The sequence below is a fragment of the Actinokineospora globicatena genome (assembly GCF_024171945.1).
Taxonomy (GTDB): domain Bacteria; phylum Actinomycetota; class Actinomycetes; order Mycobacteriales; family Pseudonocardiaceae; genus Actinokineospora; species Actinokineospora globicatena.
The window spans coordinates 288,358-346,028 of the sequence record NZ_JAMTCR010000003.1 but is presented as its reverse complement, the minus strand read 5'-3'; the positions used below and the strand labels follow the sequence as shown (position 1 = coordinate 346,028).

The following is a 57,671-nucleotide window of genomic DNA, read 5'->3' as shown; positions in this document are numbered from 1 at the left end:
ACAGGCACTCCAGCGAACGGATCCCGCTCCGCCAGCCGCAACACCACCCGCGCCCGACGCCCGCGATCCGGTGCCGCCAGAACCCCACCCGACGGCAGGTCCAGCGTGGTTTCCAACTCCGCGACCTTGGCCACCAGACCAGCCGGTGTCCCGCGCTTGAGCACTACCGCCGCCTCCCAGCCCCACGGCGTCCGCCTGGTGCTCTCCACACCGCGCAGCTCGATCCCCTCAGCCGCGACCGCCCTGGCAACACAGTCCGCCGCCTGGCCTCTGGTGTGGGCATCGGCGATCGGGAACGGCTCCAACGGCCCCCGTTCCGGCACGGCCTCAGCGCCTGCCCGCGCTGGCACCCGCGTGCGTCCGACCAGTGCCAGCACGGTGACCACCGCCAGTCCGGCCGACCAGGACGCCCACGTCCCGAACTGCCTCGCCAAGACAGCCACGCCACCCAGCAGGCCAGCGATCAAGCCTATGACCAGCCACAACCGGCGGTAAGCCGCACGCCGCCACGCATCACGTGCCCGCTTCACCCGGTGCGCGCGAGCCCCTTCAACCTCCAGCTCCCGCACCAGCGGCCCGTACTCCCGGTAGGCCAGCAGGTAGCGGCCCACGCACCCGGCCAACCACAGGCCGCCGACGACCGCGAGCCACAGCACCCGCAGCGACCAGGGCACACCGCGCAAGACCAACCACCGCGCGCCCCTCACTGCCCCACGCCACAGCAAGCGCGGTGCCACGTGCAGAACCCAACCCCGGGCATCCCGAGCCCACGACAGCGCGGCGCGGCCCACGATGGCCGGATAGGCCAGAGACGGCCAGTACGCCACCCACCTGCGTCCGGCCTTCAAAGGCCACCGTCCGCGTAGTAGGTCGATGCCTGCTCAACCTCACCCGCGTACTCCCGGGCAACCTCAGCCGCCCGAGCCGCTTCCTGGGCGATCTGCCGATACAGCCAGGCACCGTGACTGGTGCCCGCGAAATATTCCAGCTCCTCACCCAGGTAGCCCAGGTGGAAAAGCCTGCACTGAAGGTCTTCCCAGCGTTCCATGGTTCGATCTCCGTTTACTCGGTGTCGAGCCGGCGTATTCGCCAGCCCGTAGAACCGAGTAAACGGGGCCACCAACCACAACAGGACTCATGCCGCGCATTATGCGTATGCGCGAGAGTTCTCCCTTAGCGCGCATACGACCTATGCGCGGCGCGCATCAATGAGTAAGCGCGTCCAGCAGTTCGCGAAATGACTCCACCAACGAGTCGAGCACCTGCGCGCCCTTGGCGGCTGTTGCCCGCGAGGGATAGCCGATGATCCCGGACTTCGTGTAACCCGCCATGCCCGTCAAGTGCAGGTGCGGACGAACCGGAGCGTCGTGGTCGGCCTCGGCGTAGTCCTCACGCACCAACTCGGGGTGCGCGTGCAGCAAGATCGACGTCTCCCACTCGCCACCGTGCATGTCCTCATCTGCGGTGCTCTCCATCCCCGCAGCCGCCCGAGCAGCGGAGACATCATGCTTGCCCGGGAACAGGGCGACCGCCGCGCCACCCACGTTCGCCTCTTGGGCGATGTTGGACAGCACGTAGTTGCCGCCGTGGCCGTTCACCAGCACCAGCCGCGTGATCCCGAGCCCAGCGAGCGAAGCCCGGACGTCCGCGATCGTCGCGATCAACGTACCGGCGCTGATGCTCACCGTTCCGGCGAATCCCGCGTGCTCGTGGGAACACGACATAGTGATTGGCGGCAGCCGAAACAGGTCGTAGCTCTCAGCGAGTCGCGCCGCGATCGTTTCGGCGACAATGGTATCCGTGGCAAGCGGCAAATGTCCGCCGTGCTGCTCGAAACTCCCGACCGCGAGAATCGCCACCCGCGCGTCGCGCTGCGCCTCTTCGGTTGACGTCGCCGCGGTAATCATGCGCACCCTCATTCGCAGACTCTAAGACCCCAGCGACTTTACCAGTCTGCGAACTTGAGACGCTTCCTCATCCGCACCGGCTGACTCCAGCGCAGCCGGAATCCGCTGCAACTGCGCCACGATCCGGTGCGAGCGCGTCTCCATGGCGATCCCGGTCGAGCTGCGCGCCACCTGCACAGCGTGGTCGGCCTGGGCCTCGACCGCGTGCGCCATCGCCAACCGCGCCAGGCACAGCCCCAGGTCACGCCGGAACTCTGCCTGCCACCCCGCCAGCCCCTGCCGAAGCGAGTCGATCGCCTCGTGGGGACGCCCCAGCTCCACCCAGCACTGGGCCGCTTCCATCTCCAGGTACTCCGGCGTGCAGTAGTGCCCTAGGTCCATCTCCGAGTCGCCCGGCCGCTCAGCCAGCCGAAACGCCGCCTCCAACACCCGGGCACACGCCGCGTCGTCGCCCTTCTGCGCGTACACGTGGGCCTGTTGCCGTAGCGCCAACGCCTGCAATCGCGCCGACAGCCGGTTGGACTGCGACAGCGCCGCGTTGGCCAGCTTCAACGCCAGGTCATACCGGCCCGCGTCCGTCGCGATGTTGCTCCGCCGCATGAGGATGTAGGAGGCCAGCTCGTCGTCCTCGGCCTCCTGCGCGAAGTCCAACGCCTCGCCTGACGCCTGCATCGCCGTGGTCAGCGTCCCCGTGTCCTGGTAGATCCATCCCGCGAACTCCGCGTACCGGGCACCTACCCGTAGCAACTGCGCGCGGTCCTTGCCACGGGCCTTCTGCAAGAGCTCCTCGATGAACCGCAGCTGCTGCGGCACCACCTGGACCAGAGAACGCGGTCCCGCGAGATTGTCCGTGCTGGCGTAGTGATCAAGCGTCTTCAGCAACGAATCCGCGATCGCCGAACCGGTGTTGATACTCGCCGCCGGAACCAGCGGCCCATCCGGCAACGCCAGTATTTCGTCCGAACGCGGCAACGGAATCGCGTCCGGGTGCTCGGGAAGTGAGAACCACAGGAGATCGGCGGGCATCTTCAACGCGCGTGCGTAGTGGACCAGCTTCTCCAACGTGTCCACTTTGTTCCGCCCGGACTCAATCCGGCTCAGCTGCGACTGAGTAACCGTCCCAAGCCACCGGCTGATCGTCTCCTGCGGCAACGCCTTGTGCCCGTGAGCCGGGTGATAGCGGTACGTCCGGACAACCACGCCCATGTCCCTGGTAGCGAACGCGTTCCGCATCTGGTCCGTGGTCCAGAAGTCCAACCCCAGGTCGGGCGCGTGATCAGTCCCGATGCCACTGACCTGCCTGCACGGAGCGCACATGCTCACCCTCGTGTCCCGCGCGAGCCTGCCGCCGCACCTCATGCAGTACCGGCCCGACATCAATTCTCCAACCCGCTGCGGTGACTTCAACGCCCACACTAGACCCCGGGCATCTGTTATATGCGTGGCGCGCATACAGATCATGCCTTCGGGGTGCAGGAACCGATCCGCTCGCTTCATACCTTCGGACCAGTTGCCCAGTTGACAACCCCGAACAGGCACCGATGCGACCCACAAACAACGCTCTCCGCGACTACCGCCTAGCGTTTGCCCTCACACTAACGGACTACCGAACCGCGGCGAGTGCCACTTTCCGCCACCTTTCCGAGACCTCCCAGATACCCGAACAGACCCTGCGGGCCTACGCCAAGGGTACCCACCACCCCGACCTCCCCCGCGTCTTCAAGCTGGCCCCCGCCCTCGGCACCACCCCCATCGCGCTCCTGGTAGCCGTCTCCGACCGCGTCCATCGCGCCAACGGCCACGAGCCGAGCCCCAACGCCCTCCACGCCGTCCTCCTCCACGGCGGCCTGTCGCTCGACCAACTCGGAGCGTTCGATGCCTGACACCCGAGTCATCGCGCCGTACATCACCAGGTGGAGCACCGAAGCAACCTACCTCGGTCAGCTCACCCGCCGCCCGTCCGGCCGTGGCATCGCCTACCGGGACGAGACGTTGGGCGACCGTGACCGTCACGGTGTCCTCTGGGCACGCGCGAACTCCGCCCCCGAGATCGGCCGCCCCAGTTTCGGCAAGATCCACCCAGCCCGCCAGCGCCGAGCGATGCGTCGCTTGCTGTGCCAGGTCTGCGCCAAGCCCGCCGACCAGACCCCCGATGGTGTCCTGTGGCTACTGCTGGACCACCGCGGCGACTGGTCCGGCTGGCCGGATGGCATGGGTGTCACAGAACCGCCGATCTGCCGCCCCTGTATCGACGTGGCCACCCGCCACTGTCCGGCCCTGCGTCGCGGCTACGTCGTTGTCCGGTCCCGCCAGTACGAGATCTCCGGTATCCAGGGTCTCCAGTTCCACCCCGGCCGCACCGGCATCACCCCCGGCGAGCAGGTCCTTCTCGACTACACCGACCCCGCCGTCGTCTGGACCCTGGCCCACAACCTCGTCCGCCTGCTCGGCGACTGCACCATCGTGGACTGACCATGTCCCCGCGCGGACGACCTGTCGGCCCCACCCCAGAAGCCGAAACGCTCATCGTCCGCCACGGACCGATCTACGACCATTTCGCCCACCGCTGGTGCCTCAAGGGGGAGCTACTCGACGGCGGCCCCGCGACCACGATCATCGACCTCGCCCACGACCTCAGCGCCGCGCGGATCCATCCCGCCGCGATCCCCACCTACAGCCTCACACTCACCACGACCTCGGTGGCACACCTCGCCACGATCTGTCGAACGCCCGGCCGCACAGCCACGTTCCGGAACGCGGGCACGACTCTGACCGTCACCCATGCCGACGGCGACATCACCATGGCGAGCGCCACCAAGACCCACCAACTCACCATCACCTACCGGCGATACACCGCCACCGCGCTCGCGGTCATCCTGGGCGAACTCCACGACATGATCCCCACCCAACAGAAGGCCGCCTCCTGATGCCCGACGACTGGGATGCCGTCAGCGCCGCCGTCAACCACCGCATGCGCGAACTCCGCATGACACAGGCCGAACTGGTCAGACAATCGGGCCTCTCCAAGGCCCTCGTCCAGGAGATCCGACACAACCTCGTGCAACGCCGCCGCAGCACCCGAACCCTCGAAGCCCTATCCACCGCCCTCGAACTACCAGCCCTCTACCTCACCAACGTCCTCACCGGCGGCCCACTGCCACACATCGCACCCCCAGCGGAAGCCGACGACGACCCCATCGCGGAACGCCTCGACGCTCTCGAACAGCTCCTGGCGACCCTCGTGCTGCGAGTAGACCGCGTCCTAGCCCGCCACCCACGCCTCAACCCCCACGCCAACACCCGAAAGCCACCCCATGCCCAACCGCCGCGACCCCAGCCCCGCCCACACACTCCGCACCTGGATCCTCGGTCGTGAAATCCGCCGCATCATGACCGACGCCGGTCACACCAACAACGACCTCGCCCGCCTCCTCGGCTGGCACCCCGCGACCCTCTCCCGCTACGTCAACGGCCAGCGCCACATCCCACCGGCCGACCTCGTGCACCTGCTCATCGCCTGCCGCCACACCCACCGCACCGACCGCGACCAACTCCTAGCGCTCGCCGCCGACCACCACACCCCGCACCACTGGCACGACCACCACGACACCGGCCTCTACGCCCACACCCTCACCGACCTGGAACACGACTCCACCGCCATCACCTACTACACCCCGACGTCCCTACCCGACATCCTCCATACACCCGACTACTACCACGCCCTCCTCACCGCATCACCCCTGGTCCCCGCCGACACCATCCCCACCCGCCTCGCCGCACACCGCGCACGCTGCCAGCTACTCACCAGGAAGACGCCGCCCGCCGTCACCGTCATCCTCAGCAACCTGGCCCTCTTCACCGCCGCAAACCGCGACAAGACCTTCCCCGACCAACTCCAGCACCTCTACACCCTCGCCTCAGCCCCCACTATCTCCATCCGCGTCCTCAACCTTCCAGCGCTTGCCAGCCCTCACCTCATAACACCCTTCGGGCTCCTCCACACCACAAGCCGCGCCGAGGTCGTCCACCTACCCACCCACACCGCGAACCTCTACACCGAGGACCCCCACACCATCCGCACCTACGAAACCCTGCTCACCGACCTCGCCGCCGAGACCCGCCCCCTCGGCACACTCACCGACCACCGACCCCAGCGCATCCCCGCCTGACACCCACCCGCAGAAAGCACACCCCGCAGTGAGCCGCACCGCCATCACCGCAGCCCTCACCAGAATGACCACCGCACTCGACCACCACCTGATCACCTACTCACTGCCAACCCCACACCTCATCACCCTGTCCGTAGGAGCCCGCCCCAGCGACTACGCACGAGTGATGATCCACTCCGAGAGCCTCCCCATCATCGCCGCGACCCTCCTGCACTGGGCCAACACCCTCACCAACCCACAACCCAGACTCCTCGGCGAAACCGACGACTACACAGCCAAAATCCAAATACACGGCCGACTCCCCGACCACACCGAAATCCAGGTATGCGCCCATCCCGAACACCACCTAGACAACTTCCGCGGCCAAGCCCTCGACCCCGAACAAACCCTGCTCTGGCTCCACAAGCAGGCATCAACCGCTCTGACAGCCGGCCGCTGACCGTCAGTCGGCTACCAAGAGGTCGAAGAGTCCGCAGAACGACGCGGTCAGCGAGTCGAGCGCCTTGGCGCCCTTGTCAGCGGTTGCCTTGGACGGGTACCCGATGATCCCGGTCTTCGAGTACCCCGCCATCCCCGTCAGATGGAAGTACGGCCGCTCCGGCGCCTCGTAGTCAGCCTCCCTGTATCTGAGCCGCACCAGCTCCGGGTACGCGTGCCACAGGCTGCCGAGGCGAGAGAGCCTGATGACGATCACTCAAGAGGGGCAAACTAGTGCGGTGCCCGGTCCAAGTTCCCTCCCCTCGTAGTTGACGAGACGACGGGCGGGCGTGTCTACGGGTATTACTTGCCGTGGCTTGAGAGCATCGACAGCGACAGCACGGCCTCGGGGGTGGGCCGTTCGGATCGGAAGATCTGTGAGGGCCCGGTGGAAGTCGATGGCGAAGGTCGGCCTGGTAGAGGAGTGCGGGCCTCGATTGGTAGGTGGGTCGCCCAGGTCACCGCAAGGGCTACTCGGACGTTGACCAGGGAATCCGATCCCCGTGCCGAACTCGCGCCCCTCACGCCGCAGTTCCAGGGTAGCCAGCACGAGGTGTTCGTGTCCCACTTGAACGCCGCGCTGGACGACCAAGAGATCCGCAACATTGCGGTGACCGGACGCTATGGGGCGGGCAAGTCGAGCGTGCTGAAGGAATTTGCTCGCCAGAACAGGAAGCGCGTCCTGTTCCTGTCACTCTCCACCCTAGGGCCAGATGAACCCAACGAAACTAAGACGAACCAAATCGAGAAGGAGCTCGTTAAGCAGCTTCTGCATCGGGAGAAGCCAGCCCGAGTACGGCAGTCCCGCTACCAGCGAATTGAGCGGCTACCCAAATGGAAGGCCGTGGGGCAGGTCACTGGCGCCATGGCTATTATGGCGGTGGGCTTGTGGCTGTTCGGTGTGATCCCTGGCCGCGTGTCCGGGCTGCGGGCGGACGCACCCGCAGGGGTTCGTGTCGCCGCGAGCACAGTGATCATCGGATGTCTGATCTGGCTACTGGCTGCAGTACGCATAGCGATCCACAATCGTCTCGTGGTATCCCAGGTTTCGGCCGCCGGTACCGCGATCACCCTCACCAACAAGTCCGAGACCTATTTCGACAAGTATCTCGACGAGATCGTGTACTTCTTCGAGTCTCATTCAGCAATCGATGTTGTCGTATTCGAGGACCTCGACCGGTTCAATCATCCTGAAATCTTCGACGCACTGCGTGAACTCAACACGCTACTGAATACAAGCAAACAGATCATCGCGGGCCGGCCACTGAAGCGCGACCAAAGGTCTGTTCGATTTATATATGCGCTGCGTGATAGCATTTTTGAACAACTCGGCCACGATACTAAGCAGTTGGCCGACGATGACGCGCAGGCCGAGATCATCCGCGCTAATCGCACAAAATTCTTCGACCTGGTCATCCCGCTCATTCCCTTTATAACCCATCGTACAGCTCGCGAACTTCTACATAAGGCACTTGTAGATCCCCTACTCGCACCAGTTCCGAAGGTCAGCGACGAGTTGGTCGATTTGGTCGCCCGCCATCTCCCTGACATGCGACTGCTGACCAACATCCGTAACGAATATTCTATCTTTGCTAATCGCCTTATCACTAATAGCCACGGCATGGACACCCTCACGCCAGACCGACTCTTCGCCCTTGTCGTCTACAAGAACCTTCACCCCGAAGATTTCGAACTCATACTTGTCGGACGCAGCAGACTCGACCGCGTCTATCAACTTAGCCGCGACTTGGTCGCAGAGAGCACGAGTAAGCGCCGCACCCGACTCCGGCAGATTACCGACGGCGTCGCCTCCCAGGACGCGATCGACGAGAAAGCGAAGAAATGGGGCGAGCGACTCGATTGGTTTGCCCGCAAGGTCGCAGCCGCGAGCGGCGGGCAAGTTACCGGCTATTTCATCAACAGCGATCTTCGCGCCAAAGATCAAATCACTTCCGTCTCCTTTTGGCATGAAATCGGAAATAGAGGCAGCGGCGTCAAGATTCAAGGCTCGTTCGGCTACTATGGGAATCAGCAAACTGTCTCACTCGACATTAACGAACTTCACAATCTCGTTGGTGACCAGGTGGCCAATTTCGACTGGGCGGCCGCCGTGCGGGACGACGTTCTGCGCGAAGAGTCCGAGCTTCGGGTCGACCTAGAGAGGCTTCGGGTAGCCGACTTCATCGACCTGGCCAAATACCCAGAGTTCACTCTAATCCATAGTGGCGCACCAACCGATTTTCGACATCTTGTTGCCGACATAGTTACCTCCGAACTGGCTCAGGCACTTATTAGCAGCGGGTACATCGACCGGTACTACAACATGTACATCGCCCAGTACTACGGCGAACGCCTACCGACCAATGCAATGAGCTATATTGTACAGAATGTGGATACAAACCGAGCTGATATCACTTACACCCTCAAACCAAACGAAGTTGCCGCATTGCTAGTCGAGACAAAGCGCTCGTTCTTGAAAGAAGTCAGTGCCTACAATATCGACATTCTCGACCATCTCCTTAAGACCGGCGACGAAGGCGCCCATGCAGTCCTGGACAACGTCATTCGGCATATCGGGGACACGGAGCGCGCGTTCATTGAAGCCTACCTCAACGACGGCGTGCATGCAGGCGACGCAGTTGCTTACCTTGCCCCGCGGTGGCCGAAGATCTTCAACGAACTGGTCGATAGTGTGGGTCTGAGCCACGTTAGGCGGGTCGAACTCGTAGACATCGCACTTGCCAACTCCGGTGAGCAAACTGAGTATTGGTTCACCGAAACTATCCGGGAGTTCTTCCAGTTCAACTACGAGAAGTTCTGCACAATTTCCCCACTCGCACCAACTGGTAAGTCCGACTGCACGAATCCTACAAAAGACGCAGAAACATCCGAAATGGCCATCGGTTACGCGATCCACACACTAGGTCGAGCGCGGTTTGAGTGCGATAATCTCGCCGCCGTGCGAGATTTGGCTATGCGGCTTCTTGTCGAGCTGAACTGTTACACGTTTACTGCCGCGAACCTGAGGGTAGCCCTTGACCAGCCCCTAACACTGAGTTTGGACCGCGTTCGCAGGATCAACATTGATGTTTACAAGCGTGCACTCGGCCTCATTGATGAGTATCTCAATGTCATTGATGCCGAACGCCTCGAACGCCGTGCTGCCGCACCCAATGTAGTTGAAGGCGAGTATGGCGCATCCTGGACCATCGAAGATCCCGCCGAATTTTGCGCCATCGTGAACGACCTCGCAGAACTGGATGAACAGCACGTTTTGCGCGTCCTTAAGTGTGCGCACCCCAGCTGCAGCATCGACGACCTTACAGCGGTACCGCGCTCTATCTGGACCGCGCTAGCTGACTGTCAGCGGTTCGCGCCAACGCTCGACAATATAGATGCCTACATCGAGCATGCTGGCTCCATCGACGCGGGCCTGGCTGCCATACTCACTCATACCGGCTCCATCACTCTGTCTAGGTCGAAAGATGACGACGTGAACGGCGAATCTGTTTCGGAAGTGGCCACCGAGAGAGAAAGCTTGGAGGCCAGCGCGATCGAAGCAGTGAAGATCCGCGTCGCCGGGGCCTTGCTGAACGCTGCGGCAACTATTCCAGATCTAGCTGTGAGAACTATGCTTGTTGTGTCACTTGACCTCGCGGCTCCGCTCCCGGTAACTCAGGTTCCTGCAGAATCCGGTCCGCTGCTGGGATACCTTCTCAGGGCAGGTATTTGCACAGACGACGCCGCTACCTTCTCGCATTTCGACACGAACGATTGGCTCACCCTCAGCCACGGCATTGCGCATTCCAGAAAATTCGTCGAGTTCGTCCAGCCAGAATTGCTCAACTCGTCAATGGCGAAGCACGTCCTGAGCGGCTCCGATATCGGCAAGAACATCAAAGCTGCTATCCTAGCCCGCGTAGATGAGTTCATCCCGGTCGACGACCGGGCTGCCCTTCAGGTAGCGGGGCAGGCCGCGCTCGTGAACAACATCAGCCTCAGTGCTACGGCCATCTCCTTGATTGCGCGCGGAACCCAAGACGGGAATCTAATCGTCCGCCTAGCTTTCCAATTTCATGAAGCTCTCACCTCAGGCGAGATTATCGCTGCGCTGGTTGAGACCGATGAACCATACGTTAATTTGACCGTAAGTGGCCACAAGCTTACACTCCCCAGAAATAGGCATCACGAAGCTGTGTTCGGCCGATTGAAGGCAGATGGCTACATCAAATCCCGCGTCTATGCGAAATCGGCCTTGAGAAGCGCGCGTATTGAGGTTCAAGTAAAATAGTCGTCAGGATGTTGACAAAATATAACGTCGACTATATAGGACTCGTTCGGTCACGCAGATCCGATACCACCGTTAGCGAATGCCGACAGCCATCTCCTGCTCACAAGATCGACGATATCGCTAGTAGATTGAAAACCAAGGATATCCTTCGTGGTAATGATGATCAGGCGGCAGCCCATAGCGGATGCAGCGAGCGCCAGCGAATGCGCATAAGTCATGTCTTCAGGATCGCCAGAAAGGCCACTCGCCGCAGCTATGACTGCAAGGCTGGAATTTCGGCTGAGGCAAATAAACAGAAAGTAGCCGACAGCCTTGCTGTCTAGGGGACTGGAATAATTCTTGCATTCGACCAGAAACTCGCTGGGTACACCGCGAAATGCGCCGCTATGACCGATCGCGATATCGACTTGCTCGGCACCAAAGTAATTCCTGGTATTCGTCGCCGAAAATACCCCAGGCACGCTTTCGAAGATGAACTTCAGTAGTTCTTCGTACTTCTTGCCGCGATAGTCGGCCGTCAGTCCATTCGAAGCCTGATCTAGCAGTTCAACGATTCGCGCTTTGTCCAAGTCCGTCATGGCCTATGCACCGCCTCGTTGCGGGTATCCATAACAACCCTGGCAAGCGAATTGTTCCTGAGCGCATCTAGCAATTGCCTAAATCCAAGATAGACTACTCTCGGCACCGCCTCAATCTTTAGCGGGACCTGAACCTTCGCGTCGTCAAAGAGTAGGAGCCCCAGGCTTATGTTCTCTTTGGCTACTCGGTCTCCAAGACGGAGTGCAGCATCAAACAAGCTCCGGCTGCTGGTAACGACCTTCACCTCGACGATGAGCGGTCCAAAGTATGAAGGCATCGACGGCACCGCGGCGGCAAGGTCAAATCCCCGTTCCTCCTTGTCCGTGGGGGTTGAAATATCCGCCCCTGCGGTTTCAAGCAAATCTCTAACCCAGATCTCGTAAGCTTGATACTGAATCCTAGACTCGCCTGAATCGAGCTCATGTAGGCGTTCGAGGCGACGCCTGAATTCCATCAAGTCGAGATCGCGCAGATTTGCTCTCCGCATACTGTCCAAGCCTGACGGCTCCAACTGTACGCGCTTTAGGAAAAGTCCAATATGGAACCGAAGCGCGTCAATTCTGAGGACTGTGCCATTCAAGCGAATGACTTGGGCTCGACCAAAAAGTACGTCCGGGCTGCGATCCTCAACGAAGGCCAACAAGGGAATGCCGCAGCCGATGGTTATCCCGCACTCTACAAGTATGTTCTCCCTTTCGGTCGATGAACTATTATCCAGGATGGCAACGACTGCGTCGACTGTGCGACGCCCCTGCCAAGGATAATCTAGGAACTCATCTCTAGCATATAGCTCGACATTTTCCTCCTTCAACACTGCTAGTAGAGGCGTTAGATCAAGATGGACCGGGGCCGCGACGTACACGCGCATACTGGCAGCCTGCCACACCCTCGTCTGTTGCGATCCAGGGGCCTCACAGAGCCTATAGTTATTGAGCAACTCGGTGTCGAAAGCGTAGCTACCCAACTGGCAGCGACCAGGCAGACCCCTAGTCTTGGCTAGTTGGCAGACACCTGCTTACGGGTGAGTAGTGCGTCCCTCGCTCCTCGGACACACGCACTAGCTACACGGGGGCAGGCCGTCACATCGATGGCCTGCTCTTCTGGTTTGTAGACCATGCTCAGGTCCAGTTCCCGGTACAGCCGGTTGAGCCCCTCCGGCTTGGCGTCCTTGAGGGTGGCGCCGATGTCGCCGAGTGAGTCGATCATCGCGTAGATCTCCGCAGGGTCCAGCGCGGCGCTGGCCGGGGCGTTGTCGATCTCGGCCTGCGCCGCCGCCCTTTCCGCTTGCGCCTGGTTGATCGCCTCGACCATCGCCGTCGGGTCCACTCCCGCCGCGATTGCGGCCTGGAACCGCCGTAGGCGACCCTCCGCGTCCGCCTTCCGAGCCTTGGCGTCTTCACGGCTCGACCCGCTCGTCATGTCCGGTTGAGCGTCCAGCAGGGTTGTCACGGTGTGGTCGACGTTGTCCGGGTGGAACAGACCGCTGATCCAGTCGTTGACCGCTTCCACCACCGCGTCCTCACGCAGGTTGACCGTCTTCGGATGTCCGGCCAACGCCGCCGAACCCGGCGCCATCGTGCGGGCGGTGCACCGGTAGTAGGCGCCATTGCGGATCGTGGCGCCCTGCATCTTCCGGTGGCACACCCCGCACCGCACGATGCCCCGCAACAGGTAGGTACGCGCCGTGGCGCTCGGGCCGCGTTCGGACTTGCGGGCGGTGTCCAACCCACCGGCCGACTTCGCCCGACGCCTCAACTGGACTTCGGTGAACGTCTCCACCGACACGATCTCCGGATGCGCCTGCTCCCGCGACCGCACGATCCGGTCCGGGCTGGCGCGACGGAACCGGGTCACGTGCCCCGCGGCAACATCATCGGGGTCCATCAGCATCTCGTGTTTGGCCCACCGACCGAACACCGCGTATCCGGTGTAGCGCGGATTGTCCAGAATCGCGCGCACAGTACTGCCCTGCCAACCATCCGCGAGCCTGTGCCGATTCTGCTCCGGCCTATTCGCCGAGGGACACACCACACCTTCCCGATTCAACAAGGTCGCGATAGCCCGATCGCCGTTGCCATCCAAGTACTCCGCGAAAATCCTGCGTACCACCTCGGCGCGTGGCTCATCCACCGTCAGCACCCGCAGCCGGAACCCCTCCGCGGCCTTGCGCGGGTTCGGGTGCGGCCCAGCGTCGACCACCAGATAGCCATACGGAGTCCGCCCGCCCTGGTGACGCCCCTCGTTGACCACCTGAGCGTCCATCGCCGCCCGCACCCTGGCCTGGACATGCTGCCGCTCGGACTCGCTCATACCCCCAAGCACGCTCATCAACATCTTGTGCGAGGGATTGCGCGGGTCGAACTTCCCGCCTAGTTCCGGAACCCACAGGTCAACCCCATACGCGGCGAACCGGGGTGCGATCAGGGAGAACTGATTCCCGAACCAACACCGAGTGCCTTCACCGACCACCACACCCGTCCACGTCCGCCCCGGGTCCTTGAGCGCCGCCAGCAACCGCGCCCCAGCCTCCCGCCGCTCCCACGGCACCGACCGCGACTGCCCGATGTCGAAGAACTCGGCCACGATCCGCCCACCCAGCGGCCCCACGAACTTCGCCGCGTTACCCTGCTGCCACCCCAACGACGTCTCCGGGTCCTGGTTGTCCTCGGTCGAGCACCGCCCGTAGAAGGCCAACGCCCCGACGCGCTCGTCCACGACGTGCGCCGCGATCTCGATCCCCATGAGATCATCGAGCGTCGCCCATGGGTTCAAGCTGATTTCACGAGTCACGGTCAACCTCTTCGTCCAGCAGTTCGACAGTGGTCAGCTCGACCAGTATGGCAAGAAGTGTCCGACTCGCGCGCTGGTTGAGCGTGAGTATTTCGGCGGGGAGTCGCACGGTGATCTCCTCGGCCCTGCTCATGACTCGCTCGGTTCGGCGTCGACAGGAGAGCTGAAATCACCACTACCTGCCTGTTCGACCGCCGCCCGGATGTCGCTGGTGAAGTAGCCCCGGACCCGCCTGACCTCGCCGCCCTCCATCGGCGTCCGGTTGCGCAGCGGCTTACACCCCAGCCCAAGCATCTGTCGGGCGAACGCGGTCGGCTCGACCTCCAGCGCCTCCACCAACTCCGCGGTCGGCACGAACTCACGCGCCTCCAGGTCATCACCCAGGTAAGCCACCACCGCCGCCAACGGCTCCGGCAACCCATCCGGCTGCCACACCGGCCCACCGGTACCGGCCCCGATCGCCTTCGCCGCCGCCGCGTGATCGAGCACCAACGCCGTGTCCTGTCCAGCGGCCTGACCGGTCAACGTCCCCTCGACCTCCCGCAACTCCCGACCGCGAGCGCAGATGGTCCGCCAATCCTCATTCGGCATGTAGAACGTCCGCACCGTCACCGCCAGCACGTCCGCCCCAGCTTGGGTCTCCCCGTCCGGCCGCAGGATGCCCACGCCCTTGTGCGCGGCGAGTAGGCGGCTGCTGTCATAGCCGCGGGTGTTCATCTGTTCGCCGAGCACGATGTTCGAGTCCCGCCAGTCCATCACCCGCAGCGCGAACCGCGAGCCCAACACCGCCCGCAGCCCGGACGGAATGGTCTTGGAGTCCGGCCGCTGCGTGGCCAGCACCAGCACGAGCCCCGCCGCTGGCCCCTTCTTCGCCAACCAGGTCAACAACTCCCCGATGTACTCACCCGCCGTGACCCGCCGGTCCTGCACCTTGATCTGCGTCCGATCCTCCAGAGGCACCTGGACCTCATCGACGAACAACGCCGTGATCGGCATCCCCAGCCCGAGGTCCCGCGACATCGCCGGAGTCACCTTCGACTCAGGGCACGTCACGTCGTCCAACATCCGCATCCGCCGATACCTGGCCTGTACCTCGCTGACCAACTCGATCAGCCACCCGACCAACGTCACGACGTGCTCGGCCTCATCGCCGGACATGAACCGGTGCGCGACCTGGCCAGCGGCGTCCCAGTCCTTACCGGCCTTGAAGTCCGCCACATACAGCCGGGTGTGCGGGTCCAGGATCAACCCCGCCGCGGCGAGTCGAGCCGCGAACGTCTTGCCCTGGCGCGGGATAGCGCCCACCAGAAGCGACGTCCACACAAGAGGCAAGTCCACCCGCCGATCCCGCGCGTCCCGTCCAAACGGGACCGGCCGCCACGCGTCCCACCGTTCGACCTCCACCAACGGAGTCCGTACCGGCGGAGTCGCGTACGGGTCCGCATCGGCAACCCACATCGCCACCCGGCCCGCGTGTCCGCCGTTGCCCCGGACCCGTTCCACGCTTAACTGGACCTCATCGACCGCCAGCGCCGATGCCAACGCGTCCCGGTTCCGGATCACGTCCGCGGCCTTGCGCGTCGCGGGCAGGTCGACCGTCACCGCCCACCCGGCCCCGTCGCGCCGGGCACGCTCGACCAGCCGTAGCGTCTCGTCCTTGCCGATGAGCTTCGCGTCCCGGAACGCGTCGATGAGCACCTGCGGGTCCATCGTCCATGTCAACGCCCGTGGTCCCGCCAGCACCGCCCGCCGCCCCGGACTTCCCTCACGGCGCCGCCCCAGCACCGCCAGCCCCACGGCCACCGCGGCGATGATCTCCCACAGCACCCCATAGACCAGGTCCAGCACCGCCACCAGGACCACGCTGGCGACGACCACGGCCGCGGTGACCTTCCACCGGAATAACGTCAACGCGCGGATCGGCTCGAACTTGTCCGCCAACTTCTCCGACGACTCAGCAGCCTCCCGGTAATCCCGCACCGTCACCCACCGACGCCACCACCGGCCCACTGCGACCAGCCCACGCACCACGGCACCCACGAACCGCCACGGCGCCACCAGCGCCACGGCCAGGAAGTCCCGCCGACTCTTGAGCCACACCGGCACCCATGTCGACCGTCGCCACCAGGAAACCCGCCGGACCGGCGTTTCGTCCACCAGTTCGCCGTCCAGGGCGATCCGCTCCAGGTCCCCGTTCATCGGCGCCGCCTCGACGTGTCCACCGTCGTCACCGTCAACGCCCTGGTCAGCGCATACGCGGCGAACAACGCAGGCAGTCCCAGGACCGCCAGCAGCAGCCACGGATTCCCCGGGTGCGTGATCACCACCCACTGAACGGCCACGATCAACCCGGCGTTGAATAACACCCGTCCGACCAGCGACACCAACCGCGCCCCGCTCCGGGTCGCCTCAGCCGCCGCCCGAGCGCGCCGGGCACCAGCCCGCCACACCCCGAGCAACACGAGCAGGCCGCCAGCAGCCGCGACCACGTGCAGAGTCGTGAACTCGATCATGTCAATGGCCCCCTCTCGACCCGCTCCCCGCGCCGCAACCAGTGCGGATACAGCGCCCGCCGGTCCTCATCCCCGAGCCCGCCGAACACCCCCACCGTCGCTTCACCGGCCGTGCGCAACTCCAACTCCAGGCACTCGTCCCGGACCGGGCAGCCCGCGCACATCCGCGCCGCGATCTCCCGGTCCGTCCCCGACCAGTTCGGTTCCTCCGTGTCGCACGCGCCGTCCCGGCGCACGACCGCGTCCAGCACCGACGTCGGAACCCATCGCAACCGGTCCAGCCGCCACGCGATCGCGACCAACCACCGCTCATCGCTCACGGCGCACCCCCGCCGCGTCGAACCAGCGCGCGACCTCGTGTGACGGCACCACCAGCCGCCCGCGCCGGTGCACCGCTGGCAATGTCCCCAGCCGGACCGCGCGCCGCACCCGCCACAGCGGCGCACCGAGAATCCAGGCCGTTTCTCGAATCGAGTAGAACAGCATCACAGGCTCCAGGAATGATTTAAGTCCACCCGTAAGTAAGAAATCATCTGCCCGATAGGCATGATCGTCCGCCGCGTCCGATGAGCGGCGCGTTAAGAGGTCAAGGCACTAATGTCGGGCAGGAGGCGGAGCACGGAGGAATGCGTGGCGGAAGACTGGGCGGCAGTCGCGAGGGTCATCAACGAGCGCGCGGACGCACTCGGCCTGCGCCAACGCGAACTCGCCGAACGCTCGCAGGTCTCCCAGGCCATCGTCCGCGAACTGCAACTCCACATCGTCGAACGCCGCCGCAGCGCGAGGACCCTCGAAGCGCTGTCGGTGGCACTCGGCCTGCACCCGCAGCACCTGGACGCTGTCCTCAACGGACAGACACCACCGGCGCCCGATCCTGTCGTCACCCGGCTCGATACCCTCGAACGCCGTGTCACCGAGATCGCCGGCGTTCTCGACAGCATTCAGAACGACTTGCGCGCGGTGCTGCGCAATACCGGCAGGCAGTGAGTTCGGGGTGATTTCCACACCACCGATTCAAGGCCGAAACGACGCTCGGTCCCATGCACAAGCACCGCACAACCACCGCAACAACACCGCAGAAGCCAGAGAATCCGATGCGTAGCGCGTGGACTGGCCGCACCGCCGCCGCGCTCCAGGCTGCCCTACGGCTCAGCCAAGAGGCATTCGCCGCTCACCTCGGCATCTCCGCGCGCACAGTCGCGGCCTGGCACCAGAAACCCACGGTCAAGCCGCAGTCGGAGATGCAACAACTCCTCGATACTGCCCTAGCTCAAGCCGCCCCGGACGCCCAGGCCCGCTTCGCCGAACTCACCCGGCCCGCGACCGACGACCGGCTCCGACTCGACCCGCACATCGTCGCCGCGCTCGACTGGGTCGACAGCCAAGCGGGATGGAACCCCGGCACCGCGCGCACCCGCGTCGCTGCCCGCGCCGCGCAGCTCGACGGCCACCAGCTCCAAGACCGCAGCCACCACCGTGCCCGCGTCAGCCAACGCGACATCGCCGACGCGCTCACCGCCTACTACGGCCCCACGCCCCTCTACCGCGCCCGCTTCGGCAACCAGCTCCTCACCACCAGCATCGTGACGCGCCCCGAGTGGCTCGACATCGCGTGCCCGCTGGACGCCATCCACGACCGCCTCCGCGCCACGACCGCCCCCAGCGCCGCCGTCACCCTCGACCACGACGCCGCCATCAACCGGCTCGCCGAAACGCTCACGCTCGGAACCCGCCTGGTCAACGCGCCCCTCTACAGTCTCACCAGCCTTGATGTGGGTTCGGGACGCATCGCGGGCACAGTCGGCATCGCCTCGTTTGTGGAGTACGCCCTGACGCTCGACCTCCTCGAAGCCGAGCTGATCGACGCCATCACCGCAGGCCGCACCACACTGCCCCTACGAGACCGGTACCTCCCCGACCTGGGCACGGTCCTCGATGTCGCCGACCGCCTGTGCGCCGGCGGAGCCCTGGCCCTCACCGCGATCGCCCGCCCCGCCGACCCGTACCGCGGACCGGCCGACTTCCTCCTGTTGATTCAGGAACGATCCGGCCACGTCGTCAACGCCGCCCGCCGCCTTGCCGTCATCCCCAAGGGTTTCCACCAGCCCGTCACCGACATCCGCGCGGACGCCCAGGTCGGTGCCACGCTGCGCCGCGAGCTGGAAGAAGAACTGTTCGGCCGCGCCGACATCGACAGCACCTTGGGAGACCAGCGCAGCGCCGACCCCATGCACCCGAGTCGCCTGTCCGAACCGTTCCGCTGGCTCCTCACCGAGCCCGGCCGCCTCCGCATGGAGTGCACCGGGTTCGGGTTGAACCTGGTCAGTGGGAACCACGAGTTCGCCAGCCTGATAGTCATCCACGACGAGGACTTCTGGCCACGATTCGGCGGAATGGTCGAAGCCAACTGGGAATCGTCCAGGCTGCACCGCTATTCCACACAAGACCCGGACATCATTGGCGAACTACTGGCTGATGTAGCGTGGAGCAACGAAGGACTGTTCGCCATGCTCCAGGGCTTGCGACGCCTCGCCGAAGTCGACCCGGACCGGGTCACCCTGCCACCCCTCGACTGGGAGATCACCGAGTGACCACCGGCTGGTCCAGCGGCAACGCCGCCGACGACACCACCAACACCCGCGGCTGGCTGGTCGGCCACTTCATCGACCCGTCCGAGGGTGTCCGCTCCTCGAAGGACGTTGAGGTCAAGTGGGGTACTCACCCCGAGGGCGACAAGCGCCCTGACTGGACCTCTGATGATCAGCGCACCACCCTGGTCGTGCTGGTCAGCGGCCACTTCCGCGTCGACCTCACCGAGGGCGGCCACACCATGACCCGCCCCGGCGACTACGTCATGTGGGGTCCCGGCATCGATCACTCGTGGGAGGCCCTAGCCGCCTCCGTGGTCATGACGGTGCGCTGGCCTTCCGCCGCCTAACCCACCCGCCACTCGATCGGCGGCACGCTCACCCGCTCGCCGCCGATCTCCCGCAACCGGCGCAGCCCCTGCACCATCGCGAACACGCCTTCATTGCTCCACGAGTCATCCGCGATCAGTTTTTCGAGCGATTCCCCATCTTGCGATGAATACTGCCGCAGGCCGTCAGATTCCCAATTCGCCTCGATCTGGCCGCCGAACCGCTGCCAAAACTCCTCATCCTCGATGACGACCAGGCACGCGAACTCGTGGTTCCCGCTGACCAGGTTCAGCCCGAACCCAGTGCACTCCATCCGCCACCGTGCCGGGTCCTCACTCAACCACCGCATCGGCGCCGACAGCCGGTCCCGGTGCATCAGGTCAGCCGCCCGCATCGGTCCACCCGTGACGTCGACGTCCCCGCGCCCGAAAAGCTCCTCTTCGAGCTCCCGCCGCAACGTCGCCCCGATCCGGCTGTCCGCTCGCACGTCGTTGAGCGGCCCGTGGAACCCCTTGGGGATCACCGCCAACCGCCCCGCCGCGTTCACCACCTGGCTGGACCGCTCCTGCACCAGCAGCACATAGTCAGCCTCACCGCGGAACGGGTCCGCCGGTCGCGCCGCCGCGAACAACGCCAACGCCCCGCCCGCACACAGCCGTCCCCGAAGGTCGAATACCGATTCCAGGTCCGGCATCCACGCGTCCCTTAGCGGCAGCTCATCCGGCGAGTCCGCTAGCTCCCGCTCCAGCAGATCCGCCGTCAACGCGTAGTCGAAGAAGGACGCCACCTCGACCTGACCGCGCACTACTCCCGCCTCTGGCGTGGCCTCCACCAACCGGTACACCGGCGCATCCGTCAGCCGCGCACCCTTGACCACCGCGTCCACGAGCCGCCTTGTCGCTGTCAGCGCTGCCCGCTCGCTCATCGCCCACCGGGCTTCCGCACCCACGCTGAGTTCCAGCCGATCCCCGGTCGGCGACAGTTCGCACCGCAGGTCCAGCCACTCCGGCCGCGTCACCACGCTGGTCAGCACCTCTGTCGATCCGACCTGTGCGCTGAACACGCCTCTATTGCCGTAGTACCGGGCAAGCCGGTCCGCGACCTCCGCACGCCCCACCGCCACGCGCGGCAGCACGTCCGCCAGCCCCTCGCCTACCTTCTGCCGACTCGTGCCCCGATCCCAGCCCGCCACCCGGTCCAACCAGGAGAACACCGCGTCAAGATCCGGCCGTCCGAACTCGACCACCTTCGGCCGACCACTGAGTAGTTCATCCAGCTCCTCCGGCGACCGCTCCAGCAACTGAGCCAACCGCGGCCGGACGTGCGGCATCGGCGCGTGACTCCCCGCCTCCCACGTGATCACCGTGCTCCGGTCGACCCCCAGCGCCTCCGCCAACGACTCCTGCGTGAACCCCGCCCCACGCCGCACAGCCGCCAACTCAACCCGACGACGCCCAGGCTCCATGCGGACCACCTCCGATATCAGCACCGCAACCGTACAGCCGAAACCAATCCCGCCGCCGGTTCTCGCAGACCTCCCACACGCCTCCCACTCGGGTTCTCTGTCCCCGACCGCGTGCAGGCCCTTGACTAGGTACTACACCACCCGACCCCAGGCCAATGCCCTCACCGCACCAGTCGAACACCCACCAGCACCCAAGGAGGCGCAGCCAATGAAGGCCCTAACCCGCGCCATCGCCGCCAAGCTGATATCAGCCTTCCCCGCACGATGTCAGCCCCACCCCACCGGCGTCCCCTACCTCTCCAAGGACCTCGACGAACTCACCCGCTGCATCCAAGCCGTCGCCACCGCCCTCGAACAGGACCGCCTGGGCCACGGCCCCGAGGTCGACAACCTCGACGACACCGCCACCAGCGTCCTCACCTCGCTCCGATGGCTGACCCGCCACCCCCGCCGATGACCACCGACTCGACCTGGCGCTTCGACGAATCCATGGTCACCGACCTCAACACCACCGCCGCGGCCCTCGGCCGGTACGTCCTCGACTCGATCCGCGCCCAAGACGGCAGCGCACCTGCTCCCACCCTCGACGCCCAGAAAGAACTGGTCAGGGCGACGTGCACCGCCGTCTACCGACTCATCGAACAAACCTACGAACGCCACGTCCTCCACTCCGCACTACCCGACGAAGGCTGAACCATGACCGCACCGCTCAAAGTCATCACCTGGGTAGCCATCCGCGACACCTGCGAGATGACCGCCACCCTGCACCCCACCGACGACCAGATCGACTTCATCATCGGCCCCACCACCGACGCCTTCGAGTTCGGCTTCGACCGCCCGAGCCTCCGCCGCTTCATCGACCTCGCCCAGACCTCCCTAGCGAGGCTCGACGCGGGCCAGGCCATCTCATCGGCTCAGTCCAGCGCCGCCCAGGGCTGACCAAGCCAACTCGGGACGGCTTGCCGCACCCTGTCCCAGCCGCGAAACCGCAGGTCAGGTATCTGATCAGGCCGTCCCGCCGCGACCGTCAACCTGTCCCGCCCAGGACAACCTGTGGCCACCCCGTACCCGGTGCTACTCCCTACCAAGGGCCGACCCATGCCACCACGCGGACGCTCCCAGCCGACTCCCTGATCGTCCGCCACGGCCCGATCTACGACCACTTCGCCCACCGCTGGTGCCTCAAAGCCCACCTCCCCGACGGCGCCCCCGCGACCACGATCTTTGACCTGTCCCCCGACCTCCGAACCGCCCTCATCCACCCCGCGGCCATCCCCACCTACAGCATCGCCCTCATCACCCGCGACACCCAGCACCTCGCCGACGTCTGCCGAAGTTCCGGCCAGACCGCCACCTTCACCAACCCCGGCATAACCCTCACCGCCTCCCACACCCCAGACGGCATCACCATGACCAGCACCGCTCACCACGAACAACTCACCCTCACGTACCGACACCACACAGCCGCAGCCCTAGCCATCGTCACCGCCGAACTCCGCGACATGCTCCCCGTACACCACAAGGCGGCCTCCTGATGCCCGACAACTGGCAGGCAGTCGGCCAAGCCATGTCCCAACGCCGGGAACAACTACGCCTCAAACAACACCACGTAGCCAAACGCTCCGGCGTCTCCCAAGCCATCATCCGAGAACTCGAATACAACACCGTCGAGCGACGCCGCAGCTACCGAACCCTCGAAGCCCTCTCCACCGCCCTCGAATGGCCCGCCGGTCACCTCACCGCCATCCGCGCAACCTCACCCACCTCCACATCACGCACCCCGGCAGCACCCATCTCGCCACTCCAGCCCGACACCGACCCGAACGCTCGACACCCCTCGCCTGGAACCCCAGCAAGCACGAGCCGAACCCTCATCGGCGAGGCCATCACCAACCTCGCCAACACCCTCGACACCCACCTGACCACCTACTCACTCCCCGCCCCCAGCCACGTCGAACTCTCCGTCCGAGCCAAGCCCAGCGACCACATCACCCTCACCATCGAATCCGACAACTTCAGCATCACCGCCGCAACCATGCTCCACTGGGCCAACACCCTCCTCATCCCCCAAGCCCGCCTCACCGGAAAACCACCAGCAAAGGGTGTCGAAGTCCAGATTCTCGGCAAACTAACAAATCAGGTCAACATAATCCTCATTGCCCACGCAAATGCTTGCATCGAAGAACTGCGTAACCGAAGTTTATCCCACGAACAAACTGTCATCTGGCTACATATGCAAGCGGTTGGCGCACTGAGATAGAATAGCTCGGTATCGCAGCTAATACAACTACGAAAGTATAAGTCGATACTCCGCGCCCCTGCCCAAGAGAGGCTTGTAGCGTACGCGTGCTTCCCATCGATGATTGCGAGGCAGTTTGTCCAAGTCGCTCGCAGGAATGGAGATGGTGCGCCTCCACCAGAAGTAGCGGTACTTCACCGGCGGGAAGATCTCTAGAGCCGCGCGCTTTGCATCGTTGTCAAGGCCGTCCTCAGGAACGATGTCGAGGCGCACGTTGCGCGCACCTAGATATCCACTAGTGGCAGTCACATGCCAACGCTTCTCGGAGGTTGCCTTATCTACCGCGAAGTATGCGAACAACGAAGCGTCCAGCCGAGCACGGAGGCGAGTCAACCAAGATCGCCGATCGGGCATTCGCCCATCTTCTTGTGGAAGGTCGAGATATACGAACTCCCTCGAACGGTATGACTTGCTGCCGCAGTTTACCCGCACGCGAATCTTGTGAGTCTCATCAGGGTACTTCCGATTGGCAAAATCACGCAGAGCGAAATAATCTACGTGCCAGATGAGCGGAGCTCCGCCGGGCTCCAACACGGCGGGCCTCTCAGGACCGTAAGTCCACACCTCTCCGCCCCCGCCGAAGGAAAAGATGCTACTCGCAGACGTGAGGGACCAATGAAGCACCTGAACTGGAAGTCTGCCATCGTTATAGACCGAGATGGTCACGCACGACCTGGTCATCCCATCGGGGAAGCCGAACACGAGTGCCGTCATCAGTGACACTCGCACCCGGTGTCCACTACGTCGCCATTGCAGAAACGTCGCTACAGCCGCACCCGTTGAGACGATCAGAGATCCAACTCCGGTCACTATGGATAGTTCCAACCCCACCCCTACTCGCCAATAGCCAGGATTCTGTTGTGCCTGAAAGATCAATCGAACTCCCTGGCCACCCGACCTGGCCAGGCTAGCCAGCTACACGAAGACGCGCTCCTCCGCTGAGACGTCTTCCAACCGAGCCGAAACCACGTTGCGATCCGCCAACCTGCTGTCCGTCCCTGAGGAAATCGACCGACATCTATCCATTACCGCGACCTTGTAATCGATGGCGAATATTAATGCCGACGGCCGCCTCTCGCGTGATCATTCCAGCATTGCGAAACTCGCTATCGAGAGCGGGCAATCCTCCATAAGAACCGTAACTTCCTCAGTCGGACCGCCCAACTTCGTTCGCTAGATGACAGGTGCTTGCGACACATTTCTATCAAACCCCACCGGTTTGCCGCCTCAATCGAGTCAGACCGTTCATTGGCTGCGTGAAATTGAGCTAAGGGCTCAATTTCACGGTCCTGAACGTAGGTCGTTCTACGACTCCCGTACGTCGAACTTAGGCTATTAAACCGCTCTAACTCGGGCATGGAGACGCGCCCAGATACTAGCGCGTCATAGATCATCGATTTCGCTTGGCGCATCTTCCGATTGCCCAACACCCACAAACAAATCGAGATCAGTACTATTAGCGCATTCCATTGGGAAATGTTGTGCGCCAGTACCACCCCTAGAGGAATTAGAGCTGTAGCCAGAGCTGTGCGGAACTCACCCTCGGCGCGTATTCGATCCCAGGTATTCCACAAGTCAGGTTCGGCGCCGAGAAGTCGCATGGGAACATTATCTATGTTTCGCAGGATCTCGGTCACGTGGCGGTTAACATCCACGACCTGAAATACCCCCTCATTCTCAATAAGTGGGATCTGCACGTTTCGCTCAAAGTCCTTTAGTTGGCCTCTGACTGCATCTGCAAAGTCTCCATCCTCTGCCACTCGCATCATGACTCGCTGACGCACCATACTGCCGATAGCATCACGGATGCGGCTTTCACCTGCACCGGCAATTGCACTGTCGATAAATGAGATCGCCTTGTCGATTAGTCCATGATTGACCGAACGCCAGATCCAGAAAAAGTACATCGGAGTTTTGGCAATGCGTATAGCTCGACGAGCACCGTTGGGTATGAGGTCGACCCAAATCGAACCAAGAACAAAGGCCGCAAACGTTGCGGCGCCGATAGTCGCCGCGGGACCGAGTTGGACGGCCAGCTTGGCAACGCTTTTTCCGTATGAATTATTTGAAAGAAACTTTTCGTACTGTTCTGACCACTGCAAGTAACAGGTCAATACTAGCAAATATCCAACCGTGAGCGGGGATCGAAAGTCCCGCAGTGCGGGTAAGAGATTCAGTATCACCCAGTATCCATTTCACCCGTCGAGCTAGGTTTGCCGCATAGTCTAGCGCTCGGCCAAATCTCGCGTACTGGTCCCCTGAAGGGGCCCTCTAAATATCGAGAGGTCAAGCCCTTGAAGTCCTTACTCTTCGCTCGATGCCAAGCTATGGCCGCACAAATCTTCACGGGATATGCCAACGATTCCCGTAAACGCCGAACTTCCACCTAAACTTCCAAACAGGAAGATGCTTATCTTGCAGTTTGTCAGGCGGTTAAAATAGTTTCCGGCCAGGAAGAACTTAGTATCGACAGCAGGAACATCGACACTAATCGCAGGTTCACTTTCGCCATTCCTGGCAGTGTGCGCAAATTTTGGTGCGACCATGGCAGTGTCTAAGCAGGACCGCTGAACGGGACCAACTGATCTTCCTCCTGGGGCTGGGCGTAGGGTTTACGCACTGAACCGCCCTCGGACACGCACACTATTCACCCGTGGAGCGGCCGTCATCTCGACGGCCGTTTCGTCGTTGAAGTACCGGATCTCCAGCCCCATCGCGTCATACAGGGCCGCCAGGTTGGCCGGGTCGGCGTTGTCCACCATGGCTTGGACGTCGCCGAGTGAGTCGATCACGGCGTAGGTCTCAGCGGCGCTGACCGTGCCCGGTTCTGGTGCCTCTCCCAGTTCCGCCTGTGCGGCGAACTTCTCGGCTTGGGCCTGGTTCATCGCGTCAACCAAGGCAGCGGGGGTCGATCCCGGCGCCGATGGCCTCCTGGTAGCGCTGCAAGCGCCCCTCGGCGTCCTTGAGCCGCTTCCGGTGGATGATCGAGCGGTGTTCACCGCGATCGTGTTCGTGTTGACCATTAGGCGTGCGTGGCGGATGCTGCCACGCTCGTTCGGGGTCGCGGTGCCCACAGCGCATCGGCGGTTCGCCGACTGGACCAAGGCCGGGCTCTGGACCCGGATCAATCATGCCGTCCTCGACCGTCTCGGCGAACAAGGCCTGGTCGACTGGTCGCGACTCACCACACATTGGGAACGCCACGCTCGCCATTACCTCGCCTTTGCCACCCTCGCCACCGCCCTGACCTGCTTCAAGAAGCTCCCCACATGAGACACGGTCTTACTACGGGTACAACACCGATTCGCCACGCGAAAGGGTCTTCGCGCCTGGCGTTTTCACCTCCGGAATGGCCCGGCGGACCAGGACCAGCTTGGCCTTCACCCAGGTGAACAAGACCGAGTGAATGACTCGGCCGTTAGCGGACAAGGGACATCCTGTCCTGGCGGCAGACACAGCGGCCGCGCCATCGCGACGTCTAGGACTGGCCGACCCCGTGCCTGCCCGAGGGGTTTCGCGTGCGCTGGATCCACTTCTCCAGGGTGTTGCGCAGGACGACCGGGTCGACGGGCTTGGTCACGTAGTCGTCCATGCCCGCGTCCAGGCAGGCTTGCTTGTCCTCGGCCAAGGCGCCCGCGGTCATCGCGATGATCGGGGGCACCTCGGCCGCCTCGCCGCGGCGGCGCAGTTCGACCGTGGCGGTGAGACCGTCCATCTCCGGCATCTGGCAGTCCATCAGGATCGCCGCGTAGGGCTTGGTCCCGACCAGGCGGAGCACTTCGAGGCCGTTGTCGGCGACGTCGACCTGGTAGCCGAGCTTGGTCAGGATGCCGACCGCGACCATCTGGTTGATCTCGTTGTCCTCGGCGAGCAGGATCATCTCCCCGTCCACCTCGGAGCGGCCGCGCTGGGCGGGGAAGGGCGTGGCCCCGGTGGCAGGCCCCGCGGGTGGGTCGAGCAATCCGACCAGGCAGTTGTAGAGCTGGGAGGGGTTGATCGGCTTGGGCAGCACAGCGCTGGCACCCGCCTCGATGGCCCGCTGGTCGTCCTGGTAGGACCCGGAGGTCAGCAGCACGGTGCTGATGTGTGCCAGGTCGGTGTCGGCCGCGATCGTGGCGACCAGGTCGAGCCCGCGGCGGTTCGCCACGTGCTGGTTGATCACGACCACGTCGAACGGCTCGAGCGGCTCGGCGGCGCGGAGCCGCTCGAGCATGGTGGTCAGGTCGGTCTCCGAGGTCAGGACCATGCCCCAGGCCCAGCCGTGCCGGGTGATCAGGTCGCGGGTCGTGGGGTTGTCGTCGAGCAGCAGCAACCGGCGTCCCGCCAAGTGCCGGGACACGGGCGCGTCCGTCTCGGGCGCTCTGTCGAACGGCATCGTGAAGCTGAACCGGCTGCCGCGGCCCGGTTCGCTGGCCACCTCCAGTTCGCCCCCCATGAGCCCGACGAGCTCCCGGGTGATGGCCAGGCCGAGTCCCGTCCCGCCGAAGCGGCGGTTCGCGGCGGTTTCCACCTGGGAGAACGGCTCGCACAGCGACGGCAGCTCCGCCACGGCGATGCCGATCCCGGTGTCCTCGACGGCGAAGCAGATGCGGACCCTGCCGTCGTCGTCGACCCCCTGGAGTTCCGCGCGCAGCACCACCGATCCCCGCTCGGTGAACTTGACCGCGTTGCCCAGCAGGTTGAGCAGCACCTGCCGCAGCCTGCCCGCGTCGCCGCGCAGCCTGATGGGCAGCTCCGGCGGGTAGTGGCCGACCACCTCGATGTCCTTGTCGCGCGCGGCCTCCACCGCGGCGTGCACGACCTCGCCGAGCACCTGGTCCATGGCGAACTCGGTCTCCACCAGCTCGACCTTGCCCGCCTCCGCCTTGGAGAAGTCCAGGATGTCGTTGATGATCGTCAGCAGCGCTCGGCCCGAGGCGCGTATCGACTGGGCGTAGCGCTGCTGCGAGGCGTCCAGCGGGGTGTCCAGCAGCAGGTCGGTCAAGCCGATGACGCCGTTCATCGGGGTGCGGATCTCGTGGCTGACCATCGCGACGAACTGCGACTTCACCCGCACCGCCGCCAGCGCTTCGTCGCGCGCGGCCGCCAGCGCCTGTTCGGCCTCACGGCGCTCGCTGGTGTCGCGGATGGCCGCCGAGACCAGCACCCCCTGGTCTGTCGCCAGGGGGGCCAGGCTGATCTCGACCGGGAACTGGCTGCCGTCACTGCGCTGGCCGACCAGTTCCAGGCCCACGCCCATTCCGCGGTGCGACGGCGAGGTGAGGTACTCGTGCCGGTTGCGCACGTGGTCCCGGCGGAACTGCTCCGGGATCAGCACCTCGACGGGCTGGCCGACCAGCTCGTCGGCCCGGTAGCGGAACAGCCGTTCTGTCTGCTGGTTGACCAGCGTGATGAGGCCGCGCTCATCGACGATGACCATCGCGTCCGGCGCGCCGAGCACCAGGCGGTGGAACCGCTGCTCGCCCTCGAATGGGGCCGCCTCGGCGGTGGGCCGCGACCTCCCGTTCGCGTGGGCGAGTGTCGCGAGCAGCACCGCCACCAGCAGCACGGCAGCGGGGGTCGCGGCATCGACCACGCCGACCGCCGCCAGCAGCGGGCCCGCCAGGAGCACCACCGCGGCAGCCACCGAGCCGAACCTGTCCGCTGCCACCCGGTTCGGGCCCGCGGGGTTGCGGACCGCCGACAGGTCGGACCGAGCCGCCAGGACGGCTGCCCAGACCGCGACGACACCCACTCCCGCCGGGAGCGACATCGCGTGGCCGGCCACGGGGTCGTGGCCGCCTGCGACCACTGCCACCGCCGCCACCACGGCGGCGGCGGTCGAGAGCGCGGTGTCGACGTCCAGGGCGATCACACCGCAGGCGGCCAGCGTGAGCGCCGCGGCCGCCACCGCGGGGGGAGCACCGGTGCCCGCCGCCCAAGCCTGGACCCGGTCCGAGAACAGCAAGGCGTCGCCGGTGGGGAGTTGACCGGCGACGGCCGCCACGAAGGCCACGGCGCAGGCAACGGCCACGACCGCCGCGATCGCCTGTCCTGTCCGCCGCCGGGCGGGCGGACCGCCCGCGGGCGCGACCAAGTACAGGGCGATCCCCAGGAGAACCAGGGATATCGCCGATATCGGGTCCACGGCGACCCCATCGGGATCCAGTGCGGCGAGGGTCCTGGAATCCACCGCATATCCCACCAGAGTGATCGCACCGACCGCGATCAGCGCAACCGTCGCGACGGTGCCCATCCGCGGGAGACGGCGGTGAACCGAGCTACGACCGCAATCATCCATGGGGTGAGTCTGGACCTCATTCCGTTGCCACACCATCACCGTATCGGGGCATTGACCAGCGCGCGGTTCCCGGGCAGGGGCGATGAGCCCGCCGCAATGAGCGGATATCCAGGAACCGGCCACAGCGTCGGGTGTGAAGTGGAGTCCGGTCCTGGTGAGTCCTGATAGGACCAAAGTTCGCCGTTGGCGCCTCGCTTTCGCTTATCCGCTGGTGCGTCCACCGCACTGAACCGGACATCGGCTGGGGAAAGCGGCGGCAGGCACGCCGGTCCGGTGCGCCGAGCCTGAGGTCGTGCACAAGCCCTCGCCGCTGGACATCCACTCTCCCGGCGCCCTCTTCACGACACTCCGCTTCCGCCACGCTGCGCAACAGAAATGCAACGGTTTCGACGAAAGTACACGCCGGAGTGTCATCAGAACGCGTGTATTGCCGAGCGGGCCCGGCAGCCGGGGACTAGAACAATCCGTGTCAGGAGTTCACAGCGGGAATGATCGGGGAGCGCAATGGATGCTGGACTGCTTGGCATCGTGATCACTCTTCTCCAGCAGGTCCTGGGGGCGGTTGTCGGTTCCTAACCCAGGGCTCGGTGGAGGCTCTGCGATGTGGCCGAACGTCGCAGAGCCTCCACGCCGCTCAAGCCCACCGGGCAGGCGTCAACCGCACTCCGATTCCGCTCGGGTGCCCGTTGCCGCCGCGCACATGTCGAGTCGAAGCTGGAGAGATGATCCGTAGCTTTTCCGCACCAGGTACCCCGCACACCCTGGGACGCCCACCTCGATGAACATCGAACACGAGGAGCCAGACTCCCTTTTCGCCCAGGGAAAGGACCGGCAACCAACGTGGACAGCGGGGCAGGTCGCCAGTCGTCTCGGAGTCTCCGAGTCCACGCTCCGCTCCTGGCACCGCCGCTACGGCATGGAACCGTACTCGGCGCGGCAGGGTGGGCAACGACGCTACAACCCCGAGGACCTGGTCCGGTTGACCCGGATGCGCGAACTCATCGACAGAGGCATGCGCCCCTCGGCCGCCGCGAACCTGCTCCACGGAGCGGTAGCGCTCAGAGATGTTCACACCGCGGTGGTCGTGGCCGCCAAACGGTTGGACACCGCGACATGTGCGGACCTGCTGACCCAGACGATCCACCGATGGGGGGTCGTGCGGACGTGGGACCGGGTCTGCAGGCCCTCGCTGACCTCGGTGGAACGGGACCAACGCAGCGATCCGGACTGCGTGGACGACGAACACGCCTTGTCCTGGTCCATGACGGTGGCACTGCACCGGGTCCACCGACCACTGCGACCAGCCACCGTCATGCTCGCCTGCGCCCCGGGGGAACAGCACGCCCTGCCCGTCGAGGCCCTGGCGGCCGCATTGGCGGAGAACGACGTGTCCGCTCGAGTCCTGGGAGCGGCCATGCCCACACCGGCACTGGTGCGAGCGGTCACCTCGACCACACCGGAAGCCGTCGTGCTGTGGTCGCACCGCCGGGATCCCGAACACCACAACGCCGCCTCGGCGATCGCCGCTCTGGGTACGCGGCTGATCGTCGCGGGACCCGGCTGGCGGACCGCGGTCGGCGGGTGGGACCAGCCGAAGTCGCTGTCGAACGCGGTGACGATGTTGTGCAAACCCGACGCAGCCGAGGAGTAGCGACGCGCACCGCCGATCCCGTCCCATGCGACTGGACATTCACCAACCAAGGCGTGCGCGACCTCGCCCCGGAACACCCGACGCTCGCCCACCTGTTCCCTGACCAGCTCACCTCACTCACCACGGCGAGCTTCGCCATCACGGCAATCGCCCAACTCTCCGCACAGCTCGGCCGGGCAGGCGCAGCGGGTCTCGCACTGCCCGTGGACGACAAGCAACTGGCGCCCATCTCGATGGGCTTCGTGCCCCACACCAGAACCGGGACACCGAGTCGTCGTCCGGCGAGGTTTCGTCGAAACTCGCCCGCACGGAACTGTGGAACCGGCAGGCGGGTTGGCGGGCACTGCCCCCGGTGCCGGTGGGTGAACCGAAGGAGCGCTGGCGCGTCCCGGCCGAGCCGGTTCGTGGTGGATGGTGATCTGATCGTTGTGCCCTACTGGTGATCGGCGAGGACGAGGACGGTCCCGGGGACTCGGCGACCGCCTACCACCTGCGCACCGGGGCCAAGAGGTGGCGGGCCACGGTGCCCGGCGCCACCAGGTCCCAGGTGACCTAGCTCGACCAGGAGACCGCGGTCGTCTCGGGGCCTGGCCCGTTCCACGTGGTCGACCTGCGCTCTGGCGCCCTGCTCTGGTCCGGCACAGGCGTCCCCACCAGCGTGCGCCTGGACGGTGCGCCCAGACTGCTGGTCACCTCGGGGGCGAAGGTGAGCGTGCACGAACCGCGCTCGCAGACCCCGGTCACCCCGCCGACCAAGGTCCCGTCGACGAAGTACGTCACCCGGGCAGGCGGTGCCGACTACCAGTTCCCAGCCCCCTCCGTCACCGCGGTTCGGCTGCCCGGAGCAACTCGGCCGCCCTGCACTCCCGCCGCGACTCCACCCCACCCGCTCGCCGCGATTCGCTGCCCTCGAAGTACTCCAAGCACGCCTCGGGGCTCACCCACTTCACCGGTGACCGCACGATCACCGCGATCCGCCACGACGACCCGCGCACCCAGCGGGAGACCCCGGCACCTGACTACTACGGCGTCTTCGCCCCCGTGACGGTCGGCTGCCTCGCGCGACCACTGGCCGGAAGATCTCCGTCACAGGCCGGAGGCCGTGAGCCCGCGCACGGTCGTAGGGCCCGTGACTTCACCGTCGCGCACAGCACCCGCGTGACCCCTGGACGTGACAGAGGACGTTCCCCCCGAACACCAAGATCACCTGTTGCGACAGCTCGAACCTGCTGGCTGGAAATTGCCGTGGGGAGGCCTCGGGGAAACCGCGAGTGATGGCCGCGTGGTAGACATCGGACTCGGATGCTAACGTGCTGGGATGTCTGATGGTCGTGTGAATCAGAAGACTGGGTCCTTGATTCTCGCGATCGGGATCGTCTCGCTTGAATTCGCCGCCGCGGTGACCAGTTTCGTCGCCGCCACGCTGTTGCCCGTCGTCGCCCCTGATTTGGGTGCGCGGAACGACCTGGCACTGCTGATCGCCGGGTCGACGTTGGGGTTGTTCGTGGCACTGCCTCTGGCGAGCCGGGTTCTGCGCGTGCTGGGCACCCGGGGCGCGCTCGGGGTTGGGATCGTCATCTACATCGGTGGGCTCGTCCTGGCCGCGACTTCCCAGGCAGCGTGGGTGTTCGCCGCGGGCCAGTTCGCCAACGGGCTCGCGAGTGGGCTCCTGGCGGTCTTCGGCATCAGTTCCGCGATCCGCTACCTGGACGAGCAACTGCGCATCCAGGTGGTGGCGGCCTCATCGGCGATGTGGATCCTGCCCGCCTTGGTCGGGCCAGCCGCGACCCTGGGTCTGCAACACCTCGTGGGGTGGCGCTGGACCCTCCTCGTCCCGCTACCATTCGTCCTCTTCGGACGGTTGCTCGTGGTGCGCACCGTTCGCGGTGACCCCCCGGAGGAGTCCGCCCACCGCCCGCTGGTTCGAACGCTGTTGATCCCGTTGGGCGCCGCGGGTGTGGTGCTGAGCATGCAGTGGTGGCCGTTGGCCATCATCGGCGCCGCGGCGGCGCTGGCGGGGATGGTCAGCCTCATGCCGGAGGGGACCGCGCGGTTCAGCCCGGGAACCCCTGCCGCTCTCGGCACGATGGTGTTGTTCGCGGTCGGCTACTTCGGCGCGGACAGCCTGATCACCGTGTTGCTGACCTCCGGAATGCAGATGAGCCTCGGGCAGGCAGCGATCGTCCTGAGCGCGGCGCCACTGTGCTGGGGGTTGACGAGCCTGCTCGCAACGCGGTTCACCTCGTCGCGGAACACACGGAGCCTTCCCTCCATCGGCCTTGGTCTGGCCGCCCTCGGAACCGCCGTGCTGACCGCGGGGCTGGTCGTCAGCATGCCCTTCGCGGTGGCAGTCGTCGCCTGGGCAGCGGGCGGGATCGGGGTGGGACTCTCCTATCCCGGCCTGTACATCAGGTCGACGACTTCGAGTTCGGGTGCGTTCACCGCGACGGACCTCGCTGCCGCGGTCATCACGGCCGAGTGCACCGGACAACTGCTGGGACGCGCCATCGGCGGCACACTCAGCTCGTCCGAGAGCTCCAGCGGGTTGCTGGCCTCCTACGTGTTGTTCGCGGCCGTACTGATTGTCGCCGCCGGGACAGCGCGTCGGGCCATGGCCCAAGCGCCCTAGTGGAGCGATGCACCCGCTGAACGCCGACAGGGTCCCGAGGGGGTCACCACCGGAAACCGTTCCACAGTCCCGCCACCTCGTGCAGCCTGGCGGCGACGATGACCAATCAGCGCCTCTGGGGTTACCCTTGTCACCATCGCGCGGCCAAGACGATCGCGCTCAGAACAGGGCAGTTGTCTCCGCTGCTCGCACCCCGGCCCGACACGCGGTCGACAATGAGCCGGGCATCTCGACACGGCAGCGGTGAGAATCCCGACTCCACACCGAGGACGGGGATCAGGAGCACGGCGTCGGGCTCCCGCACACCCGCGGCACGCTCTTGCCACCTGCGCCGCCAACCTCCTGCACGACGTTCCTCGCCAACCGACTAGACCATTGACCACAAACTGTCTTGCGCCGCCACGGGTGGGTACGAGTATCCTGGAACCTCATGATCCAGTCCCGGCTGGTGGCCTGAGTCGGTGGCGCAGTGGCTGATCCTCCTGCGGTGCACCGGACGATCATCATTGTCGAGGCGCAGAACCACGTCCTCGTCGCCGTCGAGCGCGCGCACGATCGCGCGTGTCACCTGCCGGCTCGGGCGACAGGGCTTGATGAAGGCGTCGTTGACCGCGGTCTGGCTGAACCTGGTCAGCGTCGCGAGCCGCTCGTAGGTCGGTTGTCCGGCCTTGAGCCTCAGTCTGCTCAAGGCTCTCTGGAGTTGGTCGAGCGCGGTGGACACGGCATCTCCTCCACGTGCACGAACAGGGAAAAGCGCTGGTCACAGGCATCCGGTGCGGTCCGGCGGCATCCGCTGATGTCCGCCGTCAGCCGGTTGTGACCGATTTCCTTCCCGGACGTCGGCGTGGTGGGTCAACTGGGACGGCACTGCTGTCGCTGTCGGCAGCGACCGCCACCGCCGCTGACTGACAGCACCACGCCCCAGCCCAAGCCGCGCTACACCAACGCCACGGTGCTCGCCCACGACTGCGCTATTAACTGGAACTACCCGAAAGCGGGCCTGCCCGATCGGCAGTGGTCCGCGGGACCGTCGACGGCGTCCAAGGCAGTGGGTGTGCGCTACACCGCAGGCGCCCACGCCCTCGTGCTCGACTACACCCGTGCACCGGACTCGCACGGCCGCGGCGGGACCTACCCCTGGTGGGGTTGGGTCGACAAGTCCTGCCTGGTCGACCCCGTCGCCCGTGAGTTCCCCCGCGGGGCGACGGCCAAGGACGACAAGCGAACCGTCCCCGACCGCGACACCTACGCCCACCCCTTGGGCGACCGTCGAGCCGTCGGCGGCGACAACGCGCCCAAGGCCGTCGACATGAACCCCCCGCACCACGGCCCCACCAAGAAGACCCTGCACGTCGGGACCCCCGGCACGCTGCGCAGCGGCCCCAAGCAGTTCGCCATCGGCAACCTCGACCGCGGCTGGGACTTCCGCATCACCCGGGACAAGTGCCGCACCACCGAGGGCACACCGTTCAAGCCCGAGCAGTGGGTCCTGGGCTACGCACCCCAGGCAGCCGCTGGGGCTGGATCCAGGCCGCGCACCTACCCGCCTGCACCGGCTGATCCCGATCAGGATGACCGGTGTGCGGCCCGCTGCCTGCGGCGGGCCGCACACCGGTAGCCGCAGGGTTTGCCTGATGGGCCACCGGGTGGACCGAGCGGTAGTTGTCGCCGTCATCAACACTCAGGAGTTGCCGGTCGTTCGGTCGGCAGCATCCCCCGCGTTGTCAGCGGGCCGGACGCGGGGTCGGGCCAGTGCCCGCGGACTCGTTCTTGCCCGGGCACTGGCTCGCATACGTTGCCGGATACCTCTCCGCGCGCGTCAGTGCGCGGGTCGTCGCCAGTCTTGACGACGGCCTTGGCCACCCGCCCCGGGGAGTGCGGTGTGCACCGGGGCCGCGGCCCGGGGGTGTGCCGGGTGGTCGCGGCACGCCGTAGTCGCGTGCGGCCGATGTCGGTTCACCTCTGCCGAACTGCTGTCGGGTCAGCGGGCGCGCGGGGCTTCCGCCCCGTCAGCCGGATCCTCGGCGTTCCCGTGGATGTCGGCGGTGAGGTGTCCGGCGTCCTCCAAGCTGCGTCCGGCGCGGATCAGGGCGGGATGCGGTCGCGGGGTCCACAGTGGATTCGGGCGCAGTGTCCCGGCGCACCTGCCGAGCGCGGTCGCGCTCTGGCGCAACGCGTCCGCGACAGCGGCATCGGTCTCCACCTCGGGCCAGGTGTCGCACAGCGCTTGGGCGGCGGTCTCGATCTCGGTGTCCGGCGCGCTCGACTCGCGAGTGGCGCGTTGCACGAGGGCGTGCAGGCAGATGGCGACGCCCGCGGCGGCGGGGTGGTCGTCGATCGAGATGAGGTTCAACCGGTCCAGGCACCGCGCGGCGTCGCGGACCTGGGTCTCGTCCGCGTCCAGGAACTCGTGGAGCGCGGGTGCGGTGAGGATCTGAGGGGAATGCCCGCGGGGTCCAGGAGCGACAGCAACCGCAGGAGCGGTCGATCAACGCCGACCGGTCGGCGTTGATCGGCGCGGGCGATGGACAGGGTCCACGTGGTGGCGACGACGCGGTCGTGGTCGTCGGGGAACAGGTCGGACAGGCGGTCGTGGTGGGCGCGGAACCGGTCGAGGTAGTCGGCGCAGGTGATGGCGAGGTAGGCGCCCACCTGGGCGACGGCCAGCGGGAGGTGGCCGAGTTCGACGACCAGGTCGTCGACGCCGTCGAGGAGGTGGGGCTGGTCGGCGAGCCAGGAGGCGAGGCGGTCGCGGGCTTGGCCGTGGGTGAACAGGCCGACCTCGACCAGCTTCCTGCCGTCGGCGCGCCGCGCGGCGCCGCGGTCCTGGGTGGTGACGATGACCTGACCGACCGGGATGAGCCCGTGCACGTCGGCAGGTGAGGGGACACCGTCGAGGACGACGAGGTGGGGGTGGGTCTCGAGCCAACCGAGGAACGACCGGGCGGCCGCGTCGGTGTCCCTTCGGACGCCGCTGACACGCTCGTCGAGATCGGCGTAGGCGCCCGTCACCTGCGCAGGGGAGCCCGCGACGATCCAGATGACCCCGGTACCCGCTGCCCGCGCCCGGTGCGCGGCGTCGGCCGCGAGCTGGGTCTTGCCCGCCCCGGCCACGCCGACCACGACCGTGCAGCCGTCACCGAGGACCACGTCGCGGCTCTGGAAGGCGGCGGAGCGCACCGGGAGCTGGTCGAACCGGTGTGGGGCCCGGCGGTCGTGGCGCACCCAGGTGGACATCGCCGTTGATGGAGTGCGCCATGACGGCATGGTGCACGTCACCGGAGAGGTGGTTGTGGTTGTCCACCCTGACATGATCGCCCCGAGGTCAAGCGGGATCGGTCCCTCCAGTCGGCGGCGAGGAGGGATTCCCCGCTCGGCCAACGGAACCGAGGGCGAAGGCGATCGCGCCACGCATACCTGGGCCACGCACCGGCCGCCGGGCCGGGTGCGGGCGAGCAACGACCTCGGGCAGCAGTCCCACACCGACTTGACGTTGGTGGCTAACGCCCAGGAGCAGATGGTGCCGCCGGTGGCCCAGTCGGGGCCGGCGACGTCCCACACGCACCGCGACCCCGTGCCGGTGTCGCACGTCTCGCTCGACACGGGCACCCCGCGTTCACCTGTCCAGGTCGGAGAGCGGTGGTCGCCGAAATCCATCGTTCGAGGAGAAGTTGCCGCTTTCATCGACTCGAGCGTGAAAGCACCGGCCCGCGTTCGGCGCAACCTGATTGCCGGCGATCTGCAGCGCCCCTACCATTCCGACACCGAGTGGTCCCGGCCGAATGGACGTCCCCATGCGCGTACGACCCGTGATCACCGCTGTGCTCGTCGCCGCGGGTGGCGTGCTCGCGGTAGGAGGCGTCGCCGGTGCGGTGGAGCGGTCGGTCGCGGTGGCGCGGATGTGTGATTCCTCGGTGGTCGCTCGCGCGGACCTCGTGCTCGCCACCAACGCCGAGGACCCGATCTACGGTTGGCTCGGCCCGGAGCCACGTGCGGTGCGAGGCACGCTGACCATTCCCGCCGCGGGCTTGGCGGCGGTCGGCGCGGTCGGGGTCGAGGGCACCGTGGCGGTCCGGCTGGAGTCCCGCAATGCCCTGGGCAGCGCTACCGCGGTGCGGACCCTGGACCTGCGTCCGACCCCGGTCACCGGCCAGGACGTGGTAGTGCCGGTGTTCGGGTACGCGACCGCTGCCCTGGTCGGGAACGCCTGGGGATCCACGACGGTCGAGGTGGACAGCGTCCAGATCAGCCTGACCGGCAAGCGGGCGGACCGGTCGGACATCCCGCCGGTCAGCACCCTGTGCACACGCGGGGAGCAGCCCGCCACCCGCTGGTACTCGGTGACCACAATGGACATGCGGGTCGACTACGCGCCCGCGCCCACACCCTTCACAACCACGTCCACCGCGGACACGATCACCGCCCAGTGGGGTCCGTCGGACGCGGCCACGACCGGCTACCAGGTGCTGCTCGACGACTCGGTCGTCGCCACGACCGGCGCCGACAGCCGGTCGGCGGTGATCACCGGTCTGGTCCCGGACACCGCGTACTACGTCCAAGTTCGTCCGATCACCCGGCCCGATCGCCTGGTCCGCTCAACCCCGCCGATCAAACTTCGCACTCTCCCGCGAACAGCGACCTTCCACTACGCGATCACCGGATCCGCCGCGGTCAACGGCGCGGTCGTGCCCCTGCGCGGGTCCCTGCACACGGTCGTGGACGCGGCCTCCGGCAAACACAGCTCGGAACTGGCGCTCAACGCGACCGACGTGTCAGCGCGGGGGGTGTCCGCGCACGTGGAGTTCGAGCAGGCGGCACCCATCACCGGTTCCCTGTCGTCGACCGTGTTCACCGCGAACGCACGGGTGGCTGTCGTGGTGAAGTCGGTGACGGTGCGCGGCAGGAGATTCTCCGTGCCAGTGGGCTGCCGGACCGCGCCCATCGACCTGCCGCTGCGCTCGCGCCCTGGTTTCGACCTGCGGCTGGGTGGAGAGCTGACCGCGGCGTTCACCGTGCCGCCGCTGACCGGGTGCGGCCCGCTGACCGCCGCGGCGAACACCCTGCTCTCCGGTAGCGACCACCGCGCCACCCTGTTGCTGACCCCGTGAGCAACGGCCTCTCTGGAGGCTCCCGAACACCCGTTCCGCTCACCACGGCGACCGACCAGCGGCCGACCCCAGTCGCGCCCTAGGACCACGACCGCAGGCCTTGGCGGCTCCAGCGATCCGAGCCTGCTGGGACAGCGGCCGGTTCCTCGTCGCCACGATCGCGGTCAGCGCAGGCACGGCGGAGGGCCGGGGTTCCTGGTGATCGCCAGGAACCCCGGCCCTTCGTGAGAAGGCTTGTCGCTACCCGATCAGCAGGCGCAGACACCGGTGTTGTTGACGCCTGCCACGCCGTTCGAACCGACCAGGCCTGCCGCGCCGTTGGGATTGGTGATGGTGTTCACGCCGGTACCGCCGTTGACGGTTCCGACATTGCCCGTGCCTGCCGCGCCCGCGGCACCGCCCAGACCGCCCGCGCCGCCAGGACCGGCACAGCCGGTGCCACCGCTGCCACCCGCACCGCCGTTGCCGCCGGTCCCGCCGGTGTTGGTGATGATGTCGTTGTCGGCGTCACCGTTGACGGTCCCGGAGTTGCCGCCGCCACCGGCGCCGCCCGCACCGCCGAGGCCGCCCGCGCCACCAGGCTGTGTGGCACTCAGCCCGTTACCGCCCTTGGCACCCAGACCGCCGAGGCCACCGAGGCCGCCCTTGCTCTTGAGGGTGTCCGCTCCGGCACCGCCGTTGACGGTCCCGGAGTTGCCGACACCGCCCGCGCCACCGGCGCCGCCCACGCCGCCCGCACCGCCGCCGCTACCGCAGCCGCCGACCCCACCGGCGGAACCCGCACCGCCCGCACCGCCGTTGGTGGTGATGTTGTCGATGCCGGAGTCCGTGGTGCCGCCGTTGACGGTCCCCGAGTTGCCGACACCGCCGACGCCCGCGGCACCGCCGATACCGCCCGCACCCGCCCCGCCTGCCGTGGCTCCGCCGTTGCCGCCCAGACCGCCGATCCCACCGAGGCCGCCCTTGCCGCCGGTGGCGGTGACGGTGTCGCCGCCGACACCGCCGGTGATGGAACCGACGTTGGCGGCGCCGCCAACACCGCCGACACCACCGTTGCCGCCCGCGCCACCCGCGCCGCTGTTCAGCCCGGTCCCGCCCGGACCGCCGTTGCCCGCAGTGCCGCCGAGACCGCCGGTGACGGTGATCTGGTCGGTGCCGTCACCACCATCGACGATGCCGGTGCTGCTGATGCCGACGCCGCCGGTGGTCCCGACGCCGCCGTTGCCTCCCGCGGTCCCCGCAGGGGTGCCCACCGTGCCGTTCGTGCCGGGAGGACCCGTCGCCCCGTTGATGCCCGCGCTGCCGGTGATGACGATGGTGTCGTTACCCCCCAACGTGGAGATCGTGCCTGCGACCGGGCCGCCGCTGATGGTGATGGTGTTGGCGTTGGCGGAGCCGGTGACGACCTGGCCCGCGGGTACGCCCGCGGTGCAGGTCACGTTCTCACCGGTGCGGACACAGCCGGTCGGATCCGCGGCGTAGGCGGAGCCGGGAGCCACCAGGGCGAATCCCGCCACGGTTCCCAGCCCGATCAGAGCACGTCGGACTCGTACCGCCGTGGTGGCGCGCATGGTCGAGTTCAAGGTTCTTCTCCAGTTCCACGATGAGTCGGATCGTCGGTCGCTGCCGCCGGAGGCAAGGGTTGGCCACCAGCTCGGGAGACAGGTCTTCTTCGCGAAGATCTCGCGGTGCGGCGAGGCGGACGGATACGCCCGCTCGTCTGAACTCCCAGGTCGACCCTGCGCTGATCCATCGGAACTGGCAAGGAAAGTGCTGGCTTGTCACCCTCTTGCGAGGACTTTCCTCTCGGCGAGAGAATGTCCGACCGGAGAACGCGACAAGAGCTTCCCCAGCGCGGATGCAGCGGCAAACCTATTTGAGTCCTTTTTCTGGACAACGGCGAGCTTGGCCAGGACTTTCCGGTCTCCAGCAGCCGGGTTCCCGGCGAGCGGATCCACGCCTGGCCCACCGACGTGGTGGGCCAGGCGTGGATCCGCGGTGCCACAGCCGCGGAGGTCAGCCGGTGCAGTTGGGTACGGCGGGGGCGCTGCCGACGCAGTTGTTCGGGGTGTTGGCGGTGATGGGCGAGTCGGTAGTGGTCATGGTGCCGCCTTGGCGGTAGACGCCGCCCGCGGTGCCCAGCAGGAACGCGTGGTTGCCGGTCACGGCCGTCTGGGTGAGGGTCGTCGCGGTGGAACGGACCGCGGATATCCCGCCACCCCGGCCTGCCCGGTTGTTCGTGATGAACAGCGGGCTGCCGGAGACGCCGGTGACCGTCAGCGTGCCGCGGAGACCGTTGTACACGGCACCGCCGTTGCCGAGCAGGGTCAGGTTGCCCGAGAGCGGGCTGTTGGTGAGCGTCGCGGCGGGCGCGGTGCCCGACGGGGTGTCCGCATTCGCGAGACCACCGCCGTTGCCCGACGCGGTGTTGCCCGTCAGGGTGCTGCCGGTGAGGGTGACGGCACCTCGGTTGAGGATTCCGCCACCGTCACCGAGGACATTGCCGCGGGTGAACGCGACCCCGGTCGTGAGCGTGAGCGTGCCGCTCGGGCCGACCTCGGCGATCCGGAACAACCCCAGGCCCAGAAGTGAGGCGTTGGTGACCGTGGCGGGGCCGACCATCTCGATCGGGGTGGTGATCACCGGCAGCGCGTTCGCGGCACCCCCGTGGCCGGTGGTCATGCCATACGTGCAGCCGCCCGCGAGGACAAGGGTATCGGCGGTGGGAGTGGAGTTGGCCAGGGTCACCGCCGCGACCAGGGCGTTCTCGCTGCACGCCACCGGTATGGTGATGGCCTGCGCCGCCGGGGCGATGGCGATCACACCACCGGCCGCGATGGTGGTTCCGAGCAGGACTTGGACCACACTGTGCAAACGTCGCATGACTACTTCGATTCCTGGAACAGGATAGTGGTTTCCCCGCCACGTGGGCGGACGGTTCGACACAGACGGCGGTGGCACACGCCAGGGCCGATCGGCGAACGAGGTGGATGTGATTCATCCAGTAGGAGTCGTCGGCCCGTGACCTGCCTCCGCGATCGTCGAGAACCGGGGTCTGGGGCCACCGACAACCTATCACCCCCCACAGTGACCGGCTCCCTTGAGAAGCGCCGACTACCCGACGACGTCAAGCCCCGCCACGGCCCACTCAACGGGCGGGTGTCCCCAAGCCGGTCCACACCGAGCGCGTTGCCCGCGGCGTCATAGGTGCACCGCGCCACTGACCCGTCGGCCCCGACCAGCTGACCCGCCCCGTCGTAGGAGTAGCTGGCGCCTCCGGGTGGTGCTGCTGGGTCGGCGGACCGCTGGTGCGCCTCCCCTGCTCGGGGACAAGGTCGAGGCGACCACCGCCACCACCGAGAGCACCGCAGAAACCTGGTGCTGTCCCCATCGCACGGGGTCTCCTCGCGGCGAAGTACCCCTACCGGAACAACTGCTGGCTTCAAGCACTCGGTCTTCGGCGTTGTAGTGCGGTTCCAGTTCAAGGGCGCTGTGGAGCTCCTGCGGCTTGCGGAACTTTCGCCACGCCCCATTGCGGCGAAGGCAGCCTCCCGGTGCGGCGTCAGTTGCGGGGCCAGGCGCGCGCCGTGAGGGCTTTCGCATGTGTGGTGCGTCGTTGGGACGGTCGCAGTGGTGGCACGTCCACTCGAACGGCCGCCTTTTCATCTACGCCTATAGACGGCGGCAGGGCGACCGACACGGCACGCTAGGACATGGCGCTCACCCCGGGGACGACAAGGCCCGGGACCTCTGCGGTCGCGGGAGCTTGTGGACACACGTCACCTCATCGTGGGATGCGGGGGAGGTCAGGGCAGAGTTCCCGGATGGCCGACAGCTCGGTCGGTGGTGGGCCGGGGTGCACGATTCCGAGTAGGTGAGTGGCTCTGGTCATGGCTACGTACAGGTCGTTGTGGCCTCGTGGTGAGGCGCTGAGGATTGTGGTGGGGTCGGCGATCAGGACTGAGTCGAACTCCAGGCCTTTGGCTTGGTCGGGGGTGAGTAGTACCACCTTGTGGGTCAGGTCCGGTTGTGTGGGAAGGGAAAGCGCGGTGGAGAGGGGTCTGATGTGGATGGTGGGGGCGATGATCGCGAGTTGGCCGTCGGTGTGTGTAGAGGCGAGGTGGGCGATGACCGCGGGTAGGTCGGCGGGGGTGGTGCGGGTGCGCCACGGGGTTTCGCCGGTTGAGCGGACCGACTGGGGTGGTGGCGTCGCGGGGTGGTGGGCGGCTAGTAGGTCGGTGGTGGCGGCCATGATCTCCGCTGGTGTGCGGTAGTTGACGGTGAGCCGAGCGAGGTGCCAGCGGTCCCGCACGTGTGGCCGCAGCACGCGGTCCCAGGAGGTGGCGCCTGCCGGGTCGCCGGTCTGGGTGAGGTCGCCGACGATGGTCATCGACCTGGTGGGGCACCGGCGCATGAGCATCCGCCAGGCCATCTCGGAGAGCTCCTGTGCCTCGTCGACGACCACGTGCCCGAACACCGCCCGGTCGTCGAACCCGATCAGGGCGGCGGCCTCGTCCAGCAGCGGGACATCCGCGGCGCTCCAGCCGTCGGCGGGCTCGCCGAGCAGGTCCGACACCACCTGCTCCGGAGTCAGCGGCGGCCACACCCCGTCGAGCGCGGCCTGGACGCCGGTGTCGGCGAGCAGCGAGTCCCGCAGGCCGTTCCGGTCGGTCTCGTCCAGCAGCGTCCTCGGTCCGTCGTGATCGTCCTGACCGAGCACGACGCCCGCCGCGGCCAGCGCGCGCAGGTCGGCCTCGCTGAGGCGGCCGTCCGGGCTGCCGCCGTCGATCGCCGCACCGGAGTCGGTGAGCACGATCGCCTCCATGTCCTCGATCAGGCGCCGCGCGAGCACATCCACGATCTCCCGCTGGAACGCCAACCTGGCCTGGTTGTGCGGAAGCCCGGTCCGCCTGGCCTTCCGCACCGCTCGGCCGCACGTGCGCTGGTCGAGCCGCACCACCTGGCCCTCGAACTCGACCTCCACCGGGTCGTCCGGCGCCTGGACCCGCGACCGCACCGCGGCCGCCAACCGGTCGGCCATCACCGCCCGGCCCTTGAGCTCCGCGGTTTCGGAGGGCTCCACCCGGCTGGTCTCGTTACCCGTCCATAGGTCGGCGATGGTGGCCGTCACCACGCTGTTCTCGCCGAGACCCGGCAGGACCTGGCCGATGTAGTCGAGGAAGACCCGACTGGGACCCACGACCAGGACACCTCGGGTGCGCAGGTGCGGACGGGTGTAGAGCAGGTACGCGACGCGGTGCAGCGCCACGGCCGTCTTGCCCGTGCCAGGACCACCCTGCACCACCAGGACCCCGCTCGTCTCGTGCCGGACGATCCGGTCCTGCTCGGCTTGCAGGGTGGTCACGACGTCGCTCATCCGCCCGGTCCGCTCCGCGGTCACCGCCGCCAGCAACGCCGCCTCCCCGACCAGACCACCGCTACCGGCACTGTTCAGGTCCAGCAGCTCGTCGTTCAGCGCGACGACCGCCCGGCCTCGCATGGTGATGCGCCGCCGCCGTCGCACGCCATGCGGAGTGGTCGCCGTCGCGGTGTAGAACACCCGGGCCACCGGGACGCGCCAGTCCACCAGCAACGGCTCCGCGTCCCCGTCCCGGAACAGCCCCAGCCTGCCGATGTAGATACGCCTTCCGTCGTGCATGTCCAGCCGCCCGAAGCACAAGCCCTGCTCCGCCGCGTCCAGCCGGGCCACCTCCGCGTGCCAGACAGCCACCGCGTCCCGATCCCCGTCGGCACGCCGCGCGGCCAGCAAACGCGCGGCCGCCACCACGCGCAGGGCATCCACACGGGCGTACAGATCCGCCACATACCGCTGCTCGATGTCGATCTCACGGTCGATGTCACTACCGGTCATCCCCGTAGGCCCCCTGGGTTGACGATTGGTGCCTTCGAGAGTGCACAGCCATGTCCGGGAAGAACAGTCTTGTTCTTCGCCGCCGCCTCAGCCGCCTGGCCTCTGGTACTCCGGATACCACGACACCTGGGGTGACGCCACCCGCGGCCTTGGTCCGATGTGGACGCGGCCTGGGAGTCAGCGGCGGCCGTGGGGATCGTCGGGGCGGCGGTCTACGCCGGATCGGGTGATCCTCACCTGGTTGTTCCACCCGGCACGGGCGAGCACCGCGCGGGTGGTCCTGCCCCACCATGGATGGCAATGCCGTAATGACTGACGGTTGCTCGACTTCGCGAAGAACGGGAGCGCCGTGGACCACTACCAGACCCAGCGAGTACGGCCGCGGGCGCCGCCACGTCACTCTGTCCAACGCTCGCAGACGCCGAACGCGATCGCAAGATAATGGTGTCCCGGACCCGGATACTGCCGGGGACGCGGTCGACGGGGGCGCATCGCATTACACCTTTTGGCTATGGTAGTGGTGATCCATTTGCCTGCCCGCCGCTTGCCGATCCCGGTGCCATTGCCGGGTGCGGCGGTTGGGTCGCGCGCGCGGGCGGGGATGGTGGGCTAACCAACTCCAGCGGAATGGGCGCCGCCGGAAACGGCCGCGAGATCGCCGGGTCGGCGCCATTCGGGAAACGCGCGGAAAACCGGTGCTCGGGTGCGGTTCCGGCGGCCACGAAGACCACTCGAACGGGCACTTCGCCCGGGGTCGGGGCGCGGCGGCGGCTCCCGCGCCGGGTGTGGTCCGGCCACCATCCGGTGTTGGTCCTGCTCAACGGTCCGGTCACCGGCGGGAACCGACCGCCGTCCGAGGGTGTGGGTGCCCTGCCTCGCCGCGCACGGCCCTTGGTGGTGGTCAGGCCACCATCCGGGGCGGGGCTTCCAGGCGCTGCACGGGGGCGAATACCGCCGAGTGGTGGTGGGCCCACCTGCGCGGGGCCGGGGCCGGTGCCAGCCGCACCTGGGCACAGGGCCTGGGCGGCGCCAGTGTTGAGCCACTTCAGCACGGCGCCCAGCGAGGCGGCGTCCGACGAGGAGGGGGCTCCCGATGACCACGCTCGCCCACCACACGACCAGAACGGCCGGGGTCGACGAGATCCTGCTGGCCGAGATGTGCGCGGAGCTGTTCGCCTCGCTGCCCCGCAGCGACCAGCGGACCAAGGGCGCGGTCTACGTGCGGGGCCTGCTGCGCGCCGAGGGGCGCAAGTCGATCCGCAAGCTGGCCGCGGTCAGCGGCGGGGAGGTCAGCGAGCAGGGGCTGCACCACTTCGTGTCCAGCTCGACGTGGGACTGGCGGCCGATCCGGGCGGCGCTGGCGCGCTACGTGACCCGGACCATCCCGGTGCACGCCTGGGTGGTGCGGCCCATGATCACGCCCAAGGCGGGCGAGCACTCCGTCGGCGTGGACCGCGGGTTCTCCGCTGAGGCGGGCCAGGTGCTCAACGCCCAGTACGCGGTCGGGGTGTGGGCGGCGTCGGACGAGGGTGCCAGCCCGGTGAACTGGCGGCTGCACCTGCCCAAGCCGTGGCTCGACGACGAGGACAAGCGCAGCAGGGCGGCGATCCCGGTCGGGGTCGCGGCGGAGTCGATGGCCGGGTGCGCGGTGTCGGCGTGCCTGGAGACCGGCGGGTTCTGGGGCCTGCCGGTGCGCCCGGTCGTGCTCGACGCGCGTTCCACCGAGGTCGGCGGCACGGTGCGCAGGCTGCAGGCGGCGGGGTTACCGCTGTTCGTGCGGGTCTCCGCGAGTCAGGGACTGGTCCTCGCGCAGCAGGCGCTGCCTGGTCGGGTGAGTGGTCCGGTCTCCGCGCACCAGCTGATGGCCGAGGTGCGGCACCTGCGGCGCCCGGTGCACGTGCCGGGCAGCCGGTCGGGGCGGCACTCCGCGGCGACGGTGCCGGTGCGGTTGCCCGGGACCGGGCGCGAGGGCCGCGAACTGCTGCTGGTCGGGCACTGGGACGGCCGCGGCGGGCCGGTCGGCTACTGGCTCACCGACATCACCTCAGCGGGCCTGTCCACCCTGGTAGGGCTCTCGCGGCTGGTGGCGGGCGTGGACGACAACTTCGACCGGATCACCGACCGGACCGGGATCCGCGACTACGTCGGCCGCTCCTACGACGGCTGGCACCGGCACGTCACGCTGGCCTCGGCCGCGCACGCGGTGGCCGCGCTCAGCGAGGTCGCGTTCGACCGCTACGCCAGCTGATCGCCGGGGTCCGCCTCGGGTGCTCCCGGGTGACCGCCCTGGTCGAGCACCGAGCGGACCCGGTTGAGCCGCAGCGCCAGCTGCACCTCCAGGGCCTGGGCGGGCTGCTGCCACTCCGGGCCGAGCAGCTCGGTGATCCGCTCCAGCCGCCTGGCCACCGTGTTGGCGTGCACGTGCAGCTTCTTGGCCGCGTAGGTGGGGCTGCTGCCCTCCTCGAAGTACGCCTCCAGGGTGCGGGTCAGCTCGGTGGTGCGCAGCTGGTCGTAGTCGAGGACCGGTCCGAGCACCGAGTGCACGAACGCGTCGACGTCGTGGTGGTCGGACAGCAGGATGCCCAGGAAGCCGAGCTGGCGGGCCGATGAGGCCCGGTTGGTCATGCCCAGCGCGGTCATCGCCTCCATGCAGCGCACCGCCTCGCGGTGGCCGTGGAACACCGACGCCGCGTCCTCGACCGGGCTGGACGCGCTGACCGTGATCGACTGGCGCAGCGAGGCGGTGGCGCTGTCGAACACCGCTCGGACGGCGGCGTCCGGGTCGTCGCCGGGGATGAGCAGCACCGCGCAGTCGCGGTGCAGGGTCTTCAGACCGCCGCAGCGGTGGCTGTAGGAGGACGCCCAGACCGAGATCTTGCCCAGCGCGTCCTCCGTGGGTCTCGCCACCACCACGACGTGCGGTTTGGTGAGGTCCATGCCCATCCGCAGGGCCCGCTTGCGCAGCTGCTGCGGGGGGCGCTGCGGCTGGGCGAGCAGGTCGTCGAGCAGCTCGTCGCGGATCTGGTCCTCGGAGGCGCCCGCCCGGTCGTCGAGCAGCAGGTACGCGGTGGCGGCGTGCGCGGCCACCTGCACCAGGCCCAGCTCGAACTCGCCCGGCTCGTGCTCGGGGCGCACCAGCAGCGCGCCGAAGTGCCGGTTGCCCGCGTAGAGCGGCATGGTCCACAGCCCGCTCGCCTGCCGCACCGGCTCGCGCGCGGACTGGGCCTGCACCATCGCGCCGATCAGCGACTCGTGGTCCTCGCAGGGCAGGTCGCCGAGGGCGACGAGCACGTCGGAGTTGGCCGCGCACAGCCGCAGCCCGCCGCCGAGGTGCTGGTGCGCCTCGGCGAACACCGCCTTGAGGTCGGCGCCGCCGATGACCAGCTCGAGCATCCTGGCGTGCACCCGGCTGAAGTCGCGGACCGCGCCCGCGGTGGTCTCCGCGGCGCTCTGCCGCTCGCGCAGCTGCTCGTGCTCCTGCACCCTGGCGCGCTCGATGGCCACCCCGGCCAGGTCGCCGAGGCTGCTCATCAGCGACACCTGGTCGGCGGTGAACCGGCGCACCCGGCGCGAGCCCGCGTAGAGGGCGCCGGAGGGCTTGTTCCCGTAGAACAGCGGGACCGCCATGATCGTGCGCAGGCCCTCGGCCTCGACGACCTCGTCGATCTCCGGGCTGTGGTCGATGCGGTCGTCGTTGAGGTAGTCGGCGGTCCAGAACGGCGCCGAGCTGGCCAGCACCTTGTTGCCCAGGCCCCCGTTGCCCGGCAGGCGCAGGCCCACGCTGAGCACCGAGGTGTGCCCGTCGGCGGTGCGGATGTAGATCGAGTCGCCGTCCGGGAAGCTGATGTAGGCCATGTCGACCCCGAGCAGCAGCCGGGTCCGGCGCGTGATCATCTTCAGCAGGCTGTCGACGTCGGCGACCACGGTGAACTCGCGCGCGGTGTCGACCAGCGCGGAGAAGTCCGCCTCCCGCTGGCGGTACCGGTTGAGCTGGTCGGCGATGGTCAGCGCGAGGCGCCGCGCGTGCTCGAGGGCCGCGACGTCCATACCGGCGTCGGCGGCCCGGGCGACCAGCGCGTCGAACTCGTGCTGCGGAGCATTGTTCGACAGCAACTCCAGAAGTGCCAATACGGTGGAGTCGGCGTCGAAAAGCCTGTCAACCACACCCATGCCCTCATCATGCAGCTAGGCCCGCGTCTTGCGGGTGACCGCGACGCGCATTATCGACGTTGTCTAACGAATATACGGGTTGCATATGACGGTGTCAACCGCGCGTCACCGGACCCGCACACGGCGTGTGGTCGGCCCTGGTGTTCCGGCCACCACCGCGCGGCGCCGAGACGTTGGCCCGATCACCTTCCGCTAACCGCCCGCGGAAGCGAGAGTTATCCGGGGCAGGACAACAGCGCTGGCGGCGCGGCCGCCGATTCTCCAAATCGTCCGAGTGCCGAGCAAAAGGGGGAGACAATGTCGGAAGTTCGTGACTACCGCAGATCCTTGGAACGCAGCAGGAATGCGCTCAGGACAATCGACCGGCCGCGCACGTTCACCCTGCACCACCGCGAGTGGGACATGCTGCCCGGTGTCTTCTCCCCGGTCTGCTCGCCGACGACCGGGGTGGTCATGGAGCTGCTCGGCTTAGCGGAGCCGTCCCCCGTGCCGCGGACCGGCTCGTTCCTGGAGATCGGCGCGGGGGCGGGCCTCATCGCCGTGTCCTGCGCCCTCGCTGGCTGCGACCGGGTCGTCGCCACCGACATCAACGCCGAGGCCGTGCGCAACACCGCGCTCAACGCCGAGCGGCACGGCGTGGCGGACCGGGTGAGCACGCGCTACAGCGACCTGTTCGCCGCGCTCGACCCCGGCGAGCGGTTCGACATGATCTTCTGGAGTTCCAATTACGTCCTCGCCCCCGCCGATTACGAGTACCAGTCGGTGCACGAGCGGGCCTACGTGGACGCCGGGTACGCCACCCACCGCCGGTTCCTTGCCGAGGCGTCGCACTGGCTGATCCCCGGCGGCTCGGTGGTGCTGCACTTCAGCAGCCGCGGCGACCTGGCCCGCCTGCTGCGCATGGCGGGCGAGCACGACCTGGGCCTGCGCACCCTGCGCACGGTGACCAACATCGAGGGTGGCTGCGAGGTCGAGCACATGCTCGTGGAGGTGACGCGCCAGCAGGCGCTCCCCCACGCCGCGCTCCCCGCCACCACTCTCCCCGCCGCTCCCGCGCCCGCCGCCGCGCGCGCCGTGCTGCCCGTCGCCTGAGCGCGCCTCCTTCTTCTCTCCCCCCGCCACCAGCCGCACCGAGCAGGCCACCACACTCCTGACAGGACACCCGTGCGCACACTGCTGATCGACAACCACGACTCCTTCACCTACAACCTGTTCCACCTGCTGGCCGAGGTCAACGGCCAGGAGCCGGAGGTCCTGCTCAACGACGACCAGGCCTGGCGCCCCGAGCACCTCGACGGGTTCGACAGCGTCGTGGTCTCGCCGGGACCGGGGCACCCGGGCCGCGGCGCGGACTTCGGCATCTGCCGGTCCGTGGTGGCCCAGGGCCGGGTCCCCGTGCTGGGGGTGTGCCTGGGCCACCAGGGCATGGCGCACGGGCACGGCGGGCTGGTGCGACGCGGTCCGGCCTTCCACGGCCGGATCTCGGGGGTGCACCACGACGGCCAGGACCTGTTCGCCGGGTTGCCCTCGCCGTTCCACGCGGTGCGCTACCACTCGCTCGTCGTCGACGACCTGCCCCCCGAGCTGGCGGCCACGGCGTGGACCGAGGACGGGCTGCTGATGGGGCTGCGGCACCGGGCGAAACCGTTGTGGGGCGTGCAGTTCCACCCCGAGTCGGTGGGCAGCGAGCACGGGTTGGCGCTGCTGGCCAACTTCCGCCGGGTCGCCACCCTGCACAACACCGCCGCCGGACGCGCGCGGAGCAGGCCGGTGCGGACGGCCCACTCGGTCCAGACGGCTGCTGACCGCACCGCGGTCCGGGAACTGACCGTGCTGACCAGGGCGGTGCGCACGCCGTGGAGCGGCGAGCAGGCCTACGACCAGCTCTTCCGCGGCGGTGACCACGCGTACTGGTTGGACAGCAGCGGCCAGGACCGGCCGGACGCGCGGTTCTCGATCATGGGTGACGCGAGCGGCCCGCTGGGCCGGGTGGCGAGCGCGGACGTGCGGCGCGACACCGTGACCGTGCGGTCGGCCGGGGACACCGAGGTCGTACCCGGCGGGTTCCTGGAGTGGCTGGACGCCGACCTGCGCGGCGCCCGCACCCGGGTGCCCGCGCTGCCCACCGACTTCGCCCTCGGCTGGGTCGGGTACCTGGGCTACGAGCTCAAGGTGGAGTGCGGCGGCAGCACCGGGCACCGGGCGGACACGCCCGACGCGGTGATGGTCTTCAGCGACCGCGCCCTGGTGGTCGACCACCACACCGGCACGACACACCTCTTGGCCCTGGCCGAGGACGACGCCACCAGCGCGACCGCCACTGCTTGGCTCGACCACGCCGAGGAGGTGCTGGCGGGCCCGACACCGGTGCTGGACGAGGTCCCGGACGTCCCCGCCGAGGTGGGGCCGCTGCTCCCCCGGCACGGCCGCGACGCGTACCTCTCCCGCATCGCCGTGGCGCAGCTGCGGATCGCCGCGGGCGAGACCTACGAGGTGTGCCTGACCAACATGGTCTCCGCCGACGGCGACGTGGACACCTGGGACGCCTACCGGTTCCTGCGCCGCACCTGTCCCAGCCCGTTCGGCGCGCTGCTGGAGTTCGGCGACGTCGGCGTGCTCAGCACCTCACCCGAGCGGTTCCTGCGAGTCGGCGCCGACGGCGCGCTGGAGTCCTCCCCGATCAAGGGGACCCGGCCGCGCGGCGAGACCCCCGAGCAGGACCGGGCCCTGGCCGAGGACCTGGCCAACGACCCGAAGGACCGCGCCGAGAACCTGATGATCGTCGACCTGGTGCGCAACGACCTGGGCCGGTGCGCCCGGATCGGGTCGGTCACCGCGACCGACGTGTTCCGGGTGGAGACCTACAGCACGGTCCACCAGCTGGTCAGCACCGTGCGCGCCACGGCGCGGCCGGGGATCGGCGCGGTCGACTGCGTGCGCGCGGCGTTCCCGCCCGGGTCGATGACCGGGGCGCCCAAGGAGCGCACCATGCGGATCATCGACGAGCTGGAGGGCGGCGCCCGCGGCGTCTACTCCGGCGCCGTCGGCTACTTCTCGCTGACCGGTGCCGCGGACCTCAGCGTCGCGATCCGCACGACCGTGGTCACCCCCGGCCGCATCACCTACGGCGTCGGCGGCGCGGTGATCGCCCTGTCCGACCCGTGCGCGGAGTTCGACGAGACCGTGGTCAAGGCGCGGCCGCTGATCCGGCTCACCGGCCGCGGCCTGGTCGCGGCGGTCGGTGAGCCCGCGACCACCGTTCAGTCCGCAGCGGCCGCCAGCCTGTCGCGCACCACGGCGCTCAGCTCCTCCCAGTAGCGCGCGACCCGGTGGGTCCCGTCCCACTCCAGCTCCCGCGCCACCTCGTCCAGCCCGACCCCGAGCCCGCCCAGGCCCTCCACCACGGCCTGGGCGGCGGCGTGCTCACCGAGCAGGGTGTCGCCCGCCAGCTCCTCGGCCACCTCGAGCGTGTCCAGCGCGGCCCGCTGCAGGGCGGTGACCGTTCCCCAGCCCACGACCCGACCCGCGTAGCGGGTACCCGGGTCCGTGTCGGTCGCGGCCACCCACACCAGCCGCTGCGGACGGGCGCCCGCGGCGTGCAGCGCCCGCCAGCGACCTGTCCCCAGCGAGTGCTCGTACTCCCGGTACAGCAGCCGGGCGGTGGCCAGCCCGGCCGTGCCCAGCAGGTCGGTCGCCCCGCTGTCGCGCGTGCTCACGAGCCGGGCGTCGACCTCCTCGTCGATCCGCCCGACCGGCACCGCGACCACCGACGGGATCGCGGCCACGCTGAGCCCGGCGGCCGAGGCGGCCGCCAGGCCGTCGAAGTAGGCGTCGACGGCCTGGCGGTAGCGCGCCGGGGAGTAGACCTCGGTGGCGTGCACCCCGATCCCCCTGGCCAGGCAGGCGCGCATCGCGGCCAGGCCCAGCTCGGTGGCGGGGAGCTTCACCATGACGTTGGGGCGCGCCAGCTCCGCGGTGGCGCGCAACGCGGCGGGGACCGCGCCGCGCGGGTCGCGGACGGCGGCGGCGGGCACGTCGACCGACACGTACCCGTCCTGGCCATCGGAGTGGGTGAACACCTCGTAGAGCGCGTCCCCCGCGGCGCGCCCGTCGCCCGCGGCGAGGGCGATCACCGCGTCCTCCGGGCTGGCGCCCTGGCGCGCCAGGTCAGCCAACTGGTCCCGGTAGGGCCCTAATCCGACGTCCTCGCCGAGCGCGCGCAGCAGTGCCCGCTGGTCCGCGGTCGCACCTGACACGCCCTTCGTGCCGACCATGGAGGCGAACCAGCCGGAGTCGATCCCCCGCCGGTCCAGGCCGTCCCACCACGGGGACACCCCCTCCGAGATCAGGCCGTCCAGGCTCGCGCCCGTCGAGTTCGTCATGACCCCTTCACCGCCTCTCGTCTCGCGCGTGCCACCGGGTGGTGTCACGCGGCGTAGGGACGCGTCGCCTTCGCCTCGCGCAGCGCCGCCGCCCACCAGGTGAGCTGGTCGAGCAGGTCCTTCGTGTTGGCCTCGACGGCGTCGGGCCGCACCAGCTGCCCCTGCTCGTCGAACAAGGTCCACGGGAAGCGCAGCATCAGGGCCTCGCGCACGGTGACCGCGTGCACCTCGGCGAAGACGCAGCGCAGGTGCTCGACCGCGCGGGCGCCGCCGCCGTGGCCGCCGTAGCCGACGAACGCGACCGGCTTGGCCTGCCACGGGACACCGGTCCAGTCGATGGCCGCCTTCACCGAGGCCGGGTAGCTGTGGTTGTACTCCGGGGTGACCAGGACGAAGCCGTCGGCGGCACCGAGCCGCTCGGCGAGCGCGGCGGCCGAGGCCGCGGTGGTCTCGTCCGGCTCGTCGGTCAGCGAGGTGGGCAGCGGGTGCTCCGCCAGGTCGATCAGGTCGATGTCGACGCCGCCGTACTCGCGGACCCGGTCGGTGAACCAGTTGGCGATGACCGGTCCGAACCGTCCCTTGCGGACACTCCCGATGATCACGGCGATCCTGGTGTTGTCTGGCGTGCTCATGACTTCCCTTTCCTGGTGGGGGTCTTGCGTGCCCTGGTGGCGCCCGTCGGCTCGGGGCCGGGGGTGGTCATCCAGCTCAGCATCAGCTTCGTGCCCGCGGGCGAGCGCTCCTCGGCGACCATCCGCACGTCGGCCACCGTGCGGGCGGCCAGGTGCCTGCGCCAGGCCAGCTCGGCGAACCGCATGGCCTGCGCGATCGCGCACGGCACCCGGCGGTCGACGTCGGGCCGCGCGGAGCGGCCGGTGAGCACCCCCGCGTGGCCGCGGTGGGTGATGTCGGTGCAGCGGAACGCCGGGGTCGTGCCCTCGATGGCCATCACCACGTCGAGCACGGTGATCTCCTCGGCGGGCCGGGCGAGCCGGAACCCGCCGCGCGGACCGGCGGTCGAGGTGACGATCCCGGCCCGGCCCAGGGCCTGGAGCTGCTTGTTGAGGTAGGCGGGCGGCAGGTCGTAGAGCGCGGCGAGGCGGGCGGCGGGCACCGCCTGCGGCGAGCCGACCCGGGAGAGGTCGACGCAGCAGTGCAGGGCCCACTCGACGCCTTCGGACATGCGCATGTCATCCCGCCCCCGCTCCTGGCTCGACGCGGGGGGCCGGGCCGAACGCGGTGTCCAGCTCGGCGGCCAACCGGTCCAGGTCACCGCGGTGCCCGTGCGCGGCGACGTGGCCGTCAGGGCGCACGAGGACATACCCGGTGCGCCCGCAGGCAAACCCGCGCCTGTCCTCGACCAGCCGGGTGGCCACCCTCGGCCTGCTCGCGACCAGCTGGTCGACCACCGCGAGCCAGGTGCGGTCACCCGGCCTCGCGTTCAGCAGCAGCACCCAGGCGTGCGGGTCCGCCGCCTCGCCGCCGATCCCGGTGGACAGGGCGAACCCGCGCGGCAGCACACCACCGACGCGCACCGCGCCCGGCTTGTGCTCGCGGGCCCGGCACAGCGCGAACCCGGACGGGCGCTGGGTCCGGCGGACCGGGTGGTAGGCGATCCGGCGGCCAGCCATGACCGGCGCGTAGTACCGGGACACGGCCCCGCTGCGCTCGCCGAAGCGGAACAGCGAGTCGCGCACCGCGGTCGCGGCGGGGGTGTTCACGACCCACGCCCTGGTCTGCAGGTCGGTGTCGCGCAGGATGCGCGCGGTCACCTCGCGGCGCTCGTGGTCGTAGCTGTCGAGCAGGGAGGGCGGTGAGTCGCCGCGCAGCACCGCCGCCAGCTTCCAGGCCAGGTTGTGCGCGTCCTGCAGGCCGTTGTTCATGCCCTGCCCGCCCGCCGGGCTGTGCACGTGGGCGGCGTCGCCGACCAGGAACACCCGGTTGCGGTGGAAGGACGTGGCGACCCGGGCGTGCACGCGGAACACCGCCTGCCACACCGCCTCGCGCAACACGACCCCGGCCGGGCCCCGGTCGTCGATGATGGCCTGCATCATCGGGACCGTGACACCGGCCTGGCCCGGTGGCATGATCGACAGGAACCGGAAGACCCCGCCCGGCAGGGGCACGATCACCAGGGCACCGTTGGCACCCTGGTAGAACAGCGTCTCGTCGGGCGGCAGCGCACCGTCGATCCGGCCGTCCACCAGCGCGAACGCCATCTCGTATGTGCTGCCCTCGAAGCCGACGCCGAGCTGGCCGCGCACCGCGCTGCCCGCGCCGTCCGCACCGACCACATAGGACGCTTGGGCGCGCTCGACGGCGCCGTCCTCGCGCAGCAGCAAGGCGGTGACCCGCTCCGGCGGCGCACCGCCGCCCGCGCCGTCGACGCCGTCGAGGGCCAGCAGCCGCACACCACGCTCGACCTTGCCGCCCAACGCGTGCAGCCGCTCGGTCAGCAGCCGCTCGGTGACGTGCTGGGGCAGGGTGTTGCAGCGCACGTCCGGCCCCAGTTCGAAGCGGGCCAGCGGGGCGCGGTCGGCGAAGTAGCTCAGCGCGGTGATCGGCACCGACTCGCGGTCCACCGACTCGCCCAGGCCGAGGTCGGTCAGGATGTCCAACGCGCGCGGCCACACCGACAGCGCCTTGGGGGTGGTGGACGGCTCAGCCGCCCGGTCGACCACGCGGACCCGCGCGCCGCGGCGCAGCAACTCGCACGCGGTCAGCAGGCCGCTGGGGCCCGCGCCGACCACCAGGACATCGACGTCACCGTCGGCGGCGGCCCGCTCGTCAGAGGTTTGCGCGGCGCTCATGCCGATCCCGCCATCTGCTCGTGCAGCCTGCGGATGAGCTCGACGCGGCGGATCTTCGCGGTGGCGGTGCGCGGCAGGTCACCGAGCCGCCAGGACACCGGGTCGGTCATCGGCGGCAGGTCGGCCACGGCGGTGCGCCAGCGGTCCAGGTCGAGCGGGCGGTCTTGGCGGGTGCACACGACCGGCACCGGCTCCTTGGCCGGGCCCGGCACCAGCACGAACTCAGTGAGTTCGTCGAGCCTGCTCAGCACCGCGTCCTCGACCTCGAGCGTGCTGTCGATCCCCGGGATCGTGTCGACCTCGCGGTCGAGCAGGTGCAGGCAGCCCCACTTCGTGCGGTAGCCGACGTCGCCGCCCCGCCACCACGGGCCGAGCGCCTGCTTGTCGAAGCGCTCCTGCTCGCCGTAGTAGGTCAGCGCGCGCCCGGAGGTCTGCACGTCGATGTAGCCGGGCGAGGTCCTGCTCGGGCGCTTGCCGTCGCGGCTGACCAGCCGGTAGGTCGTCATGCCCGGCGTCGGGTAGCCCTGGCAGCGGCCGTCGGCCTTGAGCGCGTTGCGCTTGCGGTAGGTGCGCGCGGTCAGCGGACCGCACTCGCTCTGCCCGTACACCTGCAGGAACACCGGGCTGCGCCGCCGGGAGGCGTGCAGCAGCTTGTGCATGGTGCTGGGGTGGATGGCGTCGAACGTGCTGTTGAAGAACTTCACCGTGGCCAGCGGGGCGCGCGGGTCGTCGGCGAGCGCCTCCCACTCCAGGAACTGGTTCGGGTGGGTCTCCAGCACCCCGGGCCGGTGCTTGAGCAGCACGTCGGCGACCTTCTCCGGCGCGGGGTCGTCGATGAACACCGCGGGCAGGCCGCGCATCTGCAGCACCGCCAGGCCGAGGTACATCCGGGAGTGCACGTAGGACACGTGCATCGCGACGGTCTGCGGGCCGCGGATGAACCGCACGACCATGGTCTGCCAGCGGTAGCGCGACCCCAGCGAGCGCGCGGAGTGCACGACCAGCTTCGGCACGCCGGTGGTGCCGGAGGTGTGCGTCATCAGCGCGGGCTCGTCCGGGCCCAGCACGACCGGGGCGCGGCGCGGCGACCCGGCGAGGTCGGCCAGGGTGATCGCGCCCGGCCGCGGCGCGGTGACGGACACGACCCGCTCGGTCAGCTCGGCGAACGCGAGCCCGGCCAGCTCGCCGTCGAGCTTCGCGGCGTCGGTGAGCAGCGTGGGCCGGTCCAGCCTGGCCAGCAGGGTCGCGACGGTCTCGCCGTCGAGGTGCGGGGACAGCATCACCGGCACCGCGCCGACCCGCGCGACGGCGCAGGCGAGCAGGCAGATGTCGAAGTTGGCACTCTTGTGGATCACGACCCG

Annotated in this window: 51 protein-coding genes and 1 pseudogene (2 of these 52 only partly in view); 22 read left to right on the top strand and 30 right to left on the bottom strand. The window is 67.8% G+C overall.

Translation table 11 applies throughout. The annotated features are described in order from the left end of the window. The 4 genes from LV79_RS14830 to LV79_RS14815 form a co-directional block, all read right to left on the bottom strand. Nucleotides 1-683, bottom strand: the beginning of a protein-coding gene (locus tag LV79_RS14830) for a P-loop NTPase family protein (protein ID WP_253836759.1). It extends 1,081 nt beyond the left edge of the window; only the first 683 of its 1,764 coding nucleotides appear in the window; its start codon is at nt 681-683; its stop codon lies off the left edge, out of view. Nucleotides 684-844: 161 nt separating this feature from the next. Beyond that, nucleotides 845-1,048, bottom strand: a complete 204-nt coding sequence (locus tag LV79_RS14825) for a hypothetical protein (RefSeq protein ID WP_253836750.1) — start codon at nt 1,046-1,048, stop codon at nt 845-847. A gap of 157 nt (nt 1,049-1,205) precedes the next feature. Further along, a complete protein-coding gene (locus LV79_RS14820; RefSeq protein WP_253836748.1) occupies nt 1,206-1,919 on the bottom strand; it encodes a creatininase family protein in 714 nt (237 codons plus the stop codon). A gap of 9 nt (nt 1,920-1,928) precedes the next feature. Beyond that, nucleotides 1,929-2,969, bottom strand: coding sequence for an NsdA family TPR-like regulatory protein (locus LV79_RS14815; RefSeq protein ID WP_253836746.1), 1,041 nt, complete (start codon nt 2,967-2,969; stop codon nt 1,929-1,931). Between the two features lie 813 nt (nt 2,970-3,782). Here LV79_RS14815 and LV79_RS14810 point away from each other — a divergent pair. The 5 genes from LV79_RS14810 to LV79_RS14785 are packed head-to-tail and all read left to right on the top strand — an operon-like array spanning nt 3,783 to nt 6,515. Beyond that, nucleotides 3,783-4,379, top strand: coding sequence for a hypothetical protein (locus LV79_RS14810; protein WP_253836744.1), 597 nt, complete (start codon nt 3,783-3,785; stop codon nt 4,377-4,379). Nucleotides 4,380-4,381: 2 nt separating this feature from the next. Continuing rightward, nucleotides 4,382-4,834, top strand: a complete 453-nt coding sequence (locus tag LV79_RS14805) for a hypothetical protein (RefSeq protein ID WP_253836736.1) — start codon at nt 4,382-4,384, stop codon at nt 4,832-4,834. After that, on the top strand, nt 4,834-5,283 hold the full coding sequence (locus tag LV79_RS14800) for a helix-turn-helix domain-containing protein (RefSeq protein ID WP_253836734.1): 450 nt from the start codon (nt 4,834-4,836) through the stop codon (nt 5,281-5,283). Before LV79_RS14805 ends, LV79_RS14800 begins: the two co-directional genes overlap by 1 nt. Before the next feature lie 13 nt (nt 5,284-5,296). Further along, nucleotides 5,297-6,076, top strand: a complete 780-nt coding sequence (locus LV79_RS14790; RefSeq protein WP_285470167.1) for a helix-turn-helix domain-containing protein — start codon at nt 5,297-5,299, stop codon at nt 6,074-6,076. A gap of 28 nt (nt 6,077-6,104) precedes the next feature. Further along, complete coding sequence (locus tag LV79_RS14785; protein WP_253836732.1) at nt 6,105-6,515, top strand: hypothetical protein; 411 nt, start codon at nt 6,105-6,107, stop codon at nt 6,513-6,515. 3 nt (nt 6,516-6,518) lie between these two features. On the opposite strand, the gene LV79_RS14780 is transcribed toward LV79_RS14785, so the two are convergent. Then, nucleotides 6,519-6,770 carry a creatininase family protein gene (locus tag LV79_RS14780; protein WP_253836730.1) on the bottom strand — a complete coding sequence of 84 codons (252 nt, stop codon included), beginning with the start codon at nt 6,768-6,770 and terminating at the stop codon, nt 6,519-6,521. A gap of 342 nt (nt 6,771-7,112) precedes the next feature. On the opposite strand from LV79_RS14780, the gene LV79_RS14775 reads away from it, so the two are divergent. Beyond that, nucleotides 7,113-10,844 carry a YobI family P-loop NTPase gene (locus LV79_RS14775; RefSeq protein WP_443612879.1) on the top strand — a complete coding sequence of 1,244 codons (3,732 nt, stop codon included), beginning with the start codon at nt 7,113-7,115 and terminating at the stop codon, nt 10,842-10,844. Between the two features lie 50 nt (nt 10,845-10,894). Here LV79_RS14775 and LV79_RS14770 read toward each other — a convergent pair whose 3' ends face one another. The 8 genes from LV79_RS14770 to LV79_RS14735 form a co-directional block, all read right to left on the bottom strand. Beyond that, nucleotides 10,895-11,422 carry a hypothetical protein gene (locus LV79_RS14770; RefSeq protein WP_253836726.1) on the bottom strand — a complete coding sequence of 176 codons (528 nt, stop codon included), beginning with the start codon at nt 11,420-11,422 and terminating at the stop codon, nt 10,895-10,897. Continuing rightward, nucleotides 11,419-12,291: a hypothetical protein gene (locus LV79_RS14765; protein ID WP_253836724.1), complete on the bottom strand. Its 873-nt coding sequence runs from the start codon at nt 12,289-12,291 to the stop codon at nt 11,419-11,421. The genes LV79_RS14770 and LV79_RS14765 overlap by 4 nt, the downstream gene beginning before the upstream one ends. Before the next feature lie 128 nt (nt 12,292-12,419). Further along, complete coding sequence (locus LV79_RS14760) at nt 12,420-14,165, bottom strand: recombinase family protein (RefSeq protein WP_253836722.1); 1,746 nt, start codon at nt 14,163-14,165, stop codon at nt 12,420-12,422. 37 nt (nt 14,166-14,202) lie between these two features. After that, nucleotides 14,203-14,346 (bottom strand): hypothetical protein, encoded by a 144-nt coding sequence (locus LV79_RS14755; RefSeq protein ID WP_253836720.1) that lies wholly within the window; start codon nt 14,344-14,346, stop codon nt 14,203-14,205. After that, a complete protein-coding gene (locus LV79_RS14750) occupies nt 14,343-16,412 on the bottom strand; it encodes an FtsK/SpoIIIE domain-containing protein (protein ID WP_253836719.1) in 2,070 nt (689 codons plus the stop codon). Before LV79_RS14750 ends, LV79_RS14755 begins: the two co-directional genes overlap by 4 nt. Next, the gene (locus LV79_RS14745; RefSeq protein WP_253836709.1) at nt 16,409-16,726 is read right to left on the bottom strand and encodes a hypothetical protein; all 318 of its coding nucleotides are present in this window, start codon (nt 16,724-16,726) and stop codon (nt 16,409-16,411) included. Before LV79_RS14745 ends, LV79_RS14750 begins: the two co-directional genes overlap by 4 nt. Then, nucleotides 16,723-17,046, bottom strand: coding sequence for a WhiB family transcriptional regulator (locus tag LV79_RS14740; protein ID WP_253836699.1), 324 nt, complete (start codon nt 17,044-17,046; stop codon nt 16,723-16,725). Before LV79_RS14740 ends, LV79_RS14745 begins: the two co-directional genes overlap by 4 nt. After that, the gene (locus LV79_RS14735; protein WP_253836697.1) at nt 17,036-17,212 is read right to left on the bottom strand and encodes a helix-turn-helix domain-containing protein; all 177 of its coding nucleotides are present in this window, start codon (nt 17,210-17,212) and stop codon (nt 17,036-17,038) included. Before LV79_RS14735 ends, LV79_RS14740 begins: the two co-directional genes overlap by 11 nt. 144 nt (nt 17,213-17,356) lie before the next feature. Between LV79_RS14735 and LV79_RS14730 the strand changes: the two genes are divergently transcribed. From LV79_RS14730 to LV79_RS14720, 3 genes are all read left to right on the top strand, one after another. Next, a complete protein-coding gene (locus LV79_RS14730) occupies nt 17,357-17,713 on the top strand; it encodes a helix-turn-helix domain-containing protein (RefSeq protein WP_253836695.1) in 357 nt (118 codons plus the stop codon). Between the two features lie 107 nt (nt 17,714-17,820). Next, nucleotides 17,821-19,317, top strand: coding sequence for a helix-turn-helix domain-containing protein (locus LV79_RS14725; RefSeq protein ID WP_253836693.1), 1,497 nt, complete (start codon nt 17,821-17,823; stop codon nt 19,315-19,317). After that, nucleotides 19,314-19,664, top strand: coding sequence for a signal peptidase I (locus LV79_RS14720; protein ID WP_253836691.1), 351 nt, complete (start codon nt 19,314-19,316; stop codon nt 19,662-19,664). Before LV79_RS14725 ends, LV79_RS14720 begins: the two co-directional genes overlap by 4 nt. Here LV79_RS14720 and LV79_RS14715 read toward each other — a convergent pair. Continuing rightward, nucleotides 19,661-21,109 carry a helix-turn-helix transcriptional regulator gene (locus tag LV79_RS14715; RefSeq protein ID WP_253836689.1) on the bottom strand — a complete coding sequence of 483 codons (1,449 nt, stop codon included), beginning with the start codon at nt 21,107-21,109 and terminating at the stop codon, nt 19,661-19,663. The two genes, LV79_RS14720 and LV79_RS14715, sit on opposite strands and share 4 nt — an antisense overlap. Nucleotides 21,110-21,317: 208 nt before the next feature. On the opposite strand from LV79_RS14715, the gene LV79_RS14710 reads away from it, so the two are divergent. The 5 genes from LV79_RS14710 to LV79_RS14690 are packed head-to-tail and all read left to right on the top strand — an operon-like array spanning nt 21,318 to nt 23,369. Next, complete coding sequence (locus LV79_RS14710; protein WP_253836687.1) at nt 21,318-21,566, top strand: hypothetical protein; 249 nt, start codon at nt 21,318-21,320, stop codon at nt 21,564-21,566. Continuing rightward, complete coding sequence (locus tag LV79_RS14705) at nt 21,539-21,802, top strand: hypothetical protein (protein ID WP_253836685.1); 264 nt, start codon at nt 21,539-21,541, stop codon at nt 21,800-21,802. The genes LV79_RS14710 and LV79_RS14705 overlap by 28 nt, the downstream gene beginning before the upstream one ends. Nucleotides 21,803-21,805: 3 nt before the next feature. After that, nucleotides 21,806-22,048 carry a hypothetical protein gene (locus tag LV79_RS14700; RefSeq protein ID WP_253836683.1) on the top strand — a complete coding sequence of 81 codons (243 nt, stop codon included), beginning with the start codon at nt 21,806-21,808 and terminating at the stop codon, nt 22,046-22,048. 20 nt (nt 22,049-22,068) lie between these two features. After that, the gene (locus LV79_RS14695; protein ID WP_253836681.1) at nt 22,069-22,644 is read left to right on the top strand and encodes a hypothetical protein; all 576 of its coding nucleotides are present in this window, start codon (nt 22,069-22,071) and stop codon (nt 22,642-22,644) included. Further along, nucleotides 22,644-23,369, top strand: coding sequence for a helix-turn-helix domain-containing protein (locus tag LV79_RS14690; protein ID WP_253836679.1), 726 nt, complete (start codon nt 22,644-22,646; stop codon nt 23,367-23,369). The genes LV79_RS14695 and LV79_RS14690 overlap by 1 nt, the downstream gene beginning before the upstream one ends. A gap of 1,145 nt (nt 23,370-24,514) precedes the next feature. Here LV79_RS14690 and LV79_RS14685 read toward each other — a convergent pair. After that, nucleotides 24,515-25,591, bottom strand: coding sequence for a hypothetical protein (locus tag LV79_RS14685; protein WP_253836677.1), 1,077 nt, complete (start codon nt 25,589-25,591; stop codon nt 24,515-24,517). 429 nt (nt 25,592-26,020) lie between these two features. Continuing rightward, complete coding sequence (locus LV79_RS14680; protein ID WP_253836675.1) at nt 26,021-26,293, bottom strand: hypothetical protein; 273 nt, start codon at nt 26,291-26,293, stop codon at nt 26,021-26,023. Nucleotides 26,294-26,384: 91 nt separating this feature from the next. Here LV79_RS14680 and LV79_RS14675 point away from each other — a divergent pair. Further along, nucleotides 26,385-26,588, top strand: a pseudogene (locus LV79_RS14675) (transposase); the annotation flags it as partial. 298 nt (nt 26,589-26,886) lie between these two features. Here LV79_RS14675 and LV79_RS14670 read toward each other — a convergent pair. Next, entirely contained in the window at nt 26,887-29,580 is a 2,694-nt protein-coding gene (locus LV79_RS14670) for a response regulator (protein WP_253836673.1), read from the bottom strand. An 886-nt stretch (nt 29,581-30,466) separates the two neighbouring features. On the opposite strand from LV79_RS14670, the gene LV79_RS14665 reads away from it, so the two are divergent. Next, nucleotides 30,467-31,339: a MerR family transcriptional regulator gene (locus LV79_RS14665; protein ID WP_253836671.1), complete on the top strand. Its 873-nt coding sequence runs from the start codon at nt 30,467-30,469 to the stop codon at nt 31,337-31,339. Between the two features lie 552 nt (nt 31,340-31,891). On the opposite strand, the gene LV79_RS14660 is transcribed toward LV79_RS14665, so the two are convergent. Then, entirely contained in the window at nt 31,892-32,119 is a 228-nt protein-coding gene (locus tag LV79_RS14660; protein WP_253836668.1) for a hypothetical protein, read from the bottom strand. Between the two features lie 574 nt (nt 32,120-32,693). Between LV79_RS14660 and LV79_RS14655 the strand changes: the two genes are divergently transcribed. Next, nucleotides 32,694-33,968 (top strand): MFS transporter, encoded by a 1,275-nt coding sequence (locus tag LV79_RS14655; protein WP_253836666.1) that lies wholly within the window; start codon nt 32,694-32,696, stop codon nt 33,966-33,968. 367 nt (nt 33,969-34,335) lie between these two features. Here LV79_RS14655 and LV79_RS14650 read toward each other — a convergent pair whose 3' ends face one another. Beyond that, on the bottom strand, nt 34,336-34,689 hold the full coding sequence (locus LV79_RS14650; RefSeq protein ID WP_253836664.1) for a hypothetical protein: 354 nt from the start codon (nt 34,687-34,689) through the stop codon (nt 34,336-34,338). Nucleotides 34,690-34,920: 231 nt separating this feature from the next. Between LV79_RS14650 and LV79_RS14645 the strand changes: the two genes are divergently transcribed. Then, nucleotides 34,921-35,586, top strand: coding sequence for a hypothetical protein (locus LV79_RS14645; RefSeq protein WP_253836662.1), 666 nt, complete (start codon nt 34,921-34,923; stop codon nt 35,584-35,586). Between the two features lie 363 nt (nt 35,587-35,949). Here LV79_RS14645 and LV79_RS14640 read toward each other — a convergent pair whose 3' ends face one another. Then, nucleotides 35,950-36,321, bottom strand: coding sequence for a hypothetical protein (locus LV79_RS14640; protein ID WP_253836661.1), 372 nt, complete (start codon nt 36,319-36,321; stop codon nt 35,950-35,952). Beyond that, nucleotides 36,318-37,205, bottom strand: coding sequence for a tetratricopeptide repeat-containing protein (locus LV79_RS14635; RefSeq protein ID WP_253836659.1), 888 nt, complete (start codon nt 37,203-37,205; stop codon nt 36,318-36,320). Before LV79_RS14635 ends, LV79_RS14640 begins: the two co-directional genes overlap by 4 nt. Nucleotides 37,206-37,762: 557 nt before the next feature. Here LV79_RS14635 and LV79_RS14630 point away from each other — a divergent pair. After that, nucleotides 37,763-39,076: a fibronectin type III domain-containing protein gene (locus LV79_RS14630; RefSeq protein WP_253836657.1), complete on the top strand. Its 1,314-nt coding sequence runs from the start codon at nt 37,763-37,765 to the stop codon at nt 39,074-39,076. A 248-nt stretch (nt 39,077-39,324) separates the two neighbouring features. Here the strand turns inward: LV79_RS14630 and LV79_RS14625 are convergent, their stop codons facing one another. From LV79_RS14625 to LV79_RS14615, 3 genes are all read right to left on the bottom strand, one after another. Beyond that, entirely contained in the window at nt 39,325-40,659 is a 1,335-nt protein-coding gene (locus LV79_RS14625; RefSeq protein ID WP_253838585.1) for a hypothetical protein, read from the bottom strand. Between the two features lie 433 nt (nt 40,660-41,092). Continuing rightward, nucleotides 41,093-41,959: a hypothetical protein gene (locus LV79_RS14620; RefSeq protein ID WP_253836655.1), complete on the bottom strand. Its 867-nt coding sequence runs from the start codon at nt 41,957-41,959 to the stop codon at nt 41,093-41,095. A 901-nt stretch (nt 41,960-42,860) separates the two neighbouring features. Further along, the gene (locus LV79_RS14615; RefSeq protein WP_253836653.1) at nt 42,861-44,948 is read right to left on the bottom strand and encodes a HelD family protein; all 2,088 of its coding nucleotides are present in this window, start codon (nt 44,946-44,948) and stop codon (nt 42,861-42,863) included. A 1,093-nt stretch (nt 44,949-46,041) separates the two neighbouring features. Here LV79_RS14615 and LV79_RS14610 point away from each other — a divergent pair. Then, nucleotides 46,042-47,196: an IS701 family transposase gene (locus LV79_RS14610; RefSeq protein WP_253836652.1), complete on the top strand. Its 1,155-nt coding sequence runs from the start codon at nt 46,042-46,044 to the stop codon at nt 47,194-47,196. On the opposite strand, the gene LV79_RS14605 is transcribed toward LV79_RS14610, so the two are convergent. Continuing rightward, the gene (locus LV79_RS14605) at nt 47,184-49,118 is read right to left on the bottom strand and encodes a helix-turn-helix domain-containing protein (RefSeq protein WP_253836650.1); all 1,935 of its coding nucleotides are present in this window, start codon (nt 49,116-49,118) and stop codon (nt 47,184-47,186) included. The two genes, LV79_RS14610 and LV79_RS14605, sit on opposite strands and share 13 nt — an antisense overlap. Nucleotides 49,119-49,445: 327 nt before the next feature. Between LV79_RS14605 and LV79_RS14600 the strand changes: the two genes are divergently transcribed. After that, a complete protein-coding gene (locus LV79_RS14600; RefSeq protein ID WP_253836648.1) occupies nt 49,446-50,210 on the top strand; it encodes a methyltransferase in 765 nt (254 codons plus the stop codon). Between the two features lie 72 nt (nt 50,211-50,282). Then, a complete protein-coding gene (gene pabB / locus LV79_RS14595; RefSeq protein WP_253836646.1) occupies nt 50,283-52,436 on the top strand; it encodes an aminodeoxychorismate synthase component I in 2,154 nt (717 codons plus the stop codon). On the opposite strand, the gene LV79_RS14590 is transcribed toward pabB, so the two are convergent. The 5 genes in view from LV79_RS14590 to LV79_RS14570 are tightly spaced (at most 44 nt apart) and all read right to left on the bottom strand, a layout consistent with a single transcriptional unit that may run on beyond the window. After that, a complete protein-coding gene (locus LV79_RS14590; RefSeq protein ID WP_253836645.1) occupies nt 52,379-53,500 on the bottom strand; it encodes a transaldolase family protein in 1,122 nt (373 codons plus the stop codon). The two genes, pabB and LV79_RS14590, sit on opposite strands and share 58 nt — an antisense overlap. Nucleotides 53,501-53,544: 44 nt before the next feature. Continuing rightward, nucleotides 53,545-54,132 (bottom strand): NADPH-dependent FMN reductase, encoded by a 588-nt coding sequence (locus tag LV79_RS14585; protein ID WP_253836643.1) that lies wholly within the window; start codon nt 54,130-54,132, stop codon nt 53,545-53,547. Beyond that, the gene (locus LV79_RS14580; RefSeq protein ID WP_253836641.1) at nt 54,129-54,689 is read right to left on the bottom strand and encodes an RrF2 family transcriptional regulator; all 561 of its coding nucleotides are present in this window, start codon (nt 54,687-54,689) and stop codon (nt 54,129-54,131) included. Before LV79_RS14580 ends, LV79_RS14585 begins: the two co-directional genes overlap by 4 nt. 1 nt (nt 54,690) lies before the next feature. Next, complete coding sequence (locus tag LV79_RS14575; RefSeq protein ID WP_253836639.1) at nt 54,691-56,310, bottom strand: FAD-dependent monooxygenase; 1,620 nt, start codon at nt 56,308-56,310, stop codon at nt 54,691-54,693. Then, nucleotides 56,307-57,671: the 3' portion of a class I adenylate-forming enzyme family protein gene (locus LV79_RS14570; protein ID WP_253836637.1), read on the bottom strand. 210 nt of this gene lie beyond the right edge of the window; the window shows 1,365 of its 1,575 coding nt (coding positions 211-1,575); the start codon falls outside the window, past its right edge — the gene reads right to left on this strand; its stop codon occupies nt 56,307-56,309. The genes LV79_RS14575 and LV79_RS14570 overlap by 4 nt, the downstream gene beginning before the upstream one ends.

Excerpts from the sequence above, each read along its gene's own strand:
- LV79_RS14825 (WP_253836750.1), bottom strand. The coding sequence starts at position 1,048 with ATGGAACGCTGGGAAGACCTTCAGTGCAGGCTTTTCCACCTGGGCTAC.
- LV79_RS14820 (WP_253836748.1), bottom strand. The coding sequence starts at position 1,919 with ATGAGGGTGCGCATGATTACCGCGGCGACGTCAACCGAAGAGGCGCAG.
- LV79_RS14810 (WP_253836744.1), top strand. The coding sequence starts at position 3,783 with ATGCCTGACACCCGAGTCATCGCGCCGTACATCACCAGGTGGAGCACC.
- LV79_RS14805 (WP_253836736.1), top strand. The coding sequence starts at position 4,382 with ATGTCCCCGCGCGGACGACCTGTCGGCCCCACCCCAGAAGCCGAAACG.
- LV79_RS14800 (WP_253836734.1), top strand. The coding sequence starts at position 4,834 with ATGCCCGACGACTGGGATGCCGTCAGCGCCGCCGTCAACCACCGCATG.
- LV79_RS14790 (WP_285470167.1), top strand. The coding sequence starts at position 5,297 with ATGACCGACGCCGGTCACACCAACAACGACCTCGCCCGCCTCCTCGGC.
- LV79_RS14770 (WP_253836726.1), bottom strand. The coding sequence starts at position 11,422 with ATGACGGACTTGGACAAAGCGCGAATCGTTGAACTGCTAGATCAGGCT.
- LV79_RS14765 (WP_253836724.1), bottom strand. The coding sequence starts at position 12,291 with ATGCGCGTGTACGTCGCGGCCCCGGTCCATCTTGATCTAACGCCTCTA.
- LV79_RS14760 (WP_253836722.1), bottom strand. The coding sequence starts at position 14,165 with ATGGGGATCGAGATCGCGGCGCACGTCGTGGACGAGCGCGTCGGGGCG.
- LV79_RS14755 (WP_253836720.1), bottom strand. The coding sequence starts at position 14,346 with ATGAGCAGGGCCGAGGAGATCACCGTGCGACTCCCCGCCGAAATACTC.
- LV79_RS14750 (WP_253836719.1), bottom strand. The coding sequence starts at position 16,412 with ATGAACGGGGACCTGGAGCGGATCGCCCTGGACGGCGAACTGGTGGAC.
- LV79_RS14745 (WP_253836709.1), bottom strand. The coding sequence starts at position 16,726 with ATGATCGAGTTCACGACTCTGCACGTGGTCGCGGCTGCTGGCGGCCTG.
- LV79_RS14735 (WP_253836697.1), bottom strand. The coding sequence starts at position 17,212 with ATGCTGTTCTACTCGATTCGAGAAACGGCCTGGATTCTCGGTGCGCCG.
- LV79_RS14725 (WP_253836693.1), top strand. The coding sequence starts at position 17,821 with ATGCGTAGCGCGTGGACTGGCCGCACCGCCGCCGCGCTCCAGGCTGCC.
- LV79_RS14715 (WP_253836689.1), bottom strand. The coding sequence starts at position 21,109 with ATGGAGCCTGGGCGTCGTCGGGTTGAGTTGGCGGCTGTGCGGCGTGGG.
- LV79_RS14710 (WP_253836687.1), top strand. The coding sequence starts at position 21,318 with ATGAAGGCCCTAACCCGCGCCATCGCCGCCAAGCTGATATCAGCCTTC.
- LV79_RS14705 (WP_253836685.1), top strand. The coding sequence starts at position 21,539 with ATGGCTGACCCGCCACCCCCGCCGATGACCACCGACTCGACCTGGCGC.
- LV79_RS14700 (WP_253836683.1), top strand. The coding sequence starts at position 21,806 with ATGACCGCACCGCTCAAAGTCATCACCTGGGTAGCCATCCGCGACACC.
- LV79_RS14690 (WP_253836679.1), top strand. The coding sequence starts at position 22,644 with ATGCCCGACAACTGGCAGGCAGTCGGCCAAGCCATGTCCCAACGCCGG.
- LV79_RS14680 (WP_253836675.1), bottom strand. The coding sequence starts at position 26,293 with ATGAACCAGGCCCAAGCCGAGAAGTTCGCCGCACAGGCGGAACTGGGA.
- LV79_RS14665 (WP_253836671.1), top strand. The coding sequence starts at position 30,467 with ATGAACATCGAACACGAGGAGCCAGACTCCCTTTTCGCCCAGGGAAAG.
- LV79_RS14635 (WP_253836659.1), bottom strand. The coding sequence starts at position 37,205 with ATGTCCACCTGGGTGCGCCACGACCGCCGGGCCCCACACCGGTTCGAC.
- LV79_RS14630 (WP_253836657.1), top strand. The coding sequence starts at position 37,763 with ATGCGCGTACGACCCGTGATCACCGCTGTGCTCGTCGCCGCGGGTGGC.
- LV79_RS14620 (WP_253836655.1), bottom strand. The coding sequence starts at position 41,959 with ATGCGACGTTTGCACAGTGTGGTCCAAGTCCTGCTCGGAACCACCATC.
- LV79_RS14615 (WP_253836653.1), bottom strand. The coding sequence starts at position 44,948 with ATGACCGGTAGTGACATCGACCGTGAGATCGACATCGAGCAGCGGTAT.
- LV79_RS14610 (WP_253836652.1), top strand. The coding sequence starts at position 46,042 with ATGACCACGCTCGCCCACCACACGACCAGAACGGCCGGGGTCGACGAG.
- LV79_RS14605 (WP_253836650.1), bottom strand. The coding sequence starts at position 49,118 with ATGGGTGTGGTTGACAGGCTTTTCGACGCCGACTCCACCGTATTGGCA.
- LV79_RS14590 (WP_253836645.1), bottom strand. The coding sequence starts at position 53,500 with ATGACGAACTCGACGGGCGCGAGCCTGGACGGCCTGATCTCGGAGGGG.
- LV79_RS14585 (WP_253836643.1), bottom strand. The coding sequence starts at position 54,132 with ATGAGCACGCCAGACAACACCAGGATCGCCGTGATCATCGGGAGTGTC.
- LV79_RS14580 (WP_253836641.1), bottom strand. The coding sequence starts at position 54,689 with ATGCGCATGTCCGAAGGCGTCGAGTGGGCCCTGCACTGCTGCGTCGAC.
- LV79_RS14575 (WP_253836639.1), bottom strand. The coding sequence starts at position 56,310 with ATGAGCGCCGCGCAAACCTCTGACGAGCGGGCCGCCGCCGACGGTGAC.